This window comes from Deinococcus radiopugnans ATCC 19172 (assembly GCF_006335125.1).
Lineage (GTDB): Bacteria > Deinococcota > Deinococci > Deinococcales > Deinococcaceae > Deinococcus > Deinococcus radiopugnans.
The window spans coordinates 1-57,671 of record NZ_VDMO01000002.1 but is presented as its reverse complement, the minus strand read 5'-3'; the positions used below and the strand labels follow the sequence as shown (position 1 = coordinate 57,671).

The 57,671-nt window shown below is 69.8% G+C and carries 43 protein-coding genes (1 of these 43 running past the window's edge); 19 read left to right on the top strand and 24 right to left on the bottom strand.

Going from position 1 to position 57,671, the window contains the following annotated elements; translation table 11 throughout:
• The 6 genes from FHR04_RS01695 to FHR04_RS01670 form a co-directional block, all read right to left on the bottom strand.
• On the bottom strand, positions 1-175 hold the 5' portion of the coding sequence (locus tag FHR04_RS01695) for a hypothetical protein (RefSeq protein WP_139400323.1). 53 nt of this gene lie to the left of the window's left edge; the window shows 175 of its 228 coding nt (coding positions 1-175); the start codon lies at positions 173-175; its stop codon lies beyond the left edge, outside the window.
• An 84-nt stretch (positions 176-259) separates the two neighbouring features.
• The gene (locus tag FHR04_RS01690) at positions 260-619 is read right to left on the bottom strand and encodes a DoxX family protein (RefSeq protein WP_139400321.1); all 360 of its coding nucleotides are present in this window, start codon (positions 617-619) and stop codon (positions 260-262) included.
• 215 nt (positions 620-834) lie between these two features.
• Positions 835-1,584 (bottom strand): ribonuclease PH, encoded by a 750-nt coding sequence (rph, locus tag FHR04_RS01685; RefSeq protein WP_139400319.1) that lies wholly within the window; start codon positions 1,582-1,584, stop codon positions 835-837.
• A gap of 10 nt (positions 1,585-1,594) precedes the next feature.
• Positions 1,595-2,404, bottom strand: a complete 810-nt coding sequence (gene murI, locus FHR04_RS01680; protein WP_139400317.1) for a glutamate racemase — start codon at positions 2,402-2,404, stop codon at positions 1,595-1,597.
• 30 nt (positions 2,405-2,434) lie between these two features.
• Positions 2,435-2,731 carry a nucleoside triphosphate pyrophosphohydrolase family protein gene (locus tag FHR04_RS01675; protein ID WP_139400315.1) on the bottom strand — a complete coding sequence of 99 codons (297 nt, stop codon included), beginning with the start codon at positions 2,729-2,731 and terminating at the stop codon, positions 2,435-2,437.
• Positions 2,731-3,942, bottom strand: coding sequence for an aminotransferase-like domain-containing protein (locus FHR04_RS01670; protein ID WP_139400313.1), 1,212 nt, complete (start codon positions 3,940-3,942; stop codon positions 2,731-2,733). Before FHR04_RS01670 ends, FHR04_RS01675 begins: the two co-directional genes overlap by 1 nt.
• 125 nt (positions 3,943-4,067) lie before the next feature.
• Between FHR04_RS01670 and fba the strand changes: the two genes are divergently transcribed.
• The 5 genes from fba to FHR04_RS01645 all read left to right on the top strand — a co-directional run bounded on the left by fba (position 4,068) and on the right by FHR04_RS01645 (position 10,298).
• Positions 4,068-4,985, top strand: coding sequence for a class II fructose-1,6-bisphosphate aldolase (fba, locus tag FHR04_RS01665; RefSeq protein ID WP_139400311.1), 918 nt, complete (start codon positions 4,068-4,070; stop codon positions 4,983-4,985).
• A 227-nt stretch (positions 4,986-5,212) separates the two neighbouring features.
• Positions 5,213-5,866 (top strand): hypothetical protein, encoded by a 654-nt coding sequence (locus tag FHR04_RS01660; RefSeq protein WP_249038919.1) that lies wholly within the window; start codon positions 5,213-5,215, stop codon positions 5,864-5,866.
• Between the two features lie 197 nt (positions 5,867-6,063).
• Complete coding sequence (locus FHR04_RS01655) at positions 6,064-8,721, top strand: S8 family peptidase (RefSeq protein ID WP_476699015.1); 2,658 nt, start codon at positions 6,064-6,066, stop codon at positions 8,719-8,721.
• Between the two features lie 105 nt (positions 8,722-8,826).
• Entirely contained in the window at positions 8,827-9,243 is a 417-nt protein-coding gene (locus tag FHR04_RS01650) for a CBS domain-containing protein (RefSeq protein ID WP_039685127.1), read from the top strand.
• Positions 9,244-9,332: 89 nt separating this feature from the next.
• On the top strand, positions 9,333-10,298 hold the full coding sequence (locus tag FHR04_RS01645) for an oxidoreductase (RefSeq protein WP_139400307.1): 966 nt from the start codon (positions 9,333-9,335) through the stop codon (positions 10,296-10,298).
• On the opposite strand, the gene tsaB is transcribed toward FHR04_RS01645, so the two are convergent.
• On the bottom strand, positions 10,289-10,843 hold the full coding sequence (tsaB, locus tag FHR04_RS01640) for a tRNA (adenosine(37)-N6)-threonylcarbamoyltransferase complex dimerization subunit type 1 TsaB (protein WP_139400305.1): 555 nt from the start codon (positions 10,841-10,843) through the stop codon (positions 10,289-10,291). The genes FHR04_RS01645 and tsaB overlap by 10 nt on opposite strands.
• 96 nt (positions 10,844-10,939) lie before the next feature.
• On the opposite strand from tsaB, the gene FHR04_RS01635 reads away from it, so the two are divergent.
• Both FHR04_RS01635 and FHR04_RS01630 read left to right on the top strand, forming a co-directional pair.
• Positions 10,940-12,073 carry a citrate/2-methylcitrate synthase gene (locus FHR04_RS01635; RefSeq protein WP_039685122.1) on the top strand — a complete coding sequence of 378 codons (1,134 nt, stop codon included), beginning with the start codon at positions 10,940-10,942 and terminating at the stop codon, positions 12,071-12,073.
• A 182-nt stretch (positions 12,074-12,255) separates the two neighbouring features.
• Positions 12,256-12,861 (top strand): DUF1266 domain-containing protein, encoded by a 606-nt coding sequence (locus FHR04_RS01630; protein WP_170213817.1) that lies wholly within the window; start codon positions 12,256-12,258, stop codon positions 12,859-12,861.
• Between the two features lie 31 nt (positions 12,862-12,892).
• Here the strand turns inward: FHR04_RS01630 and dnaG are convergent, their stop codons facing one another.
• The 4 genes from dnaG to FHR04_RS01610 form a co-directional block, all read right to left on the bottom strand.
• Complete coding sequence (gene dnaG / locus FHR04_RS01625; RefSeq protein WP_139400301.1) at positions 12,893-14,668, bottom strand: DNA primase; 1,776 nt, start codon at positions 14,666-14,668, stop codon at positions 12,893-12,895.
• A gap of 194 nt (positions 14,669-14,862) precedes the next feature.
• Complete coding sequence (locus tag FHR04_RS01620) at positions 14,863-15,882, bottom strand: RodZ domain-containing protein (protein ID WP_139400299.1); 1,020 nt, start codon at positions 15,880-15,882, stop codon at positions 14,863-14,865.
• 53 nt (positions 15,883-15,935) lie between these two features.
• Positions 15,936-16,850, bottom strand: coding sequence for an ABC transporter permease (locus FHR04_RS01615; RefSeq protein ID WP_039685116.1), 915 nt, complete (start codon positions 16,848-16,850; stop codon positions 15,936-15,938).
• Entirely contained in the window at positions 16,850-18,829 is a 1,980-nt protein-coding gene (locus FHR04_RS01610; protein WP_375782558.1) for an ABC transporter permease, read from the bottom strand. Before FHR04_RS01610 ends, FHR04_RS01615 begins: the two co-directional genes overlap by 1 nt.
• Before the next feature lie 113 nt (positions 18,830-18,942).
• Between FHR04_RS01610 and ndk the strand changes: the two genes are divergently transcribed.
• Both ndk and FHR04_RS01600 read left to right on the top strand, forming a co-directional pair.
• Positions 18,943-19,359: a nucleoside-diphosphate kinase gene (gene ndk / locus FHR04_RS01605; protein ID WP_139400296.1), complete on the top strand. Its 417-nt coding sequence runs from the start codon at positions 18,943-18,945 to the stop codon at positions 19,357-19,359.
• A gap of 356 nt (positions 19,360-19,715) precedes the next feature.
• Positions 19,716-20,759 (top strand): GGDEF domain-containing protein, encoded by a 1,044-nt coding sequence (locus tag FHR04_RS01600; RefSeq protein ID WP_052195495.1) that lies wholly within the window; start codon positions 19,716-19,718, stop codon positions 20,757-20,759.
• Between the two features lie 33 nt (positions 20,760-20,792).
• Here FHR04_RS01600 and FHR04_RS01595 read toward each other — a convergent pair whose 3' ends face one another.
• The 3 genes from FHR04_RS01595 to FHR04_RS01585 form a co-directional block, all read right to left on the bottom strand.
• Positions 20,793-21,215 (bottom strand): VOC family protein, encoded by a 423-nt coding sequence (locus tag FHR04_RS01595; RefSeq protein ID WP_139400294.1) that lies wholly within the window; start codon positions 21,213-21,215, stop codon positions 20,793-20,795.
• 49 nt (positions 21,216-21,264) lie between these two features.
• The gene (locus tag FHR04_RS01590; protein WP_139400292.1) at positions 21,265-23,592 is read right to left on the bottom strand and encodes an NPCBM/NEW2 domain-containing protein; all 2,328 of its coding nucleotides are present in this window, start codon (positions 23,590-23,592) and stop codon (positions 21,265-21,267) included.
• A gap of 275 nt (positions 23,593-23,867) precedes the next feature.
• Positions 23,868-26,201 (bottom strand): NPCBM/NEW2 domain-containing protein, encoded by a 2,334-nt coding sequence (locus FHR04_RS01585; RefSeq protein ID WP_139400291.1) that lies wholly within the window; start codon positions 26,199-26,201, stop codon positions 23,868-23,870.
• Positions 26,202-26,419: 218 nt separating this feature from the next.
• On the opposite strand from FHR04_RS01585, the gene FHR04_RS01580 reads away from it, so the two are divergent.
• On the top strand, positions 26,420-27,439 hold the full coding sequence (locus FHR04_RS01580; protein WP_039685109.1) for an aldo/keto reductase: 1,020 nt from the start codon (positions 26,420-26,422) through the stop codon (positions 27,437-27,439).
• 119 nt (positions 27,440-27,558) lie between these two features.
• Positions 27,559-28,305 (top strand): chlorite dismutase family protein, encoded by a 747-nt coding sequence (locus tag FHR04_RS01575; RefSeq protein WP_039687388.1) that lies wholly within the window; start codon positions 27,559-27,561, stop codon positions 28,303-28,305.
• A 102-nt stretch (positions 28,306-28,407) separates the two neighbouring features.
• Here FHR04_RS01575 and FHR04_RS01570 read toward each other — a convergent pair whose 3' ends face one another.
• From FHR04_RS01570 to FHR04_RS01545, 6 genes are all read right to left on the bottom strand, one after another.
• Positions 28,408-29,076, bottom strand: coding sequence for a response regulator (locus FHR04_RS01570; RefSeq protein ID WP_039685107.1), 669 nt, complete (start codon positions 29,074-29,076; stop codon positions 28,408-28,410).
• Positions 29,077-29,118: 42 nt separating this feature from the next.
• Positions 29,119-30,150, bottom strand: coding sequence for a DUF4097 family beta strand repeat-containing protein (locus FHR04_RS01565; RefSeq protein WP_170213816.1), 1,032 nt, complete (start codon positions 30,148-30,150; stop codon positions 29,119-29,121).
• Entirely contained in the window at positions 30,147-31,895 is a 1,749-nt protein-coding gene (locus FHR04_RS01560; protein ID WP_139400287.1) for a sensor histidine kinase, read from the bottom strand. Before FHR04_RS01560 ends, FHR04_RS01565 begins: the two co-directional genes overlap by 4 nt.
• A gap of 107 nt (positions 31,896-32,002) precedes the next feature.
• A complete protein-coding gene (locus FHR04_RS01555; protein ID WP_139400285.1) occupies positions 32,003-32,977 on the bottom strand; it encodes a hypothetical protein in 975 nt (324 codons plus the stop codon).
• Positions 32,974-33,501: a PH domain-containing protein gene (locus FHR04_RS01550; RefSeq protein WP_139400283.1), complete on the bottom strand. Its 528-nt coding sequence runs from the start codon at positions 33,499-33,501 to the stop codon at positions 32,974-32,976. The genes FHR04_RS01555 and FHR04_RS01550 overlap by 4 nt, the downstream gene beginning before the upstream one ends.
• A complete protein-coding gene (locus FHR04_RS01545; RefSeq protein WP_170213828.1) occupies positions 33,498-35,783 on the bottom strand; it encodes a RelA/SpoT family protein in 2,286 nt (761 codons plus the stop codon). The genes FHR04_RS01550 and FHR04_RS01545 overlap by 4 nt, the downstream gene beginning before the upstream one ends.
• 415 nt (positions 35,784-36,198) lie before the next feature.
• Here FHR04_RS01545 and rnr point away from each other — a divergent pair, with 415 nt between their 5' ends.
• Together rnr and FHR04_RS01530 are read left to right on the top strand one after the other, a co-directional pair.
• On the top strand, positions 36,199-40,353 hold the full coding sequence (gene rnr / locus FHR04_RS20835; protein WP_170213815.1) for a ribonuclease R: 4,155 nt from the start codon (positions 36,199-36,201) through the stop codon (positions 40,351-40,353).
• Positions 40,354-40,743: 390 nt separating this feature from the next.
• The gene (locus tag FHR04_RS01530; RefSeq protein WP_039685096.1) at positions 40,744-42,762 is read left to right on the top strand and encodes a DNA topoisomerase subunit B; all 2,019 of its coding nucleotides are present in this window, start codon (positions 40,744-40,746) and stop codon (positions 42,760-42,762) included.
• Positions 42,763-42,826: 64 nt separating this feature from the next.
• Here the strand turns inward: FHR04_RS01530 and FHR04_RS01525 are convergent, their stop codons facing one another.
• The 4 genes from FHR04_RS01525 to FHR04_RS01510 form a co-directional block, all read right to left on the bottom strand.
• The gene (locus tag FHR04_RS01525) at positions 42,827-44,452 is read right to left on the bottom strand and encodes a S8/S53 family peptidase (RefSeq protein WP_139400277.1); all 1,626 of its coding nucleotides are present in this window, start codon (positions 44,450-44,452) and stop codon (positions 42,827-42,829) included.
• An 82-nt stretch (positions 44,453-44,534) separates the two neighbouring features.
• Complete coding sequence (locus FHR04_RS01520; protein WP_139400275.1) at positions 44,535-46,931, bottom strand: tetratricopeptide repeat protein; 2,397 nt, start codon at positions 46,929-46,931, stop codon at positions 44,535-44,537.
• A gap of 182 nt (positions 46,932-47,113) precedes the next feature.
• Positions 47,114-47,614: an acyl-CoA thioesterase gene (locus FHR04_RS01515; protein ID WP_139400273.1), complete on the bottom strand. Its 501-nt coding sequence runs from the start codon at positions 47,612-47,614 to the stop codon at positions 47,114-47,116.
• Positions 47,611-47,952: a 4a-hydroxytetrahydrobiopterin dehydratase gene (locus FHR04_RS01510; RefSeq protein WP_052195492.1), complete on the bottom strand. Its 342-nt coding sequence runs from the start codon at positions 47,950-47,952 to the stop codon at positions 47,611-47,613. The genes FHR04_RS01515 and FHR04_RS01510 overlap by 4 nt, the downstream gene beginning before the upstream one ends.
• 162 nt (positions 47,953-48,114) lie before the next feature.
• On the opposite strand from FHR04_RS01510, the gene FHR04_RS01505 reads away from it, so the two are divergent.
• The 6 genes from FHR04_RS01505 (at position 48,115) to FHR04_RS01480 (ending at position 57,502) form a co-directional block, all read left to right on the top strand.
• On the top strand, positions 48,115-48,294 hold the full coding sequence (locus tag FHR04_RS01505) for a hypothetical protein (RefSeq protein WP_139400271.1): 180 nt from the start codon (positions 48,115-48,117) through the stop codon (positions 48,292-48,294).
• Between the two features lie 257 nt (positions 48,295-48,551).
• The gene (gene mutS, locus FHR04_RS01500) at positions 48,552-51,098 is read left to right on the top strand and encodes a DNA mismatch repair protein MutS (RefSeq protein WP_139400269.1); all 2,547 of its coding nucleotides are present in this window, start codon (positions 48,552-48,554) and stop codon (positions 51,096-51,098) included.
• 88 nt (positions 51,099-51,186) lie between these two features.
• Positions 51,187-52,581, top strand: coding sequence for an FAD-binding oxidoreductase (locus FHR04_RS01495; protein ID WP_139400267.1), 1,395 nt, complete (start codon positions 51,187-51,189; stop codon positions 52,579-52,581).
• Positions 52,582-52,777: 196 nt separating this feature from the next.
• Positions 52,778-54,307: a 3-keto-disaccharide hydrolase gene (locus FHR04_RS01490; protein ID WP_170213814.1), complete on the top strand. Its 1,530-nt coding sequence runs from the start codon at positions 52,778-52,780 to the stop codon at positions 54,305-54,307.
• A gap of 86 nt (positions 54,308-54,393) precedes the next feature.
• Positions 54,394-55,623 carry an MFS transporter gene (locus FHR04_RS01485; protein WP_139400263.1) on the top strand — a complete coding sequence of 410 codons (1,230 nt, stop codon included), beginning with the start codon at positions 54,394-54,396 and terminating at the stop codon, positions 55,621-55,623.
• Between the two features lie 346 nt (positions 55,624-55,969).
• Positions 55,970-57,502 (top strand): glycine--tRNA ligase, encoded by a 1,533-nt coding sequence (locus FHR04_RS01480; RefSeq protein WP_139400261.1) that lies wholly within the window; start codon positions 55,970-55,972, stop codon positions 57,500-57,502.
• Positions 57,503-57,671: the final 169 nt, after the last annotated feature.

Sequence of the window (57,671 nt, the reverse complement as noted above, 5' to 3'; positions counted from 1 at the left end):
CGGTGTCTTTCGGATGCTCCGGCACCGCCTCGGGCGGCTGGCGTTCACGGCCAATGGGCGTGTCGGTCATGCCGGTTTCGGATTCGTCGTAGTACCCGCTGCGCTCGCTCATGTCGTTGCCCAGATCGTCAGGCAGACCGCCCTGCCGGTCAGGGGCCGAATCGTTTTTCGTCATGGCCCGAGTGTATGGAGGTCATGGGGCGGCGTGGCAAGGCGGGCCTTTACCCAGGCTTGCGACGTTGCCGTTGCCCCGTTGCGCTCAGTCGTGGCCGCTGACGTACATCAACGCGCCGAACAGTGCCAGGTTCTTCAGGAACTGCGTCTGCTGCTGCTCGCGCTCCTTGCCCTGCTTGTCCCAGAACGGGTGGCCGATGACGGTGGTAGGCACCAGGCTGGCGGCCAGCGCGGTGCCCGCCAGACGCGGGAACAGGCCCAGCGCCAGCAGCGCGCCCGCGCCCACCATCACGCCGGAGTTGATCTGGACGGCCAGTTCGGGCTGCGGGATCTCGGCCCCACGCGCCGCACGCACCACGGGATCGGGGTTTTGCAGGTGTTCCAGGCCGTTCTTGATAAAGATGCTGGCAAGCAGCGCCCGCCCGATGAATTTCGCTCCGCTCATGGTGATCCTCCTTGGGAATGCTCTGGAGTTTAGCGCAGGGAACCGGGCCTGGACGGGGCCGCCATGAAGATGAATTGAGAGTTGCCCCGTTCTAGAGCATTTGTCAAAAGTGTTGTTTGCTTTTGGCCGAACGGAGTGAGTGAATTTTGCTGAGCATTTGGGATAATGGAGGCATCAGAAGTCTTTTTTCTGATGCAGCAATTCGGACAAATGCTCTAGCCTTTGGTTGCGGCCAGTTGCCGTCCCATCTCTTTCAGCACGCCCTGCACTGCCGCCGTGCCCGCCTCCAGCAGAGCCACGTAGTCCGCCACGCTCAGCGGGCCGTCCTCGGCGCCGCCCTGGGCCTCGATGATCAATCCGGCTTCGGTGGCCACCACGTTCAGGTCGGCCCGCGCGGTGCTGTCCTCGGCGTAGTCCAGATCCACGCGCAGCTCCTGGCCCACGTAGCCCACGCTGATGGCCCCCACCGCGTGCCGCAGCGGCCACTCGCTCAGGGTGCCCGCCGTGACCCGCCGGTCGCAGAAATCGTGCAGGGCCGCGTGCGCCGCCAGGATGCTCGCCACCCGCGTGCCGCCGTCGGCCACCAGCACGTCGCAGTCCACGTAGATGGTCTGATTCCGGAAGGGGCGCAAGTCCATACTGGCCCGCAGCGCCCGGCCCAGCAGGCGCTGAATCTCGTGCCGCCGCCCGTTTTGCAGGCCGCGCTCGCGGGGCGTGCGGTCATGCGTGGCGCGCGGCAGCATGGCGTACTCGGCGGTCAGCCAGCCCTCCTTTTTGCCGCGCATGTGCGGGGCGGGCTTGTCCTCCAGCGTGACCGTCGCCAGGATCTCGGTGCGTCCCAGCGTCAGGTGCGCGCTGCCCGGCGCGTAGGGGTTGACGCCGCGCCGCACGGTCAGGGGCCGGGGCTCCAAAAGGTCACGCCCCTGACGAATGGGCAGCTTGTGGGGGCCAGAGGGAGACGACATGGCCCGCAGCTTACGCGCTGACTGCCGCCAGATGCACAGGCTCGGCCTGGTCTGCGCTCAGGGCCGCGAACACCGGGCGGGCGGCCTCCACGTCTCCGGTCACGAAAGAGGCCACCGCGCCCTGGGCCTGATGGGTGTTCAGCAGATCACTCCCCTGAAGGACGTTGCGGGTTTGCCGGGCCACCGCCGCGCCGCTGTCCAGCAGGGCAAAGGCGTGGCCGAATTCGGCCCGGATGCTGCCCGCCAGAAACGGGTAATGCGTGCAGCCCAGCACCAGTCCATCCGCGCCCGCCTCGGCGATGGGCGCCAGCACCTCGCGCAGCACCGCCCGCGTGCGTTCCCCGTCCGCCTGCCCGGCCTCCACCAGCGGCACCAATTCGGCGCTCACGGCGGTCAGCACGCGCACGCCCGCCGGCTCGGCAAAAGTGCGGATCACGTCCTGAAGCAGCGTGCCGCGCAGCGTGCCGGGGGTGGCGAGGACGCCCACCACGCCTGTCCGCGTGGCGGCCACGGCGGGTTTGAGGGCCGGCACCAGCCCGATGATCGGCATGTCGAAGCGGGCGCGCAGGTGTTCCAGGCTGTATGCGGACGCCGTGTTGCACGCCACCACCACCGCTTTCACCCCGCGGGCGTGCAGTTCGGCCACGGCCCGCCCGGTCAACTCGCGGATCTCCTCGCCGGGCCGCGCGCCGTAGGGCAGGTGCGCGGTGTCGGCCAGATAGAGGAAATCCTCGTGGGGCAATAGGCGGCGCAACTCGGCCAGCACGCTCAGGCCGCCCACGCCGCTGTCGAACACACCGATGGGGGCCGCGCGACTCATGCCGCCGATGATAGATCAGCTCTGGGCAGATCAGCTCGGGGCAGATCCACTCTGGCGATCCAGGCTTTCAATCGCGGCCACAGCCACCGCCGCCACCTGCACGAGTTCCCGGCGGTAGTCTGCGAGACTGCGCGGGCCACGCTGCGCCGCGTGTTTGTCGAAGCGAGGAAACAGATGTTCGAACGCGGCCTGGTTCGCCTCGCCCACCTCCTCGGCCAGCACCATCAGCCACACCTCCGGCGCGTGATCCTGCTGGCCCCACCTCGCGTCCTGCCGCTGCCGTTCGGCCCCCACCTCGGCCAGCACGGCGGCTGTGGCCTCGCCCATCAGTCCAGCGCCTCGCGGATCGTCTCGCCCAGCGCCGCGATGCCGCGCTCGATCTGCTCCGGCGTCGCGCTGCTGTAGCTCAGACGCAGGGTGTTCTCGCCGCCGCCCAGTGCGAAGAATGGACTGCCCGGCACGTAGGCCACGTTGCGGCTCAGCGCGCGCTCCAGCATCCGCGTGCTGTCGATTCCTTCCGGCAGCGTGACCCACAGGAACATGCCGCCTTCGGGACGGGTGGACTGCACGCCGCCCGGAAACTGTTCTCCGATGTGCCCCAGCATAGCGGCGGCGCGTTGGCCGTAGGCCCGCCTCACCGTCTCGATCTGGCGCGGCAGCACCTCGTCCAGCAGTTCGGTCACGATCATCTGATTCAGCGTGGGCGTGTGCAGGTCCGCGCCCTGCTTGGCCTGCACCAGCTTGGAAACGATTGGCGCGGCGGCCTGTACCCAGGCGTCGCGCAGGCCCGGCACCAGCGTCTTGGAAAAGCTGGAGCAGTAGAGGATGTGGTTGGCCTCCACGTCCCCGGCGTACTCCAGCCCCAGTTCGTACAGGCTGGGGGCGGGCTCGCCGGAGAAGCGCAGCTGACCGTAGGGATCGTCCTCGATCACCAGGACGCCGTACTGGGCGGTCAGCTCCACCAGGCGGCGGCGGCGCTGGGCGTCCAGGGTGCGCCCGGTGGGGTTCTGGAAGTTGGGCACGGCGTACAGCAGTTTGGCCGGGGTGGTCTGGAGCAACTCTGCCAGAGCGTCCACGTCGATGCCGCCGTCATCGGTGGGCAGCTGCACGTAGCGGGGGCCGTACGGCTGGAAGGACTGCAAGGCGCCCAGGTACGTCGGCGCCTCCACCAGCACCGTGTCCCCCTCCGAGATCAGGATCTTACCCAGCAAGTCCAGCGCCTGCTGGCTGCCGGTCATGATCTGCACGTTGGCGGCGGGAATCCCGGCCCTGGCCCCGATCCACTCGCGCAGGGGTGGATGGCCCTCGGTGGTGCTGTACTGCAGGGCGGCGGGGCCGTAGCGGGTCAGCGCGGCGTCGGCGGCCCTTCTGACCTCCTCCAGCGGAAACAGCTCCGGCGCGGGCAGGCCTCCAGCAAAAGAAATGATGTCTGGCTGCTGCGTGACCTTCAGAATCTCGCGGATGGCGCTGGCGTTCATGCGCCGGGCGCGGGCTGAGAACAGGGCCGTGAAGTCGGGGGCCGGGCGGGCGGGGGTCATGCCTTTCATGCTACGCCTGGGGCTTGGAAAGGCCAGAGTGGCTCCCCACGGCTCACCGTGTCCAAACGTCCTGGCCTCTTTTTCGGCAGGCCGGGTACAGTAGAGGGGCTTATAAGGAGGCAACCATGCTCGTCACCGGTAACGACATTCTGATTCCCGCCCGCGCCGGCAAGTACGGCGTCGGCTCGTTCAACACCAACAACATGGAGATCACCCAGGCGATCATCCACACTGCCGAGCGGCTGCGCAGCCCGGTGATGGTGCAGATGAGCGAGGGGGCCATCAAGTACGGCGGCCAGGATCTGGCCAACATCGTCAAGGACATGGCCCACCGCGCCACGGTGCCGGTGGCCCTGCACCTGGATCACGGCTCCTCCTACGAGTCGGCGCTGAACGCCATTCGCATGGGCTTTACCAGTGTGATGATCGACGCCTCGCACCACGACTTCGCCGACAACGTCAAGGAGACCCGCCGCGTCGTGGAGGCCGCGCACGCCATGGGCATCAGCGTGGAGTCCGAGCTGGGTCGGCTGGGCGGCATCGAGGAGCACATCGTCGTGGACGAGAAGGACGCCTTCCTGACCGATCCCGAGGAAGCCGTGCAGTTCATCGAGCAGACCGGCACCGATTACCTGGCGATTGCCATCGGCACCAGCCACGGCGCGTTCAAGGGCAAGGGCCGCCCCTACATCGATCACGCGCGCATCGAGAAGATCGCGGGCATGACTGGCATTCCGCTGGTGGCGCACGGCTCCAGCGGCGTGCCGCAGGACATCATCGAGCGCTTCCGCGCGGCGGGCGGCGAGATCGGCGACGCGGCGGGCATTGCCGACGAGGATCTGCAGCGCGCCACGGGGTTCGGCATCGCCAAGGTCAACGTGGACACCGATCTGCGGCTGGCCAGCACCGTGGGCATCCGCGAGGTGTTGCAGGCCACGCCCAAGGAGTTCGACCCGCGCAAGATCTTCGGCCGCGCCCGCGACGTGATGTCGCAGGTGATCGAGCACAAGATGGGCGTGCTGGGCAGCGTCGGCAAGGCGTAACCCGGCGGGCTGAGGGGCGAGGCGGGGCTGTGGGCTCGCCTCGCCTTTTGCGGTGTGGGTGTCGCGGGGCCAGCGCCCTTGCCGGGCCGTGCCGGGGCTGCCCTGGCTGATGCCCAGGTGAGCGTTCCACACACGAGTTCTCACCCGCCCGCCCTATGCTCGACCCTGGCATGAAGGCGGCGCGGACACTTCCATTTCTCCTGCTTCTGGCGTCCCTGGGGGCGGCGGTGAAGACCGATGTCGCGCCGCCGCTGGGCAACGTGGGGCTGGCCCGGCTGTCGGCGCTGTTGCCGCTGCAGGGGCAGAACGTGACCATCATGGAAAAGCGTCCCAGCCTGTCCACCGTGGATCTGCGCATGCGCGTGGAGCGGGTGGGTGGCAGCGCCGACGCGCTGTATCAGGTGATTGTCAGCGCCAGCCGGGGGGTGCGCGCGCCCTATGACCCGCGCCTGGGCATCTCCGAGGAGGACTACCGGCGCTACCTGGTGTTCCAGGAGGTGCTGGTGTCCTCCAGCAAGACCGCGCGGCTGGCGCTGACGCGCGATTCCGGCCGCGTGGTGTTCGGCAGCAATCCGGCCCTGAACAACGTGCTGGACGGCCTGAGCATCAATCTGCGAACGGGCGAGCTGCGCGGCCCGGAAGGCTACAGCGCCCTGCCCACTCCCGTGGTACCCAGCACCGCCCCGGACCGGGTGCTGCCCGTCCGCAGCGGCTTTCAGTGGAAGCTGCTGGGCAGCGACGCCACCGCCGGCAATGGCGTCCGGGCGACCCTGAACCTGCTGGAACTGGAAAGCGGCCTGATCATCCTGAATTACAGCCGCACCAGCATGATCAACCGCAAGCTGACCGAGGGCGAGATCATCATCGGCTACGACCGCTGACCGCCCCCCCCACCGCTGTCTCAGCAAAGGGCCAAGGGGAGGAAGATGGCCCTACGGGCACCGGAGACGACGCCGCGCACGGCCCCCGGACGTTCCCGACGCCCCCGCCATCAGACTGATGCGGCCCTGACGGCACTTTAAGGATTCCTCACGCCGTGTTCAGGGGCCGTCATGGGCGGGCGGCTACGCTGAGCCTCATGACGATGCCTCTGAAGAAAAAGAGCCTGATGCTGGGCGCGGCCCTGCTGCTGGGCGGCCTGTCCCTCTCCTCGGCAGGCGCGGCGGGCCTGTCGCCCACGCTGCTGGAACGCGCCAAGCGCGGTGACCAGACCAAGGTGGGCGTGATCGTGCGCTTCCAGTTCGGCAACGACGCGCGGGGCCGGGCGCAGCTCAAGAACCTGCGCGCGCAGCTCAACGGGCGGCTGGATCAGCTGGGCTCGGCGGCCGGTTTCCTGGCCAGCGCGATCAAGAGCGGTCAGGCCACCTCGCTGTGGCTGGACCAGAGCATCTTCCTGCCGCTGACCCCGGTGCAGGCCCGCGCCCTGGCCGCGCTGCCGTTCGTGACCGACGTGTTCGAGAACTTCAAGGTGCAGATTCCCAAGCCGCAGCGGGCGGTGGCCCTGAGCGCCTCGGCCGCCGCCGCCGGGGAGCCGTGGCACCTGGCCAAGATCGGCGCGCCGCAGGCCTGGGCCGCCGGCTTCAAGGGGCAGGGCATCAAGATCGGCCACCTGGACAGCGGCATCGATCCCAACCACCCGCAACTCCAGGGCAAGATCGCCGCCTTCGCCGAGTTCGACGCGGAGGGCAACCGCGTCAACAGCCAGCCGCACGACAGCGCGGATCACGGCACCCACACGGCGGGGCTGCTGGTGGGTGACACGGTAGGGGTGGCCCCCAGCGCCAAAATTATCAGCGCGCTGGTGCTGCCCAACAACGAGGGCACGTTTGCCGAGGTGATCGCCGGGATGCAGTACGTGCTGGACCCCGACAACAACGCCGACACCGACGACGGTGCGGACGTGGTGAACATGAGCCTGGGGATTCCGGGCACCTACGACGAGTTCATCGTGCCGCTGGAGAACATGCTCAAGGCCAACGTGGTGCCGGTGTTCGCCATCGGCAACTTCGGCCCGGCGTCGGCCAGCACCGGCAGCCCCGGCAACCTGCCCGACGCCATCGGGGTGGGCGCGGTGGACCAGAGCGGCAACGTGGCCAGCTTTAGCAGCCGGGGACCGGTAGCCTGGAGCGGCAAGATCAACGGGGTCTTCGTCAAACCCGATATCGCCGCGCCGGGGGTGGACATCACCAGTTCCATTCCGGGCGGCAAGTACGGCGCCAAGAGCGGCAGCTCGCAGGCCAGCCCCATCACGGCGGGCGCGGTGGCCGTGATGCTGTCGGCCAAGCCGGGCAGCAGCGTGGACAGCATCAAGAACGCCCTGTACACCAGTGCCAGCAACGCGGGCAGCAAGAACAACAACGTGGGCTTCGGCCTGATCAGCCTGCCCGGAGCGCTGGGTAAGCTGGGCGTCAGCGTGAGCGCTCCGGCCCCGGCGCCCAAGCCGACGCCTGCACCAGCGCCGACGCCAACACCCACCCCGACGCCGACACCCAAACCCACCCCGGCCCCCACTCCCACGCCGGCCCCTACCCCAACGCCGGCTCCCAAGCCCACCCCAGCGCCCACGCCGACTCCGGCCCCCAAGCCGACGCCCACCCCTCCGCCCGCCACCAACAAGACGCCTACCGGCCCGGCCGGGTACGAACTGTGCGCGCTGGAAGGCCAGAAGTGCAACTTCAGCGGGCAGCGGCTGGCCGCTTTCGGCACCGAGGGCCAGTACCTGACCGGCACCGGCACCGACGGGTTCAACTGCACCGTCGCCGAGTGGGGCCGCGATCCCGCCGTGGGCAAGTTCAAGGGCTGCTTTATCAAGCCGGTGCCCGGCTCCTCGGTGCCTGCGCCCAAGCCCACCCCGGCCCCGACGCCCGCTCCCAAACCCACGCCCGCTCCCACGGCCGGCAAACCCCGCGTGCTGCTGGTCGATGACGACATGGGCGTGGGCACGGACGTGACGGGTGCGCTGCGCGACGCCCTCAAGTCCAACGCGGTCAGCGGCGGCGCCTTCGTGTGGAACGTGCAGTCGCAGGGCCCGGCCCCGCTGAGCGAGATGCAGAAGGCCGACATCGTGATCTGGGCCAGCGGCGAGCAGTACCAGAACACCATCACCCCCGCCGATCAGAACACCCTGCGCCAGTACCTGTCGGGCGGCGGACGGCTGCTGGTGACCGGCCAGGACATCGGCTACGACATCGGCGAGGGCGACTTCTACCGCAGCGTCCTCAAGTCCCGGCTGGTGGCCGACAGCAGCGGCACCGCCAAATTCGTGACCAGCGGACCGTTCGGCAACACCGCCTACACCCTGAACGCGGCGGGCAGCGCCCAGAATCAGGTTTACCCCGACGTGATCGCCGATCTGGGCGGCAGCGCCACCGTCGCCTCGTGGGGCAGCGCCAATGCCAATGCCGGCACCATCAGCGCCCAGAGCATCAAGGTGGACCCCAACCGGGGCCGCGCCGCCCAGAAGCAGCAGGACCCGCGCGGTCTGGTCGAGCAGCTGGCAGGCAAGATCATCGGCACCGCGCTGGGCCAGATCTTCGGCACCAGCGGCCAGCAGGCCAGCCAGCCCGCGCGCGGCGGCCGGGTCAGCGCCCAGAGCGCCGGTGAAAACGCCGGGGCCATCGTCGCCAACGACGCGGGCCGCTACCGCACCGTCAACATGGGCTTCGGCCTGGAAGGCCTGACCCCGGGCAGCCGGAACGCCCTGGTCAAGACGGCTTTCGACTGGCTGATGCGCTGAGCGAGACAGGTTGATCAAGGGGGGAGAGGCCAGTTGCGCCTCTCCCTTTCCCGTTTCTTTAGCGCCTCCCCACGGCCCCCCTACGCTGACGGGCTAGGGTGGCTCATGACCACTCTCAAGGACATCATGACCCCGGACCTGACGACGGTGGACACCGGCGCCACCCTTAAGGAGGTCGCCACCCACATGAAGGAACAGGGCATCGGCAACGTGCTGATCATGGACGGCGACCTGCTGACCGGAATCATCACGGACCGCGACATCGTGGTGCGCGCGGTGGCCTACGGTCACGATTTCGGCACCCCGGCCAGCGACTACGCCACCGGCGACGTGTTCACCATGACTGCCGACACCACGGTGGAGGAAGCCGCCCGCGAGATGTCGCACCGTCAGCTTCGCCGTCTGCCCGTCACCGAGGGCAGCCGGGTGGTGGGTATCGTCAGCCTCGGCGATCTGGCCGTGCGGGCACACACGGGCGTGGACGAGACGGCCCTGAAGGGGATCAGCCAGCCGACGAGCTGATTGCTCTGCGGGCAGGCAGCGGCCACCTTCTGATCTGGAGGGCTGGCTGCTGCCCGTTGTTCACCTCCTGGGGGCGTAAGCTCGGTCCCATGACGACCATCGCCAGCCCACTCGCGCCGCGCGCCACCGCCCTGGAAGTCGTTCAGGGACTTGACCTGAACGGCAAGACCGCCGTGATTACTGGCGCCTCTTCCGGCATTGGGGTGGAGACGGCCCGCGCGCTGCTGTCGGCGGGAGCGTCGGTGATCCTGGCTGTCCGGGACACCGGGAAAGGGGAGAAGATCGCCGCCGAACTGCGGGAATCGACGGGCAACCAGAACGCCCAGGTCATCGAGCTGGACCTCGCCTCGCTGGCGCAGGTACGCGAGGGGGCGGCGCGGATTCTGGCGGCAGCTCCCGCCATTCATATCCTGATCAACAACGCGGGCATCATGGCGACGCCGCAGGGCCAGACCCCCGACGGCTTCGAGACACAGTTCGGCACCAACCACCTGGGCCACTTCCTGTTGACGCAGTTGCTGATGCCCGCGCTGCTGGCCGCCGCCCCCGCCCGCGTGGTGGCCCTGAGCAGCAGCGGCCACCGCCGCAGCGACATCGTCTGGGATGACCTCAACTTCGGGCGCCGCCCGTATGACCGCTGGGCCGCCTACGGCCAGAGCAAGACCGCCAACGCCCTGTTCGCCGTGGGCCTGACGCAGCAGTACGGGGCGCGCGGCGTGACGGCCAATGCAGTTCACCCCGGCGGCATCATGACCGGGTTGCAGAAGTTTGTCCCGCTGGAAGAGCAGCGCGCGATGGGCTGGCAGGACGAGTCGGGCAAGCTGAACGCCGTGTTCAAAACCACGGAAGAAGGCGCGTCCACCACCGTGTGGGCCGCCACCTCACCGCAACTGGAAGGGGTGGGCGGACTGTTTTTGGAGGACATTCAGCAAAGCACGCCGCTGGACGCGCAAAATCCCGATCCGAGATTCGGGTACAAGCCCTACGCGCTGGACCCTGAAAGTGCCGCGCGGCTGTGGACGCTGAGCGAGGAACTGGTCAGGGATTACAGGTAGGCCAGCGCCCAGTGCTCCTGCCCATGCCTCAGTCCGGCTTTCAGGAGCGCCAACCCGTCCGGTGCGAGGTCCGAGTGGTGGGGCAGCGGGCCGAGCAGCGCCTGGAACTCCTCCAGACTGAATTTCTGCGGCGCGTGACGCACGCTGTCCACCGCGCCGCCCGACACGTCATAGACCGCGCCGTAGATGTTGCCTTTGCGGGCGTCCAGCGAGACGCCTTGCGGACCGTCGCCCCGCACCAGCCCCTCGAGGGTGGGCACGCCGCGGACCCCCGCGCCCCACACCCGGCCCAGCCCCAGCGCGTAGCTGGCCCCCACGCGCACGCCGGTATACGAGCCGGGGCCAGTGCCAATGACGAGCAGGTCGGCGCGGAAGGGAAGACCGGACTGGGCGAACAGTTCGCGCGTGGCGGCGGGCAATTCCTCGGCGTGCGCCCGGCCCACCTCCCTGGAAGACGCCACTTTGCCGTCCTTCCAGCGCAGGGCCAGCGTCAGGTGTGGGGTGGCAGTGTCGAGGGCCAGAACGACTTGAGAATGGGCGGTCATCGCCGGGCATTCTAGGGCTGACATGAAGGTTGTCACCCCGGCGGGAACGTGACCCGACTCTGATCGAACAGGGCGGCGGTGCTATCCTCGGGCATCATGACTGAAATCGCCAAGGGCCTGGCAGGCGTTAAATTCACCGAGAGCAAGCTGACGTTCATCAACGGCGAGGAAGGGATTTTGCTGCATCTGGGCATTCCGATTCAGGAGTGGGCCGAGAACAGCACCTTCGAGGAACTGTCGCTGGCGCTGCTGGAAGGCAAGCTGCCCACCGCCACGGAACTGGCGCAGTTCGACGCGCACCTCAAGGAAAACCGCGCCATCCCGCAGCAGCTTCAGCAGGTGATCCAGGACATGCCGCGCGGCATCAACCCGATGCAGGCGCTGCGCACCGCCGTGTCCTACCTGGGCCTGCTGGACCCGCAGTCCGAGGACATCACCCCGGAGGCCCGCCGCGCCATCACGGTTCGCCTGATCGCGCAGTTCAGCACCATCATCGCCGCCATCAGCCGCACGCAGGAGGGCCAGGAGATGGTCGCGCCGCGCATGGACCTGACCCACGCGGGCAACTTCCTGTATATGCTGACCGGCACCGAGCCCACCGCCGAGCAGTCGCGCCTGTTCGACATCGCGCTGGTGCTGCACGTCGATCACGCCATGAACGCCAGCACCTTCACGGCGATCGCCACCTCCAGCACCCTCAGCGACATGTACTCGTGCATCACGTCTGCCATCGGCGCCCTGAAGGGACCGCTGCACGGCGGCGCGAACGAGGCCGTGATGGACATGCTCGACGAGGTCGGCACGCCCGACAAGGCCGAGGCGTACATCGGCAAGAAGCTGGACAACAAGGAAAAGATCATGGGCGTGGGGCACCGCGTCTACAAGAACTTCGATCCCCGCAGCCGCGTGCTGCGCGACTACGCCGAGCATGTGGCGAACAAGGAAGGCAAGAGCAACTACTACCAGATTCTCGAAACCATCGAGAAGACGGTGGTGGACCGCCTGGGTGACAAGGGCATCTACCCCAACGTGGACTTCTACAGCGGCACGGTGTACAGCGACCTGGGCATCAAGAAGGAGTTCTTCACCCCGATCTTTGCCCTGGCCCGCATCAGCGGCTGGTGCGCCAGCGTGATCGAGTACAGCCAGGACAACAGCCTGCTGCGCCCCAGCAGCGTCTACACCGGCGAGAAGGACGCGCACTACGTGAAGTTGCAGGACCGCAAATAAGCGCGTCGTAGGCACGACACAACAGGATTGAGGCAGCCCTTTCGGGGTCCGCCTCTTTTCTTTTCTGAGGGTTGTTCCTAAACGATTTGTGGATGCCCGGGCCGTATTGCCGATGTCTGGCCCGCTGCTACATTGCCGGTCAGGTGGCAGGCGTGCGGGTGGGCCTTTCCCCAGGGAGGCCCATGAACGCAGGCAAAGCAGTCGCAGACTTTTTCGTGGAGGCGCTGATGCCGGACTGGCTGAAGCTTCGTCTGGCCCGTGCCAAACCGCTGGACCCCGCCGGGCGGTGGGCACTGGCCGCCAGCGCGCAGCTCACGGACCTCAACCGGCACCGCCACGACACCCTCAACCCCGATCCGCGCGTGGATTCGGCGCAGTGGGCCATGAACCTGAGCAGCTGGTGGGGCACAGAGGACCACGACGAGACGGTGGCGATGCTGGAATGGCTGGCCGCCGAGGGCCACCGCGTCAAATTCCGGGCGGCGGCAGGCCACGACGTGCTGGCCTGGGACCTGGCCCGCCTGATCAACGTGGCCCGCTGGGGCTACGCCGCCCGCTACCTGTCCGAGGCCGAGGCGTGGGCGCACATCCTGCCCGCTGCCGCCGCCCTGCGTGAGCGCTACCGCTCCTGGGAGGAGCTGGCCGGGGATTACGTGCTGGGCCATGACCTGTGGGCCGAGGGGCCGGATGAGGACCTGACGGCGGTGACCGCGCGCCTGCTCGATCCGGCGAACGGCAAGAGTCCCTGGAATGGGGTGGCCTGGACGTTGGAGGGCACGGCGGGCTGAGCCTCAGCCACGAGCGGCGTGCACCGCCCGCCTACGCGATGCCGCGCCGTCCGCGTTTCTCGGCTTCCACGGCGCGCTGCAACTCCCCAATCTGCTTCAGGAGGCCCAGCTGCTCGGCGGGCGCGGCGCCGGCCACCTGCTTTTTCAGCAGTTCCACCTCGGCGCGCAGGGCGTCGATGCTGATGGTGGTCTGGATATCGTCCACGGCGGCGGCGGCGTAGGCCCCCACCTTCTGATCGTACTGCTCGCTGCCCTGGCGCGAGATGCTGCCCGAATCGCGGCCCTCGAACAGCAGGCGGATCAGGAGTTGTTCCTCCGGCTGGCCCCGGAACACGTCCAGAATGGCGTCGGAACTCTGGGCGCCCTGCACCGCCAGCATGACCTTGCGCATGGATTCGTTGCGCCACGGCGTGCTGCCGTCCAGCTTGGCCAGCAGGCTGGGATCGATCAGCAGTTGCCGCAGCAGCTTCAGCTCGTTCTCCTCCTCGCCGCGCCCGCTGCTCATGCCGGCCAGGTGCGTGTCGGTCAGTGTGCGCCGCTTGGCCTTGCTGCCGATCCATTCCATCAATGCTTCGGGCTTGATGCCCAGCGTCTCGCAGGCGGCGGCCCGCACGCCCTCGGCGATCTCGTCGAGGGGATCGAGGTTCTGCATGCGCGGCAGCAGCTCCATCAGGATCTTGCGCTTGCCGTCGGCGGTGGCGGTGCCGTGCGTCTCGATGGCGGCCTGCACGCGGTACTGCACCTCGTCCACGCCCTGGGCCAGCGCCTGCCGGATGCCTGCCTCGTCCCCGGCCAGCAGCGCGTCGGCGGGGTCCTTGCCGCTGGGCACCGAGGTGGCCCGCACCCGGAACTTGGCGCCCAGCACCTGATCGAGCCCCTTGAGCATGGCCTTGAGGCCCGCCTCGTCGTGATCGAACATCAGCGAGATGCTGCGCGCGCCCAGACGTTCCAGCAGCGTGGCGTGTTCGGCGGTCAGGGCCGTGCCCAGCGAGGCCACCGCACCGGTAAAGCCGTACTGGTGCATGGTGATCACGTCCATGTAGCCTTCCACCACGATCAGTTCGGTCTCCCCGTTCTCTGCTTTCCCTAACCCGGTGCGCGCCTTGTCCAGCCCGTACAGCACCTCGCCCTTGCGGAAGGCGTCGGTCTCAGGGGTGTTCAGGTACTTGGGCTTGGTGTCGTCCAGCACGCGCCCGCCGAAGCCCACCAGACGGCCCAGGTGATCGCGGATCGGGAACATCACGCGGCCCCGGAAGCGGTCATAGACCCGCCCGTTCTCGGCGTTCTCGGTCAGCAGGCCCGCTTCCAGCAACTGGCGCTCGTTCAGGCCCTTGACGCGGGCGTGTTTCAGCAGGCCGTCCCAGCCGTCGGGGGCGTAGCCCAACTCGAAGGCGGCCACCGTCTCGTCGGTCAGACCGCGCCGCCGGAAGTAGTCCAGTGCGGGCCCCGGCAGGTGTTCGCGGAAATACGCCAGGGCAAAGGCGTTCACGTCGTACAGGTCGCGGCTGCTGCGCTCGCCGTACTTGGCCTCCACCTGAATGCCCACGCGCTCGGCCAGCTTGCGCAGGGCGTCGCCGAAGCTGAGGTTCTCGCTGCGCTGCACGAAGCTGAACACGTCCCCGCCGGCCTTGCAGCCGAAGCAGTAGAAATAACCCTGATCGGTGTCCACCTGAAAGCTGGGGCTTTTTTCGTTGTGGAACGGGCACAGCCCCTTCAGGCGGCCTTTGCCCGCCGGGGAGAGGCGCACATATTCGCCGACGACCTCCGCGATGTTCAGCCGCGAACGAACGTCCTCCTTGGTTCCCATGTGTCCTCACCTCCCCGGATGCCGCACACGCGCCCGCCCTGAGAAGGGGAGCCGCCGTCCGGGCATGATCTCGTAGTGTACGCCGCCGGGGCGTCTCTCGGCTAGAGGGATAAAATCCCGTCCTGCACGGCAAAAAAGATGAGAGCATGCGAAGGTGCGCTGTCAGACGGGCACGGAGCCGGCTGCGGGGCCGGCTAGTACTGCCGGGTGACCACCTGCCCGGCCCCGCCCATGGCCTGCTCGGGGCCGCCGCCCACCCTGACCTGCACGGCCCCCGCGTTGCCGGCGCGGACGCTCACGCCCGGCGGGTACTTCACGACGCTGCCCACCGGGGGCACACCCTCGTACAGCACCTGCCCCTCCCGGTCGGTCACGCGCACCCAGGACTGGCCCGCGAACCGGATCGTCACGGTACCGGTGGCGGCGGGCGGTGCGTCCGGAGAGACAGAGGCTGGGGGCGGCGGCGGCGTGAGTGTCCGGACCCCGGTATTCAGGTCCGTCAGGACGCTGGCCTCGCCGCCGGTGGGAGGCAGCGTGGCGCGCAGGTTGCGGCTCTGGCCCAGATCGATGGTCTGTTTCAGGGGGGTGCGGCCGGCCGCCTCCACGCGCAGCTCGGCCCGCCGGCGGGCGTCGACCGGGAACGACAGCACGGGCGCCGGCCCCAGGTTGCGGTTGTCGAGGTACACCACCGCACCGTCCGGCTCGCTCTTGATGGTCAGGCGCACGGTCCCCTGGGGGCTGACCGGCGGCGTGGGGGCCTCGGCCTTCGGAGGCTGGACCGGCGAGGGGGCCGGGGCCGCCGGGACGGGCACGGGCGCGGTGGGCAGGACGGCTGCCGGGCTCGGGCGGCGCAGCAGCAGCACGCCGACGGTGACCAGCAGAACCAGCAGCACCGCGATCAGGGCCAGGCGCACCGGCCCCAGCGTGGGCGGGTCCTGCTGGGGCGGCTCCGGGGGAGGCGTGACTGCCGGCTCCGGAGCCGGAGGCCGCAGCAGGCAGTCAAAGTCGGCCAGCAGCGGGGCAGGATCCAGCCCCAGCTCACGGGCGTAGGTCCGCAGGTAGGCGCGGGCGAAGGTGGCCTCAGGCAGGGCCGCCAGCTGACCGTCTTCCAGGGCCTGCAGGTAGTCCCGGCGAATGGCAGTGGTCTGCGCCAGCTCGCGCAGGGTCAGGCCCCGCGCCTCCCTCGCGCCGCGCAGGGTTGAGCCAAAAGTCATGGTGGTTCTAACCCCCAGGACCTCTGGCGGCCCGGACGCCCGCGCCGCGTCCGTCAACCGTCATAGGGTTTGCCCAGCGCCTTGGGCGCGCGGCTGCGTCCGGTGAAGATCAGCGCCAGAATGGTGATCAGGTACGGCAGCGCCTGCACCAGCGTCGGCGGCAGCAGGTCCCCGCCGCCCAGCGCGATGGACAGCGCTTGCAGGAAGCCGAACAGCACGGTGGCCCCCAGCACGCCCAGCGGTTTCCACTGCCCGAAGATCAGCGCGGCCAGCGCGATAAAGCCGCCCCCCGCGCTGATGTTGCGCACGTAGGAATCCAGGTTGCCGATGCTGAGAAAGACCCCCGCCGTGCCCGCCAGCACGCCGGACAGGATCACGGCGGTGTAGCGCATCCGCTTGACGTTGATGCCCATGCTGGCCGCCGCGCCGGGCTGTTCCCCGGTGGCGCGCAGGCGCAGGCCGAACGGCGTGCGGTACAGCACGTACCACGTCACGGCCACCGCCAGGAACGCGAAGTACACCGGGGGCGAGAAGCGCAGTTCCCCGATGCCCCACAGCGGCAGCGCGTTGGCCACCTTGGGGCTTTCGGTGGAACTGTCGTACAGCGCGGTCAGGATCACCGGCGGCACCCCGGTCGCCAGCAGGTTGATGGCCGTGCCGCTGATCACCTGATCGGCGCGGTACTTGATGCTGACCACCGCGTGAATCCACGCGATCAGCCCGCCGATCACGGCCCCGCCGACCCAGCCGACCCACGGCGCGGCGGCCCCCAGCGTGGGCTGCAGCACCAGCGTGGTCACGGCCCCGCCCAGCGCTCCGAAGATGATCAGGCCGTCCAGCGCGATGTTCACCACGCCGCTGCGCTCGCTGAACAGGCCGCCCAGCGCGGTGAGCAGCAGCGGCACCAGGCTGCGGATAAAGGTGGCCAGAAACGCCGCCGTGAGGAGTTGTGCGAACAGCCCGTCCATTATTTGCCCCCTTCACGGGTGTTCTCTTCACTGGCGTACCCGACGTTGGGGTTGGGGGTCGACGCCTGCTGCGCCGCCACGCCGGGAGAGAGTTTGCCTGCCTCATCCGTGCCGGTTCGGTCGGTGGCGGCCACCAGTTGCGGCGGCGGCGGGTCCACCAGCCGCCGGCTCAGGAAGCCTCCGGCGGCGATGAACAGCACGATCAGGGCCTTCAAGACCGTCACGATGTCCTTGTTCACGCCGTCGAGTTGCTGGTCGACGTCCACCCCGCCGGTGTCCACCGTGCCGAACAGCAGGCTGGCGAAGACCACCCCGGTGGGGGTGTTCTGGCCCATCAGCGCCACCGCGATGCCGTCGAAGCCCACGTTGACCGGCATGTTGCCCTTCAGGCGGTACTCGTCGAGCGCCCCGCCGTTGACGTAGTGGGTGCCGGCCAGCCCGGCGAACATGCCCGCCAGCGTCATCGCCAGGATGGTGCCGCGCGCCACACTGATGCCGCCGTATTCGGCGGCGCGCGGCGACAGGCCCACCGCCCGCAGCGCGTAGCCGGTGGCGGTGCGCCACATCAGGGTGCCGAACAGCGCCACGCAGGCCAGCGCAATCAGGAACGACGCGTTGAGCTGGCTGCCGGTGATGTTCGCCGGAATCCCGATGCGCCACGTCAGCGCGCCCGCCGCCAGCGCGATCACGATGGCGATCAATCCGCCGTTTTTCACGGTTCTCAACAGAGGCCGCGCCACCAGCAGGGCAATCACCGCCACCACCAGGCCGATGCTCAGGACGTAGCCGCCGCCCGCCGGGCCGACGTTGAACAGGTCCAGCAGGGTGGGCAGCTGGGCGGCCTGCTGCAGTTCCTGGCTCTTGGCCTCGAAGCCGGGCGCCTTGAACGGCAGGGTGTAGGTTTTGCCCAGAAAGGGAAAGGTCTCGCTGCCGATCAGGAAGATGAACACCGCCGAGGCCACGTAATTGAGCATGATGGTGTTGATGACCTCGCTGGAGCCGAAGCGGGCCTTGAGCAGGCCTGGAATCGCGCCCCACAGCGCCCCGCCCGCCGCCGCCGCCAGCACCGACAGGGGCAGCAGCGCCCAGCCCAGGCTGGGGGGGCCGTACACGCCCATCAGCATCGCGCCGATGGCCCCCATGGTCAGCTGACCCGGCGCGCCGATGTTGAAGAGGCCCGTGCGGAAGGCGAAGGCCACGCTCAGGCCGGTGAAGATCAGCGGCGTGGCCAGCTTGAGGCTCGACAGCAGCGGCGACAGGCGGGTGACCGGCGCAAACAGCGTGGAGTACACGAAATACACCACGTCGCTCTTGGCCAGCCAGGCCTGCCACAGGGTCAGTTCCCGCCCTGAGGGATTGACGATGGGCTGCACCACCAGCACCACCACGGCCCCCACCAGCACCGCCAGCGTGATGGCCGACACCGGGACCAGCAGGCCGCGCAGCCGGTTGAAGCGGTCCAGCACCCATTCGCGGGCGCTCAGGCCGGCGCCGGCGGCGATCAGCCCGGCCAGCATGGGCAGGAACAGGCCCAGGTTCATGCCGCCGCCGTCGTAGAAGTTGCGCAGTTGCCGCTTGGCCCCGGCCCGCAGGCTGCTGTCGGCGGCCACGCGCTCGATCTGCACGGCCAGTCCGCTGTTCAGGGCCAGCACCGCCGCCACCGCCAGCCCGAAGGCCAGCAGGCCGGTGATCCAGAACCAGCCCGCGCGGCGCACGGCCCCGATCAGGGTGGCCACGATCATGGCCAGCGTGGCCCAGCCCAGGATCAGGGCGCTGCCCGGGCTGGCCAGCGGCGCGTCCTGATTGCTGGCCAGATTCAGAACGGAGCCGCTGAGATGCAGCAGCACGGCGTCGGCGCTGAAGCCCCGGCCCAGCGCGGCGAGTGGAAAGAGCAGCATCCCTGCGGCGGCCACCGCGCACGCGATCAGCGCGACACGCGACGCGTCCCCGGATGGACGAGATTGGGTGTTGTGGGTCACGCGGCCCATTGTACGGGGCGAAAACGGGTTGTGGGCGCACCCACGCGGCCCCGATGCCACGGCTGGCACGGGGCGTGGGGTGCCGTCCTCTTTTTGCTATGCTCGCTGGCGCTATGGAACGGACTTTTGCAATGATCAAACCCGACGGCGTGCGCCGCGGCCTGACCCCCGAAATTCTCGCCCGCATCGCCCGCAAGGGCTACCGCGTGGTGGGCCTCAAGCAGATGACGATCTCGCGCCAGACCGCCGAGACGCATTACGGCGAGCACAAGGAGCGTCCCTTCTTCGGCGAACTGGTGGAGTTCATCACCGGCGGCCCCGTGGTGGCCATCGCGCTGGAAGGCGAGGGGGCCATCGCGGGCTGGCGGGCCATGATGGGGGCCACCAACCCGGCCAACGCCGCCCCCGGCACCATCCGCGCCGACTTCGCCACCACCACCGGCGAGAACGTGACCCACGGCAGCGACAGCGCCGAGAGTGCCGAGCGCGAGTTGGGGCTGTTCTTCGCGGCCGGCGAACTGCTGGACTGAGCTGGCGGCGGGGCAGGCGTTCGCGTGTGCCCCGGCCGTCTGGCCCCCGGAGGAGTGGGCACTCTGCCCCGGAGGACTGCCGGGTTCGCTGTAAGGCGGGGTTGCGTCAGGACACACCACATTAAGAACGCCCGGCCCGCAGCGGGTCAGCACAGCGGCGGCGGTCCTGCAAAACCAGAACCGCCGCCGCTGTGAAGTTTTATTCATGCCGTGCTGGTGAGGGCCGGTGGCCCCTGCTGCCGCTTGTCGCGCGGCGTGGCCGGTGCGGGTGCGAACAGCCCCGACAACGTTTCTTGTACCCTGAACTCAACTTTGAGCCTGCTGTCAGGACGTGGCCTCTAGGATGACGCCAGGTCATGGAGAGGCGCACCGGTTCACTTCAGCAGCGGTTACTGAACAGTCAGCAGTACGTGGTGTACGCCGCCAGCCTGACGTACGTGCTGTTCGTGCTGCTGGTGACCCTGGCCAACCCGGCCGGCCCGGTGCTGCAGACCTTCCTGGCGCCGCGCTTCGGCCTCGCCGCGCTGTTGCTGCTCACCTCGCTCCTGGTGTGGGCCGAGCCGCAGCGGCTGCGCCAGATCTACCTGCTGACCTATGTCGGCTGCCTGCTGACCCTGGTGTTCGAGATCCCGCGGGTGCTGAGCGCCGACCAGAACCTGCTGCAACTGTTCTTGTGGCAGAGCGTCAACGTGCCGATCTCGTTTCTGATTCTGGGGTCGCGCTGGGGCCTGGGGGCCAACGTGCTGACCCTGCTGACGCTCCTGGGCTCCCTGACGCTGCACGGCCCTTTTTCCATGGCGCAGCTGGCCGACTGGCTGACGGTCAGCCTGACCCTGACGATCACCACCTACGTGTCGTACCTGATCATGACCTTTATCGAGGGCAACCTGCTGACCCACGAGCAGGACCAGGGCCGGCTGCGGGCGGCGCGGCAGGACGCCCTGACCATGGTGTACGGGCGCGGCGCCATCGAGGAGGAACTGGAGCGGGCCATGAACCACTCCCGGCAGCACAACACGCCCATGAGCGTGATCGTGACCGACATTGACCATTTCAAGAGCGTCAACGATCTGTACGGCCACGCCACCGGCGACGACGTGTTGCGGGCGGTGGCCAAGCGTCTGCGGCGGGCGGTGGGCAGCGGCGGCGGCATGGTGGGCCGCTGGGGGGGCGAGGAATTTATCGTGCTGCTGCCTGGACTCGCCAAGCCCGAGGCGCTGGTGGTCGCCGAGCGGCTCAGGCGTGAGATCTCCGGTCAGCCGTTGGCGGACCTGGAGATCACCGCCAGCTTTGGGGTGGCCTCGTACCGGGGGGCCAACGACACCGCCGACCAGCTGTTCGGACGCGCCGATCAGGCGATGTACGAGGCCAAGAACCTGGGCCGCAACGCCGTTCGCTGAACGCGGGTCTGGCCCGGCCTCGGTGGCCCGGCCCTAGTGAAGGGGGGGCGCGGCTGGGCTGCGGCCCGGCGCCGCACGGTCGCCGGCCTCCAGCAGCTCGACCTGCCGGCCGTCCGGGTCCAGCACGAAGACCATATCGCGCCCGCCGGGGCTGGGGGCCAGGTCCCGGCTGACCGTCACGCCCGCCGCGCGGAGCGCAGGCAGCAGCGCGCGCAGGTCCGTGACATACACCGCGACGTGTTCGGCCCAGTGCAGCTGTGGGTGCGGCGCCTCGCCCGCGATCTGGAAGAACTGGAGGCGGCCCCCCCGCTCGCCCTGCCCGTCTGCCAGGCGCAGCACGCCGCGCCGGTGGCCCTCGGGGGTGGTCAGGGTCTTCTCGGTCACGCCGCCCAGCCGCTCGTAAAAGGCCAGGACCGCGTCCAGATCAGCGGTGATGAACGACACATGCTTGAGCATGGCCCCAGCCTAGAGCATGCGGGCGGGCGGCCCCTCGCCGCGGCGGGCCTCAGTAGAACAGGCGCAGCGTGCCCTGGCCCTGGGTGCCGCTGGCCGTGGTCTGGGCCGTGGTCACGGCGAAGCTGCGCCCGGCCGGGGTGGCCAGGGCGATCCGCAAGCCGGGACTGACCGGCACGTTGCCCTGCGGCGCGTCCCCGAAGTTCAGATCCTGCGTCAGGGAGGCGCTGAACCTGGCGACGTAGGTGTAGCCGTCCTCGAAGCCGCCCAGCAGGAGGTGGCCGTCGTCCTGGGCGGCCAGCGTGGTCACGACGGTCTGGTACGCCAGCGGGTTGTCCGGCTCCTTGAACTGGAAGTTCACCGCCGGCCCGGCCACGCCGTCCGCACTGAAGCGCTGCAGCAGGGCGCTGGTGAAAAAGCGCCGCGTGCCCCCGCCCGCCACGATGGTGCCGTCCGGTTCCAGGGCCACCGCATGGAAGGTGTTGCGCCCGCCGAGATCCCCAAAGGCGAGGCCGCCCTGCGCGAAGGCCGGGTCCAGCGTTCCGTCGGCCCGGTAGCGCGCCACCACAGCGCTGTAGTTGTTGGCGTCGTAGTGGGCCTCGCCTGCCACCACGATCCGGCCATCCGGCTGCAGCGCCGCGCTGTACAGCCGGTCAGCGGAATCCCCCGTGGCGCCCAGCCGCCCGTTCAGGGTGGTGGTGGTGACGCCCCCCTGACCGAAGGCCGGGTCCGGTGCGCCGTTGCGGTCCAGCCGCACGACAGCAAAATCATCGTCCGAGAGCGTGACGTCGGGCACCGGCGAGTAGGGCCGCGCGGCGTACCCCACCAGCACGACCCTGCCGTCCGGCTGCGCCGCCACGTCGGTGGCCGCCGAGCGGACCGGATCGCCGTCAGACGCGTGGTCCGCCACGCCCAGTTCCAGCCGGACCACGCCCCCCTGACCGAAGGCCGAGTCCAGGCTCAGGTCGGGGCGGTAGCGCAGCGCGGTCATCTGGCCGTCCGCATGGCCCACGGCGATCAGGCCGCCGTCCGGCTGGCGGGCCAGGGCGCTGGCCTCCCCGTTCAGGCGGGCCGTGCCCTGGCCCAGCACTGCGCCGGAGGGCGACAGCCGCGTGACGCCGAAGTTGGCGTCCAGCACCACCACCGCGCCGCCGTCCTCGGCCACCACGTCGACGCCGCCCGCGTCCGCCCGCCCCCCGGTGCCGAAGCTGGGGTCTGGGGTGCCCGCGCGGCCGGGCGCGGAAGTGCCGCAGTCCAGCCGGGCACCGGCCCAGTCGGCGTGATCGTGGTTCAGGCCATCGCCCCCGTCGGTGACCGTCAGTTTGAGGGCGTGTATCCCCGTGACATCGACGCGGGCCGGCGTGACCGGATCGTGGCCGCGGACCACCGCGCTGTCGTACAGCGTGCGCCCGTCCCCGGAGACTTGGAAGGTCACGCTGCCCCGGCCCCCGGTCTCGTCGTCCACGCCGAGCTGCGCGCTGAAGGTGGTGCAGACGCCGCCCAGATCGTATTCGAGGGTCGACGGGGCGTGCACGCCCAGGCCCGTGGCGAAGGCCTGCCCAGCGACGGTCAATGGGCCGCCGTCCCGCAGGCCCTGTGGTCCGTTGCTGCGGTCAAGCTCCACCGGTCCCCAGCCGTTGCTGGCCGACACGTAGGCCAGACGGCTCAGCGTTATGTCGTTGTCTGGCGCCGCCGCCGTGCACTCCACCGCCGCGTCGCCCCAGTCGGCGTGATCGTAGTGGTTGTCCTCGCCGCCACGAACCTCCAGCCGCAATTCCTGGACGCCGGTCACCCCCACCTCGATGGGCAGGGCCGACTCCCCGCCGCGCCGGACCTCACCGCCAGACAGCAGCGTGTCGTCGCCGAAGACGTTGAAGCGCACGCTGCCCCTGGGGCCCACCTCGTCGTCGACGCCCACGGAGGCCGTGAAGGTCTGGCACTGGCCGCCCAGCGCGTAGCGGATCTCCGAGTCGGCGTGGACGCCCAGTCCGCTGGCGAACGTGCGCCCGCCCACCTTCAGTGTGGTGCCGTCGCCGGAGGCCTGCCAGCCGTTGCTGCGGTCGCGCTCCACCGGTCCCCAGCCGTTGGTGGCCGAGGTCCAGGGCAGGGCCGACAGGAGGTTGTGGCCGTTTTCCGTGGGGCGGGAATCCAGACCGGACGCCGCCGTGGGCGAGCGCCACGGGTAGCGGTGTCCGTCGGCGTAGGCGTCGGCCCCGTGGGGTGCGAGCCGGTCACTCCAGGGATACTGCCGGCCGCCCGTATAGGGGCTGTCCGCCGGCCGGCCGTCGTCCGGCGGCCCCGGTGGGGCGGGCTTCGGCGAACAGGAAACCAGCAACAGGGCGGCGCAGCCGAGCAGCAGCGGAACGAACGGGGTCGACATGTGGATTCTCCGGCCGGTTGAGAAGACGTCAGGAACGCTGGGGAGGAAGGGGCGGCAGAGGATGGCGTGTCCAATGGTAGCCGCAGACCGGGGGGGTGAAAAGCGACTTAAGGTGGAGTGGCACGTGGACCGGACCCCGCTGCTGACGGGTCAGGTGTGGTGTGCGCCATTGCCGGACCCCGTCAGCGTGCCCCCTTCGACACCCTGGCCGCCCACGACAGCAGACCGTTCGGGTGGGCTTCCCAAACGGTCTGACGGGTGGCTGGAGGTGGCGGCTAGCGGAAGAGTCGGTAGGTGCCCTGGCCCTGCCCGCCTTCTGTGGCGGCCGTGGTGGCGACGATGCGGTTGTCGGTGGTGCCGACGAGTGAAACGGCCCGGCCCTTGCCGAGAAGGACATGGCCGCCCGGCGCCCCCCCGAAGGCCGCGTCCTGCTGCAAGGTGGACGTGAAGCGGGCGACGTACGCGTCCGCGTCGTTGTAGCCGCCCACCACCACACTGCCGTCACGGTCCAGAAGCAGCGAGGTGACCACGGTCTGTTGAAAACTCGCGTCTTCAGCGCTGCTGAACTGAAACCGGGCCCTGGCCCCGCCCACGCCCGCCGAACTGAATTTCTGAAGGTAGGCGGTGGTCAGGAAGCGGTCGTCGCCCCCACCTGCCACGATCTGACCGTCCGGCTGCAAGGCCACGGTCCTGAAGCCCGAGTAAGAACCGGCTGGTGCGGCCAGGCCCCCACTGCCGAAGCCCGAATCGAGCTGTCCGCCGGAGAGATAGCGGCCGAGAACCGCGTATTGAGCGCCGTCCACCTCCGACTCGCCCACGATGACCAGCTTCCCGTCGGGTTGCAGCGCCACGCCGTAGATCTTTTCGTCCGGCAGGTGGTTTTCGGGATCGAACAGGCGGTTGCCGTTGAGCGAGGTGATGACGGCGCCGTTCTGACCGAAACTGGCGTCTGTGGTGCCAGCCTGGGTCAGGCGGACCAGGGCCAGATCATAGGAGGTTGGCCGGTCTTCAGCGGGCAATCCGGCAATGCTGTACGGACGCTGAGCGTAACCCCCCAGCACGATCCGCCCGTCTGGTTGAAGGGCCACGTCCAGCGCCGCCGAGCCGGTGTTCGTGCTGGTGCCGTGTCCGGACTGCTGGCTCAGCGTCAGCCGCACCACGCCGCCCACGCCGAAGCTGGGGTCCAGCATCAGGTTGCTCAGGTAGCGCACGGCGGCCATCTCGCCGTCCAGCCGCCCCACGGCGACCAGTTTGCCGTCGGCCTGCCGGGCCAGCGCGTGGGCGACGCCGTTCGGCAGGGCCGCGCCCCGCGCCAGCACCGCGCCGGAAGGCGACAGGCGGCTGACCCGGAAGTCGGCGTCCAGCACAGCCACCGCGCCGTCCGGTTCGGCCACCCCGTCCACCCCGCCCACGCCCACGCGGCCCCCGCTGCCGAAGCCCGGGTCCAGGGTGCCAGGCTGGGCCACGGCTCCCGGCGCGCAGCTGAGTTTGGCGTCGGCCCAGTCGGCGTGATCGTAGTCGATGCTGTCGGCCGCGTCGGTCACGATCAGCTTGAGCGCCTTCACGCCGCTCACCTTGACAGTCGCACGCTTGGCCGCGTCGCTGCCGCGCAGCACGCCGCTGTCGTACAGCTTGCGGTCGTCGCCGTACACCTGAAACACCACGCTGCCGCGCGCGCCCACCTCGTCGTCCAAGCCCAGCTGGGCCGAGAAGGTGTGGCACCGCCTGCCCAGATCGTAGCTGAGGATGGAAAAGGCATGCACCCCCAGACCTTTGTCGAAGACCCGCCCGCCGATGGTCAGCGCCCGGCCGTCGAACTGGCGCTGCTCACCGTTGCTGCGGTCGAACTCCACCGGCCCCCAGCCGCTGCTGGCCGCGGCGTACGGCAGGTCGCTCAGGAACACGTCGCCCTCCGGCTGCGCCGAGGCGCACTCCACCGCCGCGTCGCCCCAGTCGGCGTGATCGTAGTGGTTGGTGTCGCCCCCGTCCGAGACCGACAGACGCAGTTCCTTCACGCCGGCCACGCTCACGTTGACCGGCAGACTCAGGTCACGGCCCCGCCGGACGCCGCTGTCGAACAGCAGCCGGCCGTCGCCGAAGACCCGGAACTGCGCGCTGCCCCGCCCCCCCACCTCCTCGTCGATGCCCACGAAGGCCGTGAAGACGTTGCACTGGCCGCCCAGCGCGTAGCGGATCTCGGAGGCGGCGTGGACCCCCAGCCCCTTGGCGAAGGTGCGCCCGCCCACCTTCATCGGCCTGCCGTCCTTCTGGCCCTGCCCGCCGTTGCTGCGGTCCCGCTCCACCGGTCCCCAGCCGCTGCTGGCCGACGTCCACTGCAGGTCCGACAGGTGGTTCTGGCCGGTGTTCAAGGCCTGCGCGTTCACCCCGGAGGCGGCGGTGGGGGAGACCCAGGGATAGCGGCGTCCGTCCGCGTAGGGATCGGCGCCGGGGGCGTCGAGCCGGTCACTCCAGGGATACTGCTGGCCGCCCGCGTAGGGACTGCCGGGGGGCAGCCCTGTGTCCGGCGCGGCGGTGGGAGCGGTCTGGGAGCAGCCGGCCAGCAGAAGGACGGTGCAGCCAAGCGTCAGGCGGGCATACGGTCGGGTCATGGGTCTCCAGGTCAGCGGGACAGCAGTCAGGGGCACGGCGGTTGGGGGTGGACTGGGTTGGACTGGGCTGTGGGATGGACGCCGCAGTATGACAGTTTTCTGACAGGGGCAAGAGTAAAGTTGTGGGCCAGCGTGAGGGCGGCGGTGGGAGATCCGGCCCCGCCTGACCGCTCGTTCGGGGTCATCCCTCCCCTGGGGGCGGTGGAAGAGTGCAGCCTATGGAATACCGCAAGTTGCAGGGAACGGATTTGACGCTGAGCGCCGTGGGCTTCGGCGTGTGGACGGTCGGCACGACGTGGTGGGGCGTCAAGGACGAACAGATGGGCAAGCGGCTGCTGCGCGAGGCCTACGACCTGGGCGTGACTTTCTTCGACAACGCCGACACCTACGCCTCGGGCCGCGCCGAGGAGATGCAGCGCGAGGCCCTGGGCGACGTGCGCGAGAAGATCGTGATCGGCACCAAGTTCGGCTACGACATCTACAACCACCCGGACCGGCCGGGGCAGCAGGAGCGCCCGCACGACTGGTCGCCCGCGTACCTGCGCAAGGCGCTGGAAGGCAGCCTGCGGCGGCTGGGCACCGATTACATCGACTTCTACCAGCTGCACAACCCGCGCGTGGACGCCATTCAGAAAGACGACCTGTGGGCCGAGCTGGAGGCCCTGAAAGCCGAAGGCCTGATCCGCGCCTACGGCACCGCGCTGGGACCGGCCCTCAACGAGCGGCAGATCGAGGAAGGCATCGCCACCGTGCGGGACCGCCACGCCCCCACCCAGATCATCTATAACCTGCTGGAGCAGGTGCTGGGTGAACAGATTCTGCCGGTGGCCGAGGAAGTGGGCGTGAGCATCGTGGCCCGCGTGCCGCACGCTTCCGGGCTGCTGGAAGGCTTCATGACCAGGGACACCGAGTTCGAGCCGGGCGATCACCGCAACTGGCGCATGACCACCAACGCCCGCAAGAAGGCCTGGATGGAGGACGGCCTGAAGAAGGTGGAAGACCTGCAGCCGTTCGTGGACGGGCGCACCATCGGTCAGCTGGCCATTCAGTTCGCGCTGCACTCGGAGGTGATGGCGAGCCTTCTGCCCAACATCTACGACGAGAAGGGCCTGCGGGAATACGTCGCCACCTTTGACGCCAGACCGCTGGGGCAGGGCGAATACGACGCCATCCAGACCCTGTACCGCGCCAACTTCGGGCTGGAGCATGACCTGCGCGGCCAGGCGGTGGCCCAGTGAGTGAAAAGCCAGGGAGCGAAAAGAAGGTGAGTGGCGAGCAGCAGGCGCCTCAGACCCCGGCCACCCCGCCCGCCGGACGTCCCGCCGCCAGCGCCGGAGCAGCCAGTGGCCGCCCCAAGATGATGGTGGACCTCGATCCCAGCGGGCAGGTCACCGGGCGCGAGGGGGACCGCAGCAACCGACAGTTCATGAACTACGCCTTTTTCAAGCTGGACCCCGCCTTCCGCCGGTTGCCGCAGGCCGAGCGCGCCGAGATCCGCGCCGAGTTTCAGGCCGCCGCCGAGGGTTGGGTGGCCGACGCGCCCGCCGAGAAGGGCCTGATCCTGCGTCCGTACTCGCTGGTGGGGGTGCGCGGCGACGTGGATTTCATGCTGTGGCGTATCGCCTTCGACGTGCGTGAGTTTCAGGAGGCACAGGCCCGCTTGAACCGCACCCGACTGATGGGGTACCTGACGCAGCCCTACAACTTCGTCTCGATGAACAAGCGCAGCCAGTACGTCAACCGCATCGAGGGCAGCGGGCACGGGCTGGAGGTGCTGCCGGGGCAGGGGCAGTTCCTGTTTATCTACCCCTTCGTGAAAACGCGGGCGTGGTACGACCTGACACCGCACAGCCGTCAGGGCATGATGGACGAGCACATCCACGCCTCGGCGCCGTTTAAAGGCGTGCGGATCAACACCTCGTACAGCTACGGCATCGACGATCAGGAATTCGTGGTGTCGTTCGACAGCGATTACCCGCAGGAGTTCGTGGACCTCGTGCACCGCCTGCGCTACACCGAGGCCAGCATGTACACCCTGCAGGACACGCCGATGTTTACCTGCGTGAAAAAGGAACTGGCGGGGGTGCTGGCCGACCTGGGGTAGCGGCAACTGAAAGTTGAGGCGGCAGGCGGACGGTGGACCGTTCCCCTGCCGTCTCTTTTGCTCGGCGCGGGGCCGAGGCGCCGACGAGAATCATTCTGTGCGTCAGCCCTCCGCACCATCCAGACTGGCAATGCCGTGCTTCAGGGCGTACAGCGCCGCCTGCGTCCGGCTGTCTAGCTCCAGCTTGCTCAGCAGCCGGGAGACGTGCGTCTTGACCGTGGCCTCGCTGACGCCCTGATCGGCGGCAATGTCGCGGTTGCTGCGGCCCCGCGCAATCAGCTGCAGCACGATGGTCTCCTTGGGGGTCAGCGTCTCGCGCATCTCCGCGCTGCGGAAGTCGCGGACCAGACGGCGGGCGGCTTCGGGGTGCAGCCGGACCTCGCCGCGTGCGGCGGCGTGGATCGCGTCGGCCAGCGTGTCGCTGGACGCGTCCTTGAGCATGTACGAGATGGCCCCGGCCTCGATGGCGCCGTTGACCTTGTGTTCTTCCAGGGTGCTGGTCAGGGCGATGACCTCGGTGCCTGGCAGGGCGCGGCGCAGCGCGCGGGTGGCGGTGATGCCGTCCATCACGGGCATCATCAGGTCCATGACCACCACGTCGGGCATCAGGCGCTCGGCTTCCGAAAGGGCTTCCTCGCCGTTGCCCGCCTCGCCCACCACCTCGATGTCGGGGTCCAGGCCCAGGAACAGGCGCAGGCCCTGGCGCACGACGGCGTGGTCGTCGACAAGCAGGACGCGGACGGGCGGCGTGGACGGCAGTGGGGTGGACATGGGGATTCTCCTTTGGGGTGGGGGCTCAGGTGGAATGGGGGTTCAGGGCAGAGGTTCGAGGGTGAAGTGGTCCCCCGGCGCATCGACGAACACGTCTAGATCGGGGGCGCTGGCGGGCGGCTGACCGGCGGGCAGGCTGAGGGTCTCGCGGTCCGTGAAGCGCACGCGCAGCTGCAGGCCAGGGGCGGCGCGCAGGGTCACCTCGCCGCTCTGGGTGCGGATGTCCAGATTGCCGCGGGTGCCGGCCGGCGCGCTCACCGTCACGTCGCCGCTGGCGGTGGTCACCGTGCCGCGTGAGAAACGGGCCGGCAGGGTCAGCCGCACGTCGCCCCCGGCGCTCCCGGCCCCCAGGGTGCCGGTGGCGGCCCCGGCCAGGTTCAGGTTCAGGTCGCCGCTGACCGTGTTGACGCGCACGGCCTCGGGGGAGGCGCCGGTGGGCGCGGTCACGGCGATGTCCCCGGACGTGCTGACCAGGGCGAACGGCCCGCCTGCCCGCGCCGGCAGCGTTACAGTCTGATCGCCGCTGACACTGCGGACCGTCAGCGCACGCAGCCGCAGCGCCGAAAGGTCCAGCGCCTGATCCCCGCTCAGCGTGCGGGTGCCCAGCGTCAGCGGCAGACTGCGGCTGGCCTTCAGGTCGATCACGTGCTGCAGCGGTTCAGGCGAGGCGACGGTCACGCCGGGCCGCTCCAGGGCCTGCACGCGCATGGTCAGGCCGAAGTTCAGCTGGGTGCCGGTCTGCCCGGCGCTGCGGCTGGCGCTGAGCTGCACCGGATTGCGGGCGCGGTGGGTGACCTGTCCGCCCACCGCCAGGGCACTGCCGGCAGGCAGCGGCCCCACGCTGAGATTGGTGCGGTCCCCGTCGATGTTGAGGACAGCCGTCCGCGCCAGGTCGCCCTGCAGGGGACCGTCCAGCGCCACGTTCACGGCGGTGGTCTCGGTGCCCATGCCGGGCGTCGGCCGGACCGTCACGCCCTGCCAGGCCAGCAGCGCGCCGGCCCCGGCCAGCAGCAGGCCCAGCGCCATGCGGGCCAGCACCGGGGGCAGCGGGCGGGTGCCGGGGCTGACGGTCATGCCCGGACCTCCGCCGCGTGGACGGCGGCCGCTGAGGCGGCGGGCAGCCGCAGGGTCACGTCGGTGCCCTGGCCTGCCACGCTGCTGACCTGCAGCGTGCCGCCCGCCCCCGCCGCCCGCTCGCGCATGCTGCGCTGGCCCAGCGTGCCGCGCCCGGCCGCCGAGGGATCGAAGCCCCGCCCGTCGTCGCGGATGCGGACCGTCACGGCCGGGCCGTCCTGCGCGACCTCCAGCCACACGTTGTGCGCGCGGGCGTGCTTGACCACGTTGTGCAGCGCCTCCTGCGCCACGCGGTAGGCGGCGGCCTGGGCGTCGGGGGTCAGCGGCGGTTCAAAGTCCAGCCGGGCGTGGACGGTCAGCCCGTGGCGGGCTTCCAGCGCGTGGGCGTGCTGCGCCAGGGCCGCCACCAGCCCACCCTCCTCCAGCGCGTCGGGGCGCAGGCTGAACAGCAGCGCCTTCATCTCCGAAACGCCGCCCTCGGCCAGCCGGATGGTGTAGTCCAGGCTGGCGCGGGTACGGTCCACGTCCTTTTCCAGGGTGGCGCGGGCCGTTTTGGCGCCCAATGAAATGCCGTACAGCGCCTGCGCCACGCTGTCGTGCAGCTCGCGGGCCAGTCGGGCGCGTTCCTGTTCTCCGGCCCGCGCTCCGGCCCGCTCGATCAGCTGCGCGGCGTGCTGGGCGGTCCCGGCGTGATCGGCGATGCTCAGGAGAAAGGCCAGCTCGTCGGCGCCGGGCCGCACGCCCGCCGGGTACAGCGCCCGCAGGGTGCCGCCGGGCAACGGGCCGCCCTCCAGCGCCCCCGCCGAGACAGGGAGCGTGACGGGCAGGGTCGCCAGTGCGCCGCCGTTCTGCAGCAGGCGCACGTCCGCCTCGCCCTGCGACGGCAGGCGGTCCAGGAGGCCAGTCAGCCCCGGCCCCAGCGGGCCGCTGACCGCGCGCAGCGTGCCGTCCGGCGCCACCAGCGCCACCGCCAGCGCCGTGCTGGCCGCCCGTGCCTGGGCGGTCAGGTCCGCCAGGGTGGCGTCCAGATCGTCCCCCAGGGCCACCCGCCCGGCCGCGCGGCGCAGGGCCACCACCTCGCGGCGGGCGGCCTCGTAGCCGGGGTCGCGCGACAGCAGGGCCACGGCCAGCCGGGTCCACATGCGGCCCATCAGGTTCAGCACGCCCGCCAGCACCAGCAGGCCGCCCAGCCCCACGGTGATCAGTCCGGCGGTGGCCAGCGGGCCGGGCAGCAGGGTCAGCTCGCCCCAGACCACCGGAAACTGGGCGGGGTCCAGCGCCCACAGCGGTGAGAGCAGCCCCAGCAGCGTGGCCGCCAGCAGCCCGCCCAGCACGACCCAGCACACCACCGCCAGCGGCAGCTGCACCACGTGGAACAGCAGCGTGCGGTACGTCAGCGGGTCCGCCAGCGTGCCGCGCAGCCATGCCAGCGTGCCGCGCGGGGCGGGGCGCAAGGGCGGCGGCGCGAAGCTCACGCCCAGCACCCCGGCCAGCGCCCGCTGCACGTCGCCCAGGCCGCCCACCAGCCACAACGCCCCCAGCAAGAAGGCCGCGCCGATCAGCAGCGCCAGCGTCAGCAGCCCGCCCACCACGCCGCCCGTGATCAGGCCCGCCGTGAACACGCCCATCGGCAGCGCCAGCAGGATGTACAGCGCCGCGCGGTAGGTGTGGGGGTCCAGCAGATCGGCCAGCACGCCCTCGCGCTGCCCCCCCTGAATCCGCTCTGACCTCATCCGCACCATCATGCGCCGAAGGTACGGCGGGCGGAAAGCAAAGGCGTCCGCCGAAAGGGGGAAGGAGGCCGCCGTGCGGGGTGTCCGCCGGGCGGCAGGCGTGCCGTTACTGCGTGCCTCTACTCGGGGGGCAGCTCCAGGGTGAAGGGGTCCTGCAGGCCCGCCTCCGCCGCACTTCGGGCCACCGCCGGGGCGTGGTTCAGGGCCAGCACGGCGCGGTAGGTGCGCGTCGCGAGGTCGCGGTCCCACTGGGCGTCGCGCACCTGTCCCAGCCGGGCCAGCGTCAGGCCGGCCAGGCTGCGCGGCACATCGCCCTGAAGGGCGTGCGCGGCCCGTTCCAGCAGGGCGCGGGCCGCCGCCAGATCGCCCACCGCCAGGTAGATGCCGGCGGCGGCGGCGGCCAGCTCGGCCCCCGGTGTCACGGCGTCGCCCGTCTCGCGGTCCAGGGCGGCCAGCAGGGCGTTCAGGTCATCGTCCTCGCGCAGCTGCCACGCGCGGTCCGCCAGGGCGCGCAGGCGGCTGGTCTCGCCGGGAGCAAAGCCAGTCAGGTCAGGGAGATGGGCGTCCGGCAGCAGATCCAGCAGGCCGGGCAGGTCGTCGAGTGGCGCGATCACCGCCCCAGATTGTCCGGCCAGCCGCGCGGCCAGTTCCGAGAGCCGTTTTTCGCGCCAGTGCGTGCCCGGTCCCTCGTCCAGCGCGGCCTGCGTGGCCGTGTGGTAGGCCCGGGCGGCGTCCAGCACCTCGGCGCTCATCAGCTGGAATGCGGTCATCGGCGTCGTCACCAGCGCGGCAAAGTCACGCTCGGCCCCCGCCGCTTCCCGCAGGCGTTCGCGGCCCTGCGGGTACTGGCTGAGAAAACCCTGCAACTGCCCGTGTTCGGTTTCGGCCCAGGCCCAGTCCGCCGTGAAGCCGTCCCGGATGGCGATGCGGGCGGCGGGCAGGGCGTCGCGCAGTGGATGATCCGGGTCCAGGTCGCTGGCCCACAGCACCTCGGCCGCGCCCAGACGGCGCAGCAGTTCCACCACGGTTCCGGCGTTGTACTGCGGGTGCAGCCTGAGCAGGTCGCCCAGATCGGGCAGCAGGGTCAGCGTCATGGGGTCACCTGTGCGCCGCGCCGCGCCAGTTCGGCGAGGAAGGCGGCGGGATCGGCAGGCGTCAGAAAGTAGTCGGTATTGTCGGAATGCAGCAGCACACCATCACGTCCTCTGGCGGCGGCGGCCAGCACCCGCCCCACCCCCCGTTCATCCCGCGACAGCGTGAAATGCCCGGTCAGGTAGCCCGGCAGCCCGGTCCCGAAGGTGCGGATGCCCAGCACGCCGGAGGTGCGGCGGGCGCTCAGGCCTGCGTAGAGAATCCGGGTCTGACCGATGATCCGCTGGATCACCACGGCGTCGGACGTCAGGGTGTAGGCCAGGCGGCGCGGCGCGAGCTGGAACCACGCGAGGATCACCAGCGCCAGGGTGAGGACGGTGCCCTGCGACAGCGGGGTGTGGTCCTCATCGGGCACGAACGTCACCGCAATCAGAAAGAGCGGAACGCCCCAGGCCACGGCGCGGAACAGGGGAGCGGCGCCGGCCGCCGCCACGGGGACGTTGAGGTGCCGCGCTGGCCCGCTCACGCGCTGGCCCCGCTGTCCTTGCGTCCGCGGACGCCGCCCCGGCCCAGCCGCACGATGGCCGTCACGCCCTCCACCCGGCCAATGGCGGCGCGCACGTGTTCCAGGTCCGCGTTGCCGCGTACGCCCAGCCGCAGCAGGATGTGGGCCACGTCGTCCAGATCCACGTTGGCCTCCACCTTCAGCGGGCTGCGCTTCTCGGCGCTCAGGACGCCCAGCACGTCGGCCAGCAGGCCGTGACGGTCGGCGGCCATCACGTCCAGGTCCACCAGGGTCAGGCCCGGCTTGCCCGCGTCCCAGCTCGCGGCCACGCAGCGCTCGGGCTCGTCCTTGAGCAGCCGGATCATGTTGGGGCAGTCGATGCGGTGGATGCTCACGCCCCGCCCGCGCGTCAGGTAACCCATGATCTGATCGCCCCGGATGGGAGAGCAGCAGTTGCTGAGCTTGGTGGTGGTGGTAAAGCCCTCCACGTACACGCCGCCGGTCTCGGGCGGGCGCGGCACGGGGGCACGTTTGGACGGTGGGCGGGGTTGGCCCTGCTCGCTGGCCAGGCTGGGCGACAGCACCCGGCCCACCGCCGAGGGCGTCAGCTTGCCCGCGCTGATCGCGAAGTACAGGTCGTCGGGGTTGCGGGTGCTCAGCAGCTTCTGGGCGGCGTCTTCCAGCAGCTTGGTCCGCATCAGCTGGCGCACCGGCAGCTGGCGTTTGCGCAGGTGGCGTTCGAGCATGTCGTGGCCGCGCTGCCGGGCGTCCTCGCGCTCCAGCTGCCGGAAGTGGTGCCGGATCTTGGCGCGGGCGCTGCGGGTCACCGCAAAATTCAGCCAGTCCTTGCTGGGGTGGCCGTTCTTGCTGGTCACGATCTCCACCATGTCGCCGTTGCCCAGCTTGTGCGCCAGCGGCACGATGCTGCCGTTGACCCGCGCGCCCACGGTGGTCTCGCCGATGCGGGTGTGGATGTGGTAGGCAAAGTCGATGGGCGTGCTGCCCGACGGCAGGCTGACCGCCAGCCCGCGCGGCGTGAAGACCCGTACTCGCTGGCCCAGGATGTCGGACTTCACGGCGTCCATGTAGTCGCTGGCGTCGTTGATCTCGTCCTGCAATTCGCGCAGCTGGGCGATCCAGTTCTCGCGGTCCTTCTGGGCCAGCTGCGAGCCCTGCTTGTACATCCAGTGGGCCGCCACGCCGTACTCGGCCACCTCGTGCATGCGCCGCGAGCGGATCTGCACCTCGATGGGCTGCCCGCTCTGGCTGATCACGGTGGTGTGCAGCGACTGGTAGCCGTTGGGCTTGGGCACCGCGATGTAGTCCTTGAAGCGCCCCGGCAGCGGCGTCCACATGCTGTGCACGATGGACACGGTGTGGTAGCAGATGCGTTTTTCGCGGGTGGCCTCGGCCTTCTCGCGCCGCTTCTCGTCGGTGCCTTCCGGCACGATCAGGTCACGCGGAGTCACGATCACGCGGATCGCCAGCAGGTCGAAGATCTGCTCCAGGCCCTTGCCCTCGCGCTGCATCTTGCAGTGGATGCTCCACAGGTGCTTGCTGCGCCCGGAGATGTCGATGTCCAAGACCCACTCGGGCAGTTCGAGGTCCTCGCGCAGCGCCTCGTCGAGCTGCGTCACGGCCTCGCCGATCAGCACGTCACGCTCGTCCTGGCGGCTTTGCAGGCGGCTTTGCAGGTAGGCGTACTCGTCGGGGTGCAGGTAGCGGAAGCTCAGGTCTTCAAGCTCCCACTTGATCTGCCCGATGCCGAGGCGGTGCGCCAGCGGGGCGAAGATGTCCATGGTCTCGCGGGCAATCCGGACCTGCTTGTCGGGGCGCATGCTCCCCAGGGTCCGCATGTTGTGCAGCCGGTCCGCCAGCTTGACCACGATGATGCGGATGTCGTCGGTCATGGCGATCAGCATCTGGCGCAGGTTCTCGGCCTGCAGGTCGCGCCCGGCGTCGCTGACAGTGGCCGACTGCGAGCCCTGCTTGCTCAGCTTGCTGACCTTGGTCTCGCCCTCCACGATCCGCCGCACGTCGCGTCCGAACAGCGCCTCGATCTGCTCGAAAGTCACGCTCTCCACGTCTTCCACCGTGGCGTGCAGCAGCCCGGCCATCACGCTGTCACTGTCCATGCCCAGCCGCGCCAGGATCACGGCCACCGCCACCGGATGGGTGATGTACGGCTCGCCGCTCTTGCGGTTGACCCCGGCGTGCGCGTCGCGCGCGAACACGTAGGCGCGTTCGATGCCCTGCACCTCGGAGGCCGGGCGGTCCAGGACCAGCGCCCGCAGCTCCTGCATTCCGTGTTCTTCCATGTCCTGATTCCCGCGCTCCGGCACGCCCGGCAGCATAGCGCGGCGCCGGGGTGGGCCATACGGGCGTGCGTGGCAATTGCCGCCGGCTGTCCCGGTTCCGCCGCCAGTCCTGACGAGGCACCAGGACCGCGGCCCTTCACGCAACCCCAAGCTGAATGAGAATGGCCTCCGCCGCGCCGTGTTATGCTGCGCTCGCTGCCGGGTTTCAGGACAGCGCCGCCAGACTGGCCCCGAGCAGTGGGCCGTGGCAAAGAAGGCGCAAACCCGAGGAAGCGATAACCAGTTGCCCGTGGGCGGGCCGCGCGCGCCGAGACCAGCGCCAGGACCACAAGACCGGCCGGATCAGCGTGCGCCCACGACATAACCCCCACGGGCGCGTCCTGAGTAACCAGGTGCGTGAATGCCTAAAGTGAAAAAGCAGGACGCGGCGCAGGAGACACAGCCCGGCGCCGGATCCGAAAAGCCAGTGAAGAAGACAGGCCAGCGGCCCCGGAAAGCCGCGCCCATGGCGGCAGATGCCGCGCCGGAGACCGTGGAGCAACCCACGGCCCCCACCAGGAAGACCACGTCCCGCAGGCCCAGGGCGCAGCCGAAAGTGGCCGCTGAGCCGGTGGCCGCCGAATCCACCCCCGTCGAACCCAGCAATGCCGAATCCGTCCCGGCTCCTCAGCCCCCGGCGGAACAGGCCCCGCAGAAGCCGGCCGCACGCCGGGGCCGCAAGTCCGCAGCCGCGCCTGCCGAGGAAGCTGTACCTGAAGAAGCTGTACATGAGGGGGTGGCCGAGGCACCTGCCCTCAGCGCAGCGCCCGTTGCGGAGGCCGCGCCGCCTAAAAAGGCCCGGCAACCGCGCAAGGCCGCGGTCAGTCCGGCGGCCGAGACCGAAGTCCAGCCTGAGGCCGCCGTTGCTGAAGCGCCCAAACGGCGGGGGCGCAAAGCCGCCGTGAAGGTGGAGGCCACGGAGGAGGCCGCCGTGCCTCAGCCGGCCCAGGCCGCGCCGCCGGTGGTGGACACCCCGGTCGTGGAGGCCGGGACGGACGCCGCTCCCGACGCGGAAGCGCCCAGGCCCGCCCGCCGGGGCCGCAAGCCCAGGAAGGCGGAAGCCGCGCCCGCCGAGACGGCGTCAGCCGTCACCGCGCCGGCTGAAACTGCGCCGCCCGAAAGTGTGCCCTCCAAAAGCGTGCCGGCCGCCACAGCCCAGGCCGACGCGCCGCTGATTCTCGAAGTCCCCAAGAAGACGCGGGGCCGCAGGAAGGCCCTGCCGGAACCGTCCCTGCCCGACGTGCTGAGCGGCGTGGAAGCGGTGGCGGTGGCGCCGGAAGCCGCCGAGACCGTGCAGGTGGTGGCTGCCCCCGAGGCCGTTCCGGCGGTGGACTCGGTGCTGGCCGTGCAGGAGGCGTCCGGCACGCAGCCGAAGCCAAAGCCGCGCGGACGCGGCGGCCGGAGCAAACGCGCCCAGAGTCAGGAGCCTGCGGCCCCGCCCGTTTCGGCCCCGCCGGCTCCAGGCCAGGCGGCCCCCGCTGAGGGACAGCCGGAAGCGGCGGCCGAGGACGGGGCGGAAGAAGAAGGCGGGGCCGGGCACGAGCCGCAGGACGCCCAGCCCATCAGCCCGGAGCGCGATCTGGTGATCAACCAGCTGCGCAAGCTGGGGCGCCCGGTGCATGTGCGCGACTTGGAACGCACCTTCACGCGGCAGGCCATCAACCGCATCGGCGGCTGGCGCGAGCTGGAAGCCCTGCTGGATGTGTTGACCGAAGAAGGTCAGGTTGTCCGCACCCGCAAGAAGACCTACGGCCTGCCCGAGGCGATGAGTCTGGTGCGCGGGCGCTTCCAGGCGTCAGCGGCGGGCTTCGGCTTCGTGGTGCCCGACAGCGGCGGCGAGGATTTCTACATTCCCGCCGAGCAGACCATGGAGGCCTGGAACGGCGACATCGTGCTGGTGCGCATGGAAGGCCGCGGTGACAGTGGGCGCGGCGGCGGCCCCCGGCGCGGCCAGAAGGGGGACGGCAGCCCGCGCGCCAGCGTGGTCCGCTTTGTCCAGCGCGCCTACAAACAGCTGGTCGGCACGCTGGAATACAGCCACGGCCACCCGATCCTGCGCCCCGACGATCACCGCGCGCGCCACCGCATCCTGGTTCTCCCCGATAACATCGAGGGGCTGGCAGCCGGGGCGCGGGTGGTCACTGAACTGTTCTGGCCCGAGCACACCGGCGAGGACGAGGTCTACGGCCAGGTCACCCGCGTGCTGGGCGCCGAGGACGATCCTGCCACCGAGACCGAGGCCGTGATCGTCAAGTTCGGGCTGCGCGGCGACTTCCCTGAACCCGTGCTGGAACAGGCCAACGCGATTGCCACCGGGATTCCCGCCGAGGCGTTGCGGGGCCGCCTCGACCTGCGCGACTACAACATCTTCACGGTGGACGGGCGCGACGCCAAGGATTTCGACGACGCCATCCACATCCAGCCCACGCCGGAAGGCAACTTCGTGGTGGGCGTTCATATCGCGGACGTCAGCCACTACGTGCAGGAGGGCACCCCGCTGGACGAGGAAGCCTACGCCCGCGCCACCAGCGTGTACCTGCCGGGCCGCGTGCTGCCCATGCTGCCCGAGCACCTCAGCAACGGCGTGTGCAGCCTGGTGCCGGATCAGGATCGCCTGACCCTGACCGCCCTGATCGAGCTGTCGGCCGAGGGCGAGATTCTGGACGTCAAGATCGCGCCCAGCGTCATCAACTCCAAGGCGCGGCTGACCTACGACGAGGTGCAGGCCTACAGCGAGGCCACCGCGACGCTGCCCGAGGCCGCCCGCAACCTGGAAGGCGACCTGCACCTGCTGCTCAAGATCACCACCAAGCTGCGCCAGAAGCGGCTGCGCGAGGGCAGCCTGGACTTCAAGCTGCGCGAGGTCAAGGTGGACGTGGGTAAGGACGGCCGCATGGAGCTGATCCCGATCCGCGAGGAAACCGCGCGCGGCATGATCGAGGACCTGATGCTGCTGGCGAACAAGGTGGTGGCCCACTTCCTGATCCAGCGCGAGATTCCGGCGCTGTTCCGCATCCACGAGGAACCCACGCTGCAACGCTTTCAGGACGTGACGGCGGCCATCGGGCGGCTGGGTTTCGCCTTCCCCGGCGGCGAACCCACACCGCAGGCGTATCAGGCGGTCCTGAAGGAAGTGCGCGGCACGGGCCGCGAGAGCGTGGTCAACACGCTGCTGCTGCGCTCCATGCAGCAGGCCAAGTACGCGGGCGAGAACCTGGGCCACTTCGGGCTGGCCTTCGACGAGTACCTGCACTTCACCTCGCCGATCCGCCGCTACCCGGACCTGCTGGTTCACCGCGTCATCAAGGGCATCCTAAGCGGGGAGCTGAAGGCCGGCAACCGCGAGGTGGCGCAGCTTCAGGGCCGCCTGCCGGGCATGGGCGACCACACCAGCGAGCGCGAGCGCACGGCGTCCGAGGCCGAGCGGGACCTGACCAAGTACTACCAGGCCAAGTGGGCGCAGGAACACCTGGGCGAGTCCTTCCCCGGCAACGTGTCGGGCGTGGTCGCCAGCGGGCTGTACGTGATGCTCGACAACGGCGTGGAAGGCAAGCTGCACATCAGCAACCTGGACGACGACTACTACGTGTATCTGGAAGACGCGCAGATGCTGCGGGGCCGCAGCCGGGGCAAGAGTTACCGCCTGGGCGACAGCGTCAACGTCACCATCAGCACCGTCAAACCGCTGGCCCGCCAGACCGATTTCACGATGGCCGACCCCACCGATCCGGACTACAAACCCGGCCACTTCAACGAGGAGAACGACATGGATTCACCCGTCAAACCGCGCGCCCGCCGCCGTGAGGACCGCGAGCAGGAAAAGCGCGAGAAATTGCAGAACGTTCCCGTGAGCGAGCCGCGCAAGTTCACGCTGGATGATCCGGCCCCCGCCGCGTCGTCGTCTGCCGAGGCCTCCCCCCGCCAGGGTGGACGCGGGCGAGGCGCACAGGCCGCGGGCCGGGGCCAGAGCGGCGGCCCGCCCCGCACCTTCGGCGGCGTCCGCATGGACGGCAATGGGGGCGGTGAGGGTGGCAATGCAGGGGCCGGAAACGGCGGCGGGGGCCACGGCGGCCCGGCCCCCCGGCGCGGCGCTCGGCGCGTGGTCACGCTGGAGCGTCCCCGCAACGAGCACCTGCGCCCGGTGAACATCACCGTGCAGCGCATGTACTTCGGCGACTGGACGCTGGAGAACATGCCGCCGGAAGACGGCGAGGGCGGCGGGGGCCGCCGTGACTTCAACCGGGGCGGACGCGGCGTGCAGGAGCGCGGCGGCAACAACCGGGGCAGCGCCGCGCGTGGGGAGCGCGGGCACACCCGCGGCGGCAATGACCGCGGCGCGGTAGGCCGCCCGAATGGCCGTCCTCAGGGCCAGCGGCCGGCTGCGGCGCAGCAGTCCCAGGGCCAGCCTGCCGCCGCGCAGTCGGCCCAGGCCGGTGCCAGCGCGGCCCAGAGCGACGATGCCAAGCGCCGCCGCCGCCGCCGGGGCCGCCGGGGCACCGGCAACGGCACCGAGTAACACGTAGAACGTCCGGGCCGGAGTTCACGGCCAAAGACGCGGTGCCCAGACCTCCAGGAAGGCTGGGCACCGCGTCTTCTCACGGCCCTTCTGCTGTTCGGTGCAGCGCCGGGCAGTTGGGTTGGCCGGCCATTCCTGACCCAGACTGACCACCGCTTTGCGAGAGGCCAGGAGCCGCGCCAGGACGCGGTTTGAACACATTCTAAACGCTGTGGCTCCATTCTGTTTTACACGTAATTTTATTGACCTATTTCAACTGCTGTAGTATACTGAGCAGTGAGAAAAGGCGTCCCTGAGCGCCCATCCCTTCAAAACCCTTCTCCTCTCAATTCGGACGCGGCCCCGCGTCAGACCTCAGGTCAGAACTGGGAACCGCGCCGCAGGAGTCACATGACCAAACTTGAAGACCAAAACACCACAGTGCCTGCCCAGTCGCGCGTTGCGGGCGGCCCGGGCGCGGAATACACCGCCGCCGATATCTCCGTCCTGAAGGGGCTGGAGGCCGTTCGCAAGCGCCCCGGCATGTACGTGCAGGGCGGCACGGGCGTCGACGGCTACCACCAGCTGCTGACCGAGATCATCGACAACGCCATCGACGAGGGCACCGCCGGCTTTGCCGACGAGATCCACGTGATTATGCACGCCGACGGCAGCGCCACCGTCACCGACAACGGGCGCGGCATTCCGGTGGACATGATGGCCTCCGAGGGCCGCCCCGCCATCGAGGTGATCTTTACCGAGTTGCACGCTGGGGGCAAGTTCGGCCAGGGCGCGTACAAGGTTTCCGGCGGGCTGCACGGCGTCGGTTCCAGCGTGGTGAACGCGCTGAGCACCTACCTCGACGTGACTGTCAACAAGGGCGGCAAACTGCACCACATCCGCTTCGAGCAGGGCGTGGTCACCACCCCGCTGGAAGTGCTGGGCGACACGCCAGGGGATGTCCAGTGGGCCACCAAGGTCAGCTTCCATCCCGACGCGGGGGTGTTCAAGGAGTTCGACAACCAATTCAGCTATGACCGCATCCGGGGCCGCCTGCGGGAACTGGCGTACCTGACGGGTCTGAAGATCGTGGTTCGTGACGAGCGCACTGGCCTGCACGCCGGCGAGGTGCGCGAGGAAGTGTTCTACGAGCAGGGCGGCATCGCCAACTTTGCCCGCGCGCTGGTCACCGACGACACCAAGCTGCTGTACGACCAGCCCATCGTGATGCGCGGCACCCACAGCGACGTGATCGTGGAAGTGGCGTTCATCCACGCCAACACGTATGCCAGCGACAACATCCTGACCTACGCCAACATGATCCGCACCCGCGACGGCGGCACGCCGCTGACCGGCTTCAAGACCGCCTACACGCGCATCCTGAACAAGTACGCCAAAGACAAGAACATGATCAAGTCCGGCAACCCGGTGCCCAGCGGCGACGACCTGCTGGAAGGCATCTACTGCGTGGTCAGCGTGCAGCTCGGCGAGCCGCAGTTCGAGTCGCAGGCCAAGGTCAAGCTGCTGAACAGCGAGGCGCAGACCGCCGTGAACGCCATCGTGGGCGAGAAGTTCTCCGAGTTCCTGGAAGAGAACCCCAAGGTGGGCAAGACCATCGTGGAGAAGGCCGCCGAGGCCGCCCGCGCCCGCGAGGCCGCCCGCAAGGCGAGAGACATCGTGCGCCGCAGCAACCCGCTGGAAAACGACGACCTGCCCGGCAAGCTGGCCGACTGCTCCTCGCAGGACCCGGCCGAGTCCGAACTGTTCATCGTGGAAGGCATCAGCGCGGGCGGCAGCGCCAAGGGCGGGCGCGAGCGCCGTTTCCAGGCCATCCTGCCGTTGCGCGGCAAGATCCTGAACGTGGAAAAGGCCGAGCTGAACAAGATCCTCAAGAACGCTGAAATCCGCGCATTGATCGCCGCCATCGGCGCGGGCGTGGAGGGCACCGGCGACCGGATGCACTTCGACCTGTCCAACCTGCGTTACCACAAGATCGTGATCATGACCGACGCGGACATGGACGGCGGGCACATCGCCACGCTGCTGCTGACCTTCTTCTACCGCTACATGCGCCCCGTCGTGGAGGCCGGGTACCTGTACATCGCCCAGCCCCCCCTCTACCGCATCACGGTGGGCCGCGAGAAGAAGGGCACGTACCTATACGACGAGAACGCCCTGAAAATAGCCGTGGCCGCCGCCAACAAGGAAGGCAAGAAGTACGACATCCAGCGCTTCAAGGGCCTAGGCGAGATGAACGCCGACCAGCTGTGGGACACCACCATGAACCCCGAAACCCGCGCCATGAAGCGCGTGGGCATCGAGGACCTGATCGTCGCCAACGAAGTGTTTGAGGACCTGATGGGCAATGAAGTCGCGCCGCGCAAGCTGTTCATTCAGGAAAACGCCCGCTTCGCCGAGATCAGCGTCTAAAGCCCGGACTCGATTCTGCAAAGCCCCTCTTCCATCACCGAAGAGGGGCTGTTTGCTGGTCTATTTACGGACAGGCGCGCACCACGCTCTGCGGCAATGGCAACTGCCCCGGCGTGTTCACGAAGGGCAGGAACGGCACCCCCGGTTGGCAGGCCATCCAGTTCGCCAGCACGCCCGACACCACCGGGGCGGCGAAGCTGGAGCCGAAGTACGGCAGGCCGCCAAACCAGAACTCGCCGGGGGCCTGCACGCTGGGCGGCGGGGTGATCACGCCGCCCCCCAGCATCCCCCGGTTGTACGTCGCCATCTGCAAGGTGCCGATGTCCCAGCCCGCCACGCTCAGCAGCAGGGTGGGGGCCTGCGGAGCGGCCGAGAGGGCAAAGCGTCCGCTCCAGTCCGCCGGGAAGTGGTTGCAGCGGTCCCCCGGCACCAGCCCGGCGCAGTCGTCGCGGTTGCCGTACGAGGCCACCGTGGGAACCCCTGTCGCCGCCCCCTCGCGCAGCGCCCACAGCAGGCCCAGCGCCGGATATGCGCCGCCCGCACTCAGGTTCACGACATGCCTGCCGCCTTTGCGGGCTTCCTCGGCCACGGCGCACAGGGCCTTGACGGTGTTCAGGGTGGAACAGTCGCCGTTCTTGTCGCAGACCTGCCGGTAGTTCAGCGTTGCGCCGGGAGAGACCACCTGTGCCACCTGACCCGCAATGGAGCCGTGATAGGGACGGTTGTGGTAGACGGTGTTGTAGTAGTTCACGCTCTCGATCACGAAGGGGTCATCGGCGTTGCTCGCGGTGTCCAGCACATGAATGGTCACGCCCTTGCCGCTGCCGGTAGGCCCGGCCAAAAACTTCTGGATGATGGCGCCGGGCGGTTCGTCCTTGTAGGGGGCCTCGGTCTGGGTGGGGTGGCCGGACGTCGAGGGGTCGGTGGCCAGGGTTCCGCCGAACAGCACGTCAAACAGCGAGATCACCTGACCGGTCGGCAGCCCCGCCGTGGGCAGCGCCGCCGCCAGCTGGCCGCAGAACTCCTTCGGCTGAGTCCGGGGGGAGGGGAGGGGAAACTTCAGGGCAGCCAGGGGCAACGGTGTCGGCGCGGGCGAGGCTGGCGTGGGAGGCCGGCTCAGGGCTCCAGCCGTGCGCGGTGAGAGCAGCGGCTGGAACGCGGGCAGCTCCAGCGCGGCCAGACGCCCGAGGGTCTGTTGCAATTCGCGCGGGCACGTCTCCTGGCAGTCTTTCGAGAACTGCTCCACTCGGGCGCGGTAAGTCTTCTGGAAGTCCGGCAGATCCGCCGGGGCCACGTACAGCACGGTGTCCTGCGACGCCGATTCGCTGGGCAGCACCGTCAGGGTCAGCCCGGCCTGGGGGGGCAGGGCGGTCAGCGTGACCGTCTGCGGGCCGCCCGCCGCCCGGTCGGGCACCCTGAACTGCAGCCAGCCGGAGGCCAGATCGGTGCGGTAGTCCGCCGCCTGTCCGCCCACCCGCAGCTGGCCCTGCTGGCCGGCGCGCTGCGGCGCGTCCAGGACCCACACCGGGTCGCCGGGCGCCGCGACGGCCGGAAACAGCCGCGCTGCCGGCGGGTTCTGGCCGGGTGAGGTGCCGGTCTCCCCGCAACCGGTGGTCAGCGCGCCCAACACGCAAAGAGAGCCGGCCACCAGCCAGCGCCACGGCCCGAGCCTGAGTCTGGATCCATTCATTCCTGACCTCCAAAAGGCGTTGCAATGAGGTTTCGGTGGCCCGACGCTGCGGCGCCTCCCAGGACTGGGGCACGGTCAGTCGTCAGGAACGCAGGGCGTGGGCGGCGGCTGGGGCGACGATGGTGGCGTTGCGCCGGATGTGGTCGGCGAGTTCGTGCTGGCCCGCCCGCGTGAGCATTTCCAGGGTGTCCTCGAAGGCGCTCAGATCCCCCTCGATCTCGCTCAGGTTGCTCAGGGCCAGCCCCATCTGCCGGACGCTGCCCGTTCCCGCAAGCTCTCCCAGCGCCTGCCGGTACAGCGTGGCCGCCTCCGGCAGCCGGCCCTGCAGGTGGCGGCGCACGCCCAGATTGATGTACGCCGAGGCCAGTCCCAGGCGGTCCCCGGCGGTCTTCAGCTCGGTCACTGCCTCCTGCATGACCGTGTCTGCGCGCTCGGCCTGACCGACGTCGAGCAGCACCTGGGCGTAGTTCACCAGCGCCGTTCCCCGGACGCTGGGCCGCCCCCTGGAGCCTTCCAGCACTTCCCGGAAGGCGTCGGCGGGCGCGGCGCCCAGCCGCACCCTCATCTTGGCCAGCAGCACCAGCTCGTTCAGGCGTTCCTCCTCATGGCCGCCCAGTTGCCACAGATCGGCGGCGATCTGGGCGTGGCGGCGGGCTTCTTCCCAGGCCCCCCGAATGTTGGCGGCGTGGGCCAGCACGCTCGTCGCCCGCGCGGCGTCGGGTCCGCTGCCGCGCACCTCTCTGGCCAGCGCGGCGGCTTCCTCGTGGCGGCCCAGACGCACCAGGGCCGTGGCCTGGGCCACCGTGACGGCCCCGCCGTGCTGGGCCGGCGTCAGCGTCTGCAGCCGCCCCAGGGCCTCGGCGGAGCGGCCTGCCCCCAGCAGCGCCCAGGCGTGCGGCACGGCCAGTTCCGGACGGTGCGTGAAGCGGTCCAGCAGCGCCACGGCCTCGCCGGGGTAGCCGCGTTCCAGCAGCGCGGTGGCCCGCAGGGCGGCCGTGCGGGCGGCGCGGTCCTCATCGGCGTCCTCCCACAGGTCGCCGGCCGCGGCGTAGTGGGGCCACGCGGTCTCGTCGGGCAGGGCGCGGGCCAGTTTCAGGTGCAGCAGGTGGGCGTGAACGTGAATGCGCTCGATCTTTTCGCGGGCGAAGGCGGCGGCGTAGACCTGCCCGTTCTCGCGGGTCAGGCCCTCGACAGTCAGCTGGCTCAGCGTCAAGGCGAAGTCGGCGGCATTCAGGCCCAGCGCGCGGGCGGTGGCGCGCAGGTCCGGCGTTTCCTGCAGGGCCAGCAGCAGGAAGATGTCGCGGGCCAGCGGCGGCAGGGCGCGGATTCTGGCCCCCTGGCGGCCGTCGAGGGCCTCGCCGGCCAGCGCCGCGCCCACCAGCGTGGGATGGCCCTCAGTCAGCTCGTGAAGTCCCGCATGCCCGGCCAGCGCGGCGTGGGGCAGCGGCCCCAGTTCCAGGTGCAGGTCCACGCCGAAGGGCGGGTGGCGGCGCGAGACGATCACCACGGCTGCGCCGGGCCGCTGGTGGGCCGCCAGGGTCAGGGCCGCCTGCGTGGCGTCGTCCGCGCCTTCCCAGCTGTCCACCGCCACGCGCAGGGCCGGGTCACGCAGCGGGGCCAGCGGGGCGGCGGGAGTGACCGGCGTCCCACCGGCCAGCGGCTCCAGGGTGCCGTAGGGGCGGTCCGCGCGGGCCTTCAGCACGGTCCAGCCGCCCGAGCGGGCCAGCGCCAGCAGCAGCGCGCTCTTGCCCATGCCGCCGGGACCGCTGACCCAGGCAACCTTCCCGGCCCCCAGCCGCGCGAGCTGCGCCAGCTCCTGCTCGCGGCCCACGAAGGCCGCCGCCGCCAGCTCGGGAGCCACGCCCAACGTCAGGCCCAGCGCGTGGGCGTCGCGCGCCACGCCCGCGGCCAGCGGGTGTCCAGCCAGGTGCAGCAGGTGGTGCAGCCGGGGCAGTTCCAGTTCATCGGGCGGCGGCGCACCCCGGAGGTTCAGGGCGCGGGCCGCCAGCTCCCCGGCGTCGGCCGCGCGGCCATGCGCCGCCGCCCCCGCCGCCAGCGTCAACCACAGTCCCCGGACCTCGCGTGCCAGCGCCTCGCGCGTCTCGAACACCCATTCTTCGAGGTCCGCGCCCAGCGGAATGTTCAGGGTGTCCAGAAAGGGGCCGCCGTACAGCGCCGTGGCCTCTTCGAGCCGGTTGCCTCCCGCCAGGGCGCGCAGCTGCCGCACGTCGCACTGCATCCCCGCGCCCACCTCGACCCGGCTGCCGTCCTCCTGCACCGCGCCGGGCAGGGTCCGCAGGTGCACCAGATGCTGCGCCAGACTGTTCATCGGGTTGGCGGCCTCCGGCCAGAACAGCTCGGCCAGGCGGCGGCGCGGCTGCGGTCCCTCGGCACACAGGTACGCCAGGAGCAGCAGCACCTTCTGGCGCCGGAAGGTGATCCCCTCCACGGACAGGTCGCCCAGCGTCCGCAGTTTCATAGACGTCTATTGTGGACTTGAACGCTGGGAAGTGCAACAAAACAGGCTTTTCCTGAACCGGGTGAAATGAAAATCGCCCGTTCTCAAGAGAGAAAGCGGGCGGCTGTATTAATTTTCTCTGACCTTTCAAAGGCACGAAATCCAGCGCTGCGGCGTGCGAGTGATGCAACAAGCCCCGGGTTTCAGGGTTGATCCGGGTGCTGGGGGGCCGGCTCGAAACCGAAGCGGCGAATCACCTCGGCCGGCGTCCGTCTGGGGCGGCCCGTCACCGGGTCCACCCAGACCCACTCGGTCTGGCACTCGGCCAGCCGGACTGCCCGCGGCGCCGGGCCGCTGCCCTCCAGGCGGTCGATGGTGTAGGCGCGCACGCTGCGCAGCCCCGCGTGAGCCGTCAGGGCGGTGCGGACCCGCACCCGGTCTCCCAGCAGCGCCGGGCGGTGGTAGGTGATGACGTGCTGCCGCGCCACCGGCACCGCCCCCAGCGCGCGCAGGGCGCCCGTGTTCATCCCCAGCCGCTCGGCATGGGCGCGGGCCACCGTCTCGCACCATCCCAGGTACACCGTGTTGTTGACGTGGTTCAGCTCGTCGAGCTGCGCCGCGCCCACGGTCAGCACCAGCTCGTGCCGCCGTGCCGGGGGCAGACTGGACCACAGCGTGTCGGTGTCTGGAATGGTCAGCCTCAACTCTCGGCGCCGTCCAGCGGCTTGGCCGCCAGATCGGCCAGATCGTTGACGGCCTGCGCGCCCGCGATGTCCGCTCCGGTAATGCCGCCCGCGTCGTGCGTGAAGTAGTTGAGCCGCACCCGTTTGTAAAAGATGTGGATGTCCGGGTGGTGGCCCTGCTGCTCGGCCAGCGCGGCCACCCGCACGGCGAAGTCCACCCCGGCCGGATAGCTGTCAAAGGTGAACTCGCGGAACAGCGTGCCGTCGTCGCCCCACCACCCGGCGGGTTTGAGGTCATGCACGTCGCCGTCGCTCAGCGTGCGGTCCGGGTCGTAGCCCATCCGGGGGTCGTATGCCATCTGCCCATGGTACCGGAGGGCCAACCCGGCGTGACCGAAACGGTCGGCCAGTCGAAGGGTCTGTTGTGCGAAATGTCACTTCGCCGCTTGTGAGGCTTTTTTGAGAAGTTTTACACTGTCGTCAGCTCCCTGCTCCGAACCGACTTCAACGAGGTGTCTGACATGAATGTCTGGATTCGCCGGTTCCGTTCGATGTTCACCGCGCCGCCTGTGGTCCTGCCCACCGTCATCAACGTGCCGGTGCCCCGAGCGGCGCTTGGTGTACATGTCGGCCCGGTGCGGGTCAGCGCCCCACCCATTACGGATCTCGACCTGTTGCGGGCGCTGGGCTGCGACGTCTGAGCCGGATTTCGCCGGTCGCGTTGGCAGATCGGCTCACGGCCAGAGCCTCAGCCCCAGGTTCGGAAGCTGCCGTGCGCTGACCCGTTCAGCTCGGCGTCCGCATAGGGCGGGGAACCCCTGCAACGGTTCTTGGAGCCGCCGGGCATCGGATGTCAGGACGGCCCTCTTCCATCCCGCACCACTGGCGCGGTTTTTTTGTCGTCATTGCCGCTCAACTTCCCATGTCCTGCGGCCCGGCCCGCTATGCTGCGCCGCATATGCGGGTGGCGCAGAGCGTGTTGAAGGGAACGGGCAACGGGGCGCTGCCGCCGATGCTGGAGCAGTACGTGCGGATGCGCGACGAGGTGGCCGCGCAGCTGCCGCACGCCATTCTGCTGTTTCAGGTGGGTGACTTCTACGAGACCTTCGGCGAGGACGCCGAGCGCGCCGCAAGGCTGCTGCGCATCGCATTGACCCACAAGAGCAGCAAGGACTTCAGCACCCCGATGGCCGGCATTCCGCTGCGGGCGCTGGACAGCAACGTGGAGCGCCTGCTCTCGGCCGGGGTGTGCGTGGCGGTGGCCGATCAGGTGGAAGAACCCGGCAGCGGGCTGGTGGAGCGCAAGGTCACGCAGCTGCTGACTCCCGGCACCGTGACCGAGGAGCGGCACCTGAGCGCCGACGAGAACTACCTCGCGGCGGTGGCGACCGGGGACGGCTACGCGCTGGCGCTGCTGGACGTCAGTACCGGCGAGTTCCGCTGCGCCGCCTTCCACACCCGCTCGGCGCTGTACGACGAACTCTCGCGCTGGCGGGCGCGTGAAGTGCTGCTGGCCCCGGAACTGTCCGGGAACCCGGCGCTCATGGCGGACTTCCAGACCCGCTTTCCGGTGATGCTCTCGCCGGCCAACTTCGAGGAGGACGGCTGTTGCGATGAGCTGAAGACCGTGCTGGGCGAGGTGCCGGGCAGCCTGAGCTCGGCGGCGCTGCGGCGGGCCTGCGGGGCGGTGCTGGGCTACGCGCGCGTGACCCAGCAGGGCGAGCTGAGCATGGTGCGCCGGGCGGTGCGCTTCGAGCCGGGGGCGCACATGCGCCTGCCCGAGGCGGCGGTGCGGGCGCTGGAACTGTTCACGGCGCAGGCTCCGGGCGGCGTCACCCTCATGGACGTCTTGTCCCAGACGCGCACGGCGGGTGGACGGCGTCGCCTGCGGGCGTGGCTGCGCGCCCCGCTGCTGGACGAGCTGAGCATCCGCGCCCGGCTGGACAGCGTGGAGACCCTGACGCGCGCCGCCGACCTGCGCGGTGGGGTGCGCTCGCTGCTGTACCGCGCGCACGATCTGGAACGCCTCTCGGCGAGGGTTGCCGTGAGGCGGGCCACCCCGCGCGAGGTCGCCTCGCTGGCCCGCACGCTGGAACTGCTGCCCGAGGCGGTGCGGCTGCTGGACGGGCTGGACGGGCTGCTGGGCGGCGTGCGCGCCCGGCTGGCGGGCCTGCCCGAAGTCGTGACCCGCATCCGCGCCGCGCTGGTGGACGATCCGCCGATCCGTGCCGGGGACGGCGGATTGATCCGCGACGGCTTCCACGCGGAGCTGGACGGATTGCGCAATGAGGCCGTGGGGCACCGCGCGTGGCTGGCCGAGCTGGAACTTTCAGAGCGGGCGCGCACTGGGATCGGCAACCTCAAGGTGGGCTTCAACAACGTGTTCGGCTACTACCTGGAAGTGACCGGGCCGCACCTGAGCAAGGTGCCCGCCGACTACCGTCAGATCGCCACCCTGAAAGACCGCGCCCGCTTCACCCGCCCGGACCTGCGCGAGCGCGAGCGCGAGATCGCCCGGCTGGAACAGGCCGCCGAACGGCTGGAACTGGAGGTGTTCACCGAACTGCGCGACAGTCTGGCCGCCCACGCCGAGGCCCTGTCGGAGGCGGCGGGCGCGCTGGCCGAGCTGGACGTGCTTTCCGCCCTGGCCGAGATCGCCGTCGACTGCGGCTGGACGCGCCCGCAGACGGCGGACGGCAGCGCGCGGCTGACCCAGGCCCGGCATCCGGTGGTGGAGGCGGCGACGGGCGGCAAATTCGTGCCCAATGACGCCGTTCTGGGCGCGGGCCGCACCACGCTGCTGCTGACCGGCCCCAACATGGCCGGCAAGTCCACCTACCTGCGCACCGTCGCCCTCTGCGCGCTGCTGCACCAGATCGGCTCCTTCGTGCCCGCCGACGGGGCCGAGTTGCCGGTGTACGACGCCATCCACACCCGCATCGGGGCCAGCGACGATCTGGCGGGGGGGCGCAGCACCTTCATGGTGGAGATGTCGGAACTGGCGGCCATCCTGCACGGCGTCACCGCCCGCAGCCTGGTGATTCTGGACGAGGTGGGGCGCGGCACCTCCACCCTGGACGGCCTCGCCATCGCGCAGGCGGCGCTGGAGCACCTGCACGGCACCGGGGCGCACACGCTGTTCGCCACCCACTACTTCGAGCTGACCCGGCTGGAGGGCGAGCATCCCGGTCTGATCAACCTGCACGTCGCCGCCGAGGAGGATGAGAGCGCCCACGACGGGCGCGGCGGCCTGACCTTCTACCATCAGGTGATTCCCGGCGCGGCCCGCCAGAGCTACGGCGTGGAGGTGGCGCGCCTGGCCGGCCTGCCCGCCCCGGTGACGGCCCGCGCCGCCCGGCTGCTGACCGCCCTGAACACCGGCAGCGACGATGGCCGCCTGACCCGCGAACTGGCCGCCCTGGATCTGGGCCGCCTGACGCCCCTGCAGGCGCTGGAACTGCTGCACGGCTGGCAGCGCGACGTGGTGGGAGCGGAGCGGGCCTGAGGGCCTGAACGTCAAAACGTCTGAAGGCGGATAGCAAATAGAGAGCAGAAGGCTGCTGCCCGCTGCCCACATCCGAAGGAGCCCCCCCATGACTACCCTGACCCGCCCCGACACCCTCTCGCCCGCCGCTCTGGAGGCCCTGCAAGCCCGTTTCGGCGAGCAGCTCAGCACCGTCCCCGCCGTGCTGGACGCGCATGGCCGCGACGAGAGCCGCCAGGAGTTCGCCCGGCCCCACGCCGTCCTGTTTGCGCAGGGCGAGGCGGACGTGGTGGACGCGCTGCGGCTGGCCCGCGAACATGGCTTTCCGGTGGTGCCGTTCGCGGTGGGCAGCAGCCTGGAGGGGCAGGTGATTCCGGTGGCGGGCGGGCTGTCGCTGGACGTGAGCGGCATGACGGCGGTGCTGGAGGTGGCGGCGGGCGGCTTCCAGGCCACCGTGCAGCCGGGCCTGACGTACCCGGAACTGAACCGGCAGCTGCGGCACCTGGGCCTCTTTTTTCCCGTCGATCCCGGCGCGGAGGCCAGCCTGGGCGGCATGGCGTCCACCAACGCCAGCGGCACGGCGGCGGTGCGCTACGGCACCATGCGCGACAACGTGCTGGAGTTGCGGGTGGCGCTGGCCGGGGGCGAGGTGATCCGGGTGGGCAGCCGGGCGCGCAAAACGAGCGCCGGCTACGACCTCAAGAACCTGTTCATCGGCGCGGAGGGCACGCTGGGCGTGATCACCGAGCTGACGGTCAGGCTGTGGCCGCTGCCCGCCCATCTGGTGGTGCTGCGGGCCAACTTTGCCACGCTGGGCGAGGCGGCCCGGAGTGCCGTGGACATCATGGGCGCGGCGCTGCAGCCCGAGCGGCTGGAGCTGATTGACGAACGCCAGATTCACGCGGTCAATGTTCACAAGGGCACCGACTTTCCTGAAGCCCCGACGCTGTGGATTGAGCTGGCCTCGCCCAGTGAAACCGCGCTGGCCGAGGCCCTGGAGTTGTGCCGTGAACTGGTCACCGACGGTGGGGGCACCGGGCTGCACGCCGCCCACAGCGCCGAGGAACGCGCAAAACTGTGGGAGGCCCGCCACCACGCCTACTACGCCATCACCGCGCTGCACCCCGGCCACGTCAACATGACCACCGACCTGTGCGTGCCGCTGCACCAGCTGCCGGAGGTGGTGGAGTTCACCCGCCGTGAGGCCGACGCGGCGGGCCTGGACGCCAGCATCGTGGGCCATGTGGGGGACGGCAATTTCCACGTGCTGTTCCACGCGCCCCCGGACGACGCGGAAACGTGGGAGCGGGTCAACCGGGTCTACGACGCCATGATCACCGAGACGCTTTCGCGCGGCGGCACCTGCACCGGCGAGCACGGCGTCGGGCTGCACAAACGCGCCTACCTGGCCCGCGAGCACGCCGACACGCTGACGCTGATGCGCGGCATCAAAGGGCTGCTCGATCCGCAGGGACTGCTGAATCCAGGGAAAATCCTGCCCTGAACGGCCTGCGGCGCGGCTGGGCGGCCCGAGCGCGCCGGCCGCTCAACGGAATCTGAGCGGGAGTGGACGGCGGCTCTCACTGAAGTGGGAAATGATGGGACTGTTACGCGGCACGCCGAAGCCTGGCGAACCGCGTCCGGAGCTCACGTTCCCGCCATTCACGCGCCCCTCTGATCCGCCCGCTGCAAGGAGACCCATGCCCCACGTCCCGTCATTTCCGCCTTCCCGCCGAGCCGTTCCGGTGCGTCCGGCCCTACCCTGGCCAGGGGTCCGCCGCGTCGCCCTGGGCCTGCTGCTGGGCAGCCTGCTCACGGCCTGTGCCGACGGATCGGGCACGCCGTCGCCCACGCCGCCTGGGGAAGAGGACGGCCTGCCACCGGTCCTGCAACCCCAGACCGCCTGGACCCCGCTGTTCAACGGTCAGGACCTGGGCGGCTGGTCGCCCTGGCTGAAGTCGCGTGGCGCGGGCAATGACCCCGAAGGTGTGTTCAAGGTTCAGGACGGCCAGTTGCGCGTGCTGGACGTGGCCCCCACCCCCGGCGACCGCGAGTTCGGCTACCTGCTGACCGACAAGCGCTACGCTGACTACCGTCTGCGGCTGCAGTACCGCTGGGACAGCCGGACATTCGCGCCGAGAGAGAACGAACCGCGCGATTCGGGCGTCCTGTACCACGTCACCGGCCCGAACAAGATCTGGCCCGACAGCCTGGAATTCCAGATTCTGGAGGGAGGCACCGGCGACATGTGGCTGCTGGACGGCACCAACTTCACGGCCAAGGTCCGGGACACGGCGGCCAGAGAGCTGAAGTACGACCCGCTGGGGCAGACGGTGACCACCAGCGAGTCCAGGGGCAACTACCGCCGGCTGATCCGGCCCGACGGCGTGCAGGAGCGGCCCGACTGGAACACGCTGGAACTGGTGGTGTCGGGCGATCAGGCCACGCAGATCGTCAACGGGCAACTCGCCGCGCAGGCCACCGGGCTGCGTGCGCCGGACGGCTCGCCCCTGAGCGCGGGCCGCATCGCCCTGCAGGCTGAGGGCGCGGCCATCACGTACCGCGACATCGAACTGCGCCCGCTGGCCTACCTGCGCCCCCCGTCCGGCGCGCGGGTGCTGCTGGGGGAGGCCAGCACCGCGCAGAGCCTGGGGGCCGACTGGCAGGACCGGCGGGGAGGAGACGTGCGCTGGGACGTGCAGGGCGGCGTGGCCACCGTGCGCCCCAGCGGCGATCCGCAGGACACCAACGACCTGCGCACGCGCGAGAACTTCGGCGACTTCCGGCTGCACCTGGAGTTCCGCGTGCCGCCCAGCCGGGCCGGTCTGGGCGAACAGGACCGGGGCAACAGCGGCGTGTACCTGCAGGGCCGCTACGAGGTGCAGATTCTCGATTCCTTCGGGGCGGCGCTGTCCGGTCAGGACGATCTGGGGGCCATCTACGGCCAGCACGACGCCAGCAGCAACGAGGCGCTGCCCAGCGGCACGTGGCAGAGCTACGACATCGACTTCCGCGCCGCGCGCTGGAGCGGCGGCCAGAAGACCGAGAACGCCCGCGCCACGGTGTACCTGAACGGCCAGAAGGTGCAGGACGACGTGGCCCTGAGCGGCGCCACCCTACTGGGCGACGCCGAGGCGGAGGCCCCCGGCCCCATCGTGCTGCAGGACCACGGCAGCGCCGTCAGTTTCCGCAACGTCTGGGTGCTGCCGACCGGCGAGGCGGCGCCGTAGGTTGCGCCCGTGTTCCCGCTGCAGTCACGCCGCGAAGGTCACTTTGCTCCGCAAACCCCTTGACCTTCTCAAGCTAGATTGGCGACATGATCCGGACGACCGCGCCTCTCCCCACCCCGGCGGCGCCGGCTGCCGCTGAAGGCGTCTCACCGCTGACGCCGCCGGACACGCTGACCCGCCTGACCCTGCTGCTGCTGGCGGCCCTGACCATCATGTCGGGCGCCACCATCTCTCCCGCATTGCCCGCCATGACCGTGCATTTTGCGGACCACCCCAACGCGGCGTTGCTGGTTAAGCTGTCGCTGACCATCGTGGGGCTGGCGATCGCCGTGAGCGCGCCGGTTGGTGGCCTGCTGGTGGACCGCTTCGGGCGGCGGCCGGTGCTGCTGGTCTCGCTGCTGCTGTACGCGCTGGGCGGGGCCAGCGGCCTGGTGGCCCCGTCGCTGGACGCGCTGCTGGCCGGCCGCGTGGTGCTGGGGCTGGCGGTGGCCGGGACCATGACGGCCGGGGGCGCGCTGGTCAACGATTACTTCGCGGGGGCGGCGCGCGGCCGGTTCCTGAGCCAGCAGGCGTCGTTTACCAGTTTCGGCGGCGCGGTGCTGCTGCCGCTGGGCGGGCTGCTGGCCGGCGTGGGCTGGCGCGCGCCCTTCGGGCTGTATCTCGTCTCGCTGCTGCTGCTGCCGCTGGTGCTGCGCCTGCCGCGCGGCATCCCCGGCCCGGCGCAGATCGACGGACCAGAGGACAGACCGCGCTGGGGCACCATCAGTGTGATCTACGTGCTGGCGCTGGCCTACATGGCGGTCTTTTACCTGATGCCCGCGCAGGGGCCGTTTCTGCTGAAGTTCCTGGGGGCGTCGCCCGCCTCCACCGGGCTGCTGCTGGGCGCGTTCACCCTGACGGCAGCCCTGACGGCGCTGGGGTACTCGCGCTTTTCGGGGCGCTTCGATCACCGCCGGGTGGCGGCGCTGGGCCTGCTGCTGCTGGCGGCGGGCTGGGGCGTGGTGGCAGCCGGCAGCAGCGTCGCGGGCGTGCTGCCCGGACTGATCGTGGCGGGCATGGGCGGCGGGCTGGCCCTGCCCAACCTGAACGCCTGGCTGGCCGAGTTGACCCCACGCGCGTGGCGGGGACGCATCGTGGCGGGCATGAGCAGCGCCATCTTCCTGGGGCAGTTCCTGAGCCCGCTGCTGCTGGCCGCGCCCAGCGATCATCCCGCCCAGGGCTTCGTGTGGGGCGCGCTGGCCATCGGCGGCATCGGGGCCGCGCTGCTGGCGCTGAGCACGTGGGGAGGTCAGAGCCGCGCCGCCCGTTCTGCCTGACCGCCGACCCGCCGCGGTGGTGGGCGCGTTCCCCGGCCCCCGCGCCCTCTTGACCCCGGTCCCGCCGCAGGCCACAATGCCCGCAGGCGTTGATCCGCAGGAGTAGCGTGCAAGCGGCCACGAGCGAGCCTGAGACGGTGAGAGTCAGGCGGAGGGGCGGCGCGTGAAGGGCGGCGGGGAGCTGTAGAGCGTTGCAAAGAGGGCCAATCCCGGCAGACCGCCGCCGATTGGAACTGGGGTGGAACCGCGCGAGGTGAATTTTGCGTCCCCAGACGGGCCGATTCAGGGCCGTCTGGGGCGTTTTTCTTGCTTCCAGATGGGCGAGGCCCGTAGAGGAGGACGCAAGATGCCCGCATCGTCAATGGAAGAACTGGTCAGCCTGTGCAAGCGCCGGGGCTTTATTTTTCAGGGGTCCGAGATCTACGGCGGCCTGCAGGGCTTCTACGACTACGGCCCGCTGGGCGTGGAGCTGAAGAACAATATCAAGGCCGCGTGGTGGCGCAGCAACGTCTACGAGCGCGACGACATGGAGGGCCTGGATTCCAGCATCATCATGCACCGCATGGTTCTGCGCCACAGCGGCCACGAGGCCACCTTCGCGGACCCGATGGTGGACAACAAGAAGAACAACAAGCGCTACCGCCTGGACCATCTGGTCAAGGATCAGAAGGCCGACGTGATCGAGCGGGTGGCCCAGGGCATCGGCGAGGACGCCGCCAACTTCCCGGCGGTGGTGGCGGCGCTGGTGGCGCAGCCCGCGAAGGCTTCCGAGGTTCTGAAGGCGGCGGGCGTGCGCGACGCCTTTTCCGGCGAGGTGGGCGACTGGACCGAGCCCAAACCGTTCAACATGATGTTCAAGACCACCATCGGGCCGGTGGCCGATGAAGAGAGCTACGGCTACCTGCGCCCCGAAACCGCCCAGGGCATCTTCACCAACTTCAAGAACGTGGTGGACTCGACCAGCCGCCGCCTGCCCTTCGGCATCGCGCAGATCGGCAAGGCCTTTCGCAACGAGATCACGCCGCGCAACTTCATCTTCCGGGTGCGCGAGCTGGAGCAGATGGAAATCGAGTTCTTCTGTGTGCCCGGCACCGACGAGCAGTGGCACGAGCACTGGCTGGAAAAACGCCTGAGCTGGTGGGAGGCCCAGGGCGTCCCGCGCAGCAAAATCGCCCTGCTGGACGTGCCGCCCGAGGACCTCGCGCACTACTCCAAGCGCACCTACGACCTGATGTACGACTACCCCACCCTGGGTTTTGAAGAAATCGAGGGCATCGCCAACCGCAGCGACTACGATCTGGGGTCCCATACCAAGTCGCAGGCCGAGCTGAATCTGGTGGCCACCGTCACCGAGAACAACGACTCCATCGCCAAGCTGACCATCCCGCACCCCGAAACCAACAAGCCGGTGGTGCCGTTCGTGATCGAGCCGTCCGCCGGGGTGGACCGCGCGCTGCTGGCCGTCCTGAGCGAGGCTTTCACGAAGGAAACGCTGGAAAACGGCAGCGAGCGCATCGTCCTCAAGTTGCGTCCGCATCTGGCTCCGATCAAGGTGGCGGTGATTCCGCTGGCCCGCAACCGCGAGGAGATCACGACGGTGGCCAAGGCCATCAAGGCCGAGCTGCAGGGCCTGGGCCTGGGCCGGGTGCTGTACGAGGACAGCGGCAACATCGGCAAGGCCTACCGCCGCCACGACGAGGTGGGCACGCCGTACTGCGTGACCGTGGACTTCGACACCCTGGGCCTGGGCGGCGGCGAGGGCAAGACCTCCGATCCAGCGCTGAAAGACACCGTGACGGTGCGGGACCGCGACACGCTGGCGCAGACGCGCGTCAAGATCAGCGAACTGGCAGGCTGGATCCGGGAAAAACTGAACTAAGTAGATCGCGAATAGTTTTTAGATAAATTGAGCGTCCAGAACCGTTAAGGCCGCGTAGAGGGCCTTGCGCAATTCGGCGACAGTGTCATAGCAGCGCCTGGGCAGCAAAAATCCCTTAAGTCGTCGCCAGACGGCCTCAATCAGGTTCAACATTGGCGCGTAGGGCGGC

Coding starts and splice junctions, on each gene's coding strand:
- FHR04_RS01585 (WP_139400291.1), bottom strand. CDS start 26,201: ATGACCCGACCGTATGCCCGCCTGACGCTTGGCTGCACCGTCCTTCTG.
- FHR04_RS01675 (WP_139400315.1), bottom strand. CDS start 2,731: ATGGGCGAGGCCACAGCCGCCGTGCTGGCCGAGGTGGGGGCCGAACGG.
- FHR04_RS01555 (WP_139400285.1), bottom strand. CDS start 32,977: ATGACGCTGACCCTGCTGCCCGATCTGGGCGACCTGCTCAGGCTGCAC.
- fba (WP_139400311.1), top strand. CDS start 4,068: ATGCTCGTCACCGGTAACGACATTCTGATTCCCGCCCGCGCCGGCAAG.
- FHR04_RS01670 (WP_139400313.1), bottom strand. CDS start 3,942: ATGACCCCCGCCCGCCCGGCCCCCGACTTCACGGCCCTGTTCTCAGCC.
- FHR04_RS01575 (WP_039687388.1), top strand. CDS start 27,559: ATGATGGTGGACCTCGATCCCAGCGGGCAGGTCACCGGGCGCGAGGGG.
- FHR04_RS01495 (WP_139400267.1), top strand. CDS start 51,187: ATGACTACCCTGACCCGCCCCGACACCCTCTCGCCCGCCGCTCTGGAG.
- FHR04_RS01595 (WP_139400294.1), bottom strand. CDS start 21,215: ATGCTCAAGCATGTGTCGTTCATCACCGCTGATCTGGACGCGGTCCTG.
- FHR04_RS01490 (WP_170213814.1), top strand. CDS start 52,778: ATGCCCCACGTCCCGTCATTTCCGCCTTCCCGCCGAGCCGTTCCGGTG.
- FHR04_RS01560 (WP_139400287.1), bottom strand. CDS start 31,895: ATGATGGTGCGGATGAGGTCAGAGCGGATTCAGGGGGGGCAGCGCGAG.
- tsaB (WP_139400305.1), bottom strand. CDS start 10,843: ATGACCGCCCATTCTCAAGTCGTTCTGGCCCTCGACACTGCCACCCCA.
- FHR04_RS01590 (WP_139400292.1), bottom strand. CDS start 23,592: ATGTCGACCCCGTTCGTTCCGCTGCTGCTCGGCTGCGCCGCCCTGTTG.
- FHR04_RS01635 (WP_039685122.1), top strand. CDS start 10,940: ATGACTGAAATCGCCAAGGGCCTGGCAGGCGTTAAATTCACCGAGAGC.
- FHR04_RS01525 (WP_139400277.1), bottom strand. CDS start 44,452: ATGAATGGATCCAGACTCAGGCTCGGGCCGTGGCGCTGGCTGGTGGCC.
- FHR04_RS01485 (WP_139400263.1), top strand. CDS start 54,394: ATGATCCGGACGACCGCGCCTCTCCCCACCCCGGCGGCGCCGGCTGCC.
- rnr (WP_170213815.1), top strand. CDS start 36,199: ATGCCTAAAGTGAAAAAGCAGGACGCGGCGCAGGAGACACAGCCCGGC.
- FHR04_RS01570 (WP_039685107.1), bottom strand. CDS start 29,076: ATGTCCACCCCACTGCCGTCCACGCCGCCCGTCCGCGTCCTGCTTGTC.
- FHR04_RS01580 (WP_039685109.1), top strand. CDS start 26,420: ATGGAATACCGCAAGTTGCAGGGAACGGATTTGACGCTGAGCGCCGTG.
- ndk (WP_139400296.1), top strand. CDS start 18,943: ATGGAACGGACTTTTGCAATGATCAAACCCGACGGCGTGCGCCGCGGC.
- FHR04_RS01545 (WP_170213828.1), bottom strand. CDS start 35,783: ATGCAGGAGCTGCGGGCGCTGGTCCTGGACCGCCCGGCCTCCGAGGTG.
- FHR04_RS01650 (WP_039685127.1), top strand. CDS start 8,827: ATGACCACTCTCAAGGACATCATGACCCCGGACCTGACGACGGTGGAC.
- FHR04_RS01620 (WP_139400299.1), bottom strand. CDS start 15,882: ATGACTTTTGGCTCAACCCTGCGCGGCGCGAGGGAGGCGCGGGGCCTG.
- FHR04_RS01645 (WP_139400307.1), top strand. CDS start 9,333: ATGACGACCATCGCCAGCCCACTCGCGCCGCGCGCCACCGCCCTGGAA.
- FHR04_RS01505 (WP_139400271.1), top strand. CDS start 48,115: ATGAATGTCTGGATTCGCCGGTTCCGTTCGATGTTCACCGCGCCGCCT.
- FHR04_RS01615 (WP_039685116.1), bottom strand. CDS start 16,850: ATGGACGGGCTGTTCGCACAACTCCTCACGGCGGCGTTTCTGGCCACC.
- murI (WP_139400317.1), bottom strand. CDS start 2,404: ATGAGTCGCGCGGCCCCCATCGGTGTGTTCGACAGCGGCGTGGGCGGC.
- FHR04_RS01630 (WP_170213817.1), top strand. CDS start 12,256: ATGAACGCAGGCAAAGCAGTCGCAGACTTTTTCGTGGAGGCGCTGATG.
- mutS (WP_139400269.1), top strand. CDS start 48,552: ATGCGGGTGGCGCAGAGCGTGTTGAAGGGAACGGGCAACGGGGCGCTG.
- dnaG (WP_139400301.1), bottom strand. CDS start 14,668: ATGGGAACCAAGGAGGACGTTCGTTCGCGGCTGAACATCGCGGAGGTC.
- FHR04_RS01480 (WP_139400261.1), top strand. CDS start 55,970: ATGCCCGCATCGTCAATGGAAGAACTGGTCAGCCTGTGCAAGCGCCGG.
- FHR04_RS01510 (WP_052195492.1), bottom strand. CDS start 47,952: ATGGCATACGACCCCCGGATGGGCTACGACCCGGACCGCACGCTGAGC.
- FHR04_RS01565 (WP_170213816.1), bottom strand. CDS start 30,150: ATGACCGTCAGCCCCGGCACCCGCCCGCTGCCCCCGGTGCTGGCCCGC.
- FHR04_RS01520 (WP_139400275.1), bottom strand. CDS start 46,931: ATGAAACTGCGGACGCTGGGCGACCTGTCCGTGGAGGGGATCACCTTC.
- FHR04_RS01690 (WP_139400321.1), bottom strand. CDS start 619: ATGAGCGGAGCGAAATTCATCGGGCGGGCGCTGCTTGCCAGCATCTTT.
- FHR04_RS01655 (WP_476699015.1), top strand. CDS start 6,064: ATGACGATGCCTCTGAAGAAAAAGAGCCTGATGCTGGGCGCGGCCCTG.
- FHR04_RS01530 (WP_039685096.1), top strand. CDS start 40,744: ATGACCAAACTTGAAGACCAAAACACCACAGTGCCTGCCCAGTCGCGC.
- FHR04_RS01600 (WP_052195495.1), top strand. CDS start 19,716: ATGGAGAGGCGCACCGGTTCACTTCAGCAGCGGTTACTGAACAGTCAG.
- rph (WP_139400319.1), bottom strand. CDS start 1,584: ATGTCGTCTCCCTCTGGCCCCCACAAGCTGCCCATTCGTCAGGGGCGT.